Source organism: Hyunsoonleella aestuarii (assembly GCF_006148925.1).
In the GTDB taxonomy this organism is placed as follows: Bacteria; Bacteroidota; Bacteroidia; order Flavobacteriales; family Flavobacteriaceae; genus Algibacter_D; species Algibacter_D aestuarii.
This window is the reverse complement of the sequence record NZ_VAWB01000001.1, coordinates 803700-861370: the sequence shown is the minus strand read 5'-3', so window position 1 is coordinate 861370 and position 57671 is coordinate 803700. Positions and strand designations below refer to the sequence as shown.

Genomic DNA, 57671 nt, shown 5'->3' with positions numbered 1-57671 from the left:
TCTTCAGGAATATGAGGGAAAAGGTTTTGGATATGAGTCATCAACAGCTATTTTGAAATTAGCAAAAGAGAAATTTAAAGTAGATATAATTTCAGCCATTGTCAATCAACAAAATACGAATTCGATTAAGCTATTAGAAAAATTAGGTTTCATATATAAAAAACAGATAAATCCTTTTGAAGAAGACAAAGAACTTCTTCTATTTGCAAAAACTTTATAACTATGATTATATACAATGTAACTGTTAACATAGATGAATCCATTCATGACGATTGGTTGGCTTGGATTAAAGAGCATATTCCACAAGTTCTAGGAACAGGTAAGTTTGACAAAGCAACACTTTCTAAGATTTTAGTAGAAGAAGATATGGGAGGCGTAACGTATTCCATTCAATACAGATCCTATTCGCGAGAAGCATTGGATGCCTATTACAAAGAAGATGCCGATAGGTTAAGACAAGATGGACTTAAGAAGTTCGCAGATAAGATGCTTGCATTTAGAACCGAACTTGAAATAGTCGATGATTACACAGTTAATTTTACATAACAGAAATGATATTTCGGGAAGCATTAGAACCAGATATAGTAAAAATAGTAGAGATGATTGCTGATGATGAACTCGGAAAACAAAGAGAAAATTTTCAGATTCCACTACCTAAAGAGTACATTGATGCTTTTAAAAATATTAGTTCTGATGAAAATCAAGAACTGATTGTTGTTGAAAATGATTCAGCTGAAATTGTTGGTACGCTTCAGCTCACCTTTATTCAGTATTTAACTTATCAAGGAGGAATTAGGGCACAAATAGAAGCGGTTAGAATTAGAAAGGATCAACGAGGGCTTGGTCTTGGTAAAAAAATGTTTCAGTGGGCAATTGAAAGAGCAAAAGAAAAGCGTGCCCACGTATTGCAGTTAACAACAGATAAAAAAAGACGAAAGGCTATTAAGTTTTATGAAGATTTAGGCTTTGTGTCTTCACATGAAGGAATGAAAATGCATTTTAGTAAATAACCACAACCAATGACCGTAAAAGCAAAAAAACATCTAGGACAACACTTTTTAAAAGACGAAAATATTGCGCAAAAAATAGCCGATACACTCTCTTACGAAGGATATAAAAATGTTTTGGAAATTGGTCCAGGTATGGGTGTGCTTACTAAGTATTTATTAGAAAAAGAAATAACCACTTATGTTATAGAAATTGACACAGAATCGGTTGAATATTTACAAGCTAATTACTTAAATCTAGCGTCAAGAATTATTGAAAAAGATTTTTTAAAGTACGATTTAAAGGAAATTTTTAATAAAGAACCTTTTGCGGTTATTGGTAATTTTCCATATAATATTTCCACTCAAATAATATTCAAAACTTTAGAAATGCGTGATCATATTCCAGAATTTTCTGGGATGTTTCAAAAAGAAGTCGCAAAGCGCATTTGTTCTAAAGAAGGGAGTAAAGTGTATGGTATTCTTTCGGTATTAACACAAGCTTTTTATAATGCAGACTATTTATTTACTGTTCCCCCTACTGTTTTTAATCCACCACCTAAAGTTGACTCTGGAGTATTAAGGCTTTCAAGAAAGGAAGATTATAATTTGCCTTGTGACGAAAAGCTATTCTTCAAAGTGGTTAAAACAGCTTTTCAGCAACGAAGAAAAACACTTCGTAACAGTTTAAAAACATTCAATTTATCCGATAATTTAAAAGCAAATGTTATATTTGGCAAGCGTCCTGAGCAATTAACGGTTTCTCAATTTGTTGAACTCACACAATTAATTGAAAAGGATAGCAAATAATACTTAATCTGTTAGTTTGAGTGATTTTTAATTTGATGGCATTCAAATTAAAATAGTATTGGGATTACGTTTATACTTTAACTTCAAAACAAATACGAGAAGAAATAAATTTTATTGATTTCCATAAGAAATGGAAGAGGAAAAAGAAAAAATACAATTTGAACTCACAGCGGAACTTATAGAACAAGTTCAAGGCTTTGTTGAATCACAAAACGACAAAGAACTTCAAAAACTTTTAAAAGAGTTCCACTATGCAGATATAGCCGAAATTTTAGATGAACTTAATCTAGAAGAGGCTGTCTATGTCATTAAGTTGTTGGATTCCGAAACCACTTCAGATATTTTAATGGAACTCGATGAAGATAATCGAGAACGAGTATTAAAGAATCTTACTGCAAAGGAGATTGCAGAGGAGATAGAAGAGTTAGATACTGATGATGCCGCGGATATTATTGCAGAACTTCCAGAAGAACGTCAGCAAGAAGTTATTTCCAAAATTGAGGATGAGGAACATAAAGAAGAAATTAGAGAACTTCTAACTTATGAAGAAGATTCAGCAGGAGGGCTTATGGCCAAGGAGCTTGTTAAAGTTTACGAAACTTGGACAGTTGCTGGGTGTATGCGTAGAATTAGAGGACAGGCAAAAGAAGTCACACGTGTACATTCTATTTATGTAGTAGATAAGCAAGAAAAACTCATAGGGCGCTTATCTTTAAAAGATTTAATAATTGCCAAAAGTGATCAAAAAATAGCCGATATCGCCAAGGATAATGTCGACTATGTAAACGTAACTGATGAAGCCGAAGAGGTTGCAAGAATAATGTCTAAATACGATTTAGAAGCTATTCCAGTGGTAGATGACAAACAAACTTTACTAGGCAGAATAACCATTGATGATATTGTAGATGTATTAAAAGAAGAAGCCGATAAAGATTATCAATTGGCAGCGGGTATTACTGGTGATGTAGACTCAGATGATACCATTTTAGAACTCACAAGAGCACGATTGCCATGGTTGTTTTTAGGACTCATAGGAGGAGTTGGTGCATTTTTAATAATGGAAGGTTTTCAAGAAGCTTTCGGTAAATATGCGGTTCTGTTCTTTTTTACACCACTTATTGCAGCAATGGCAGGTAATGTTGGAGTTCAGTCTAGTGCCATTATTGTGCAAGGTCTTGCAAATGATGATGTAAAAGGTAGTATTAATAGTCGTTTACTCAAAGAGATGTTGCTTGCGGCGTTAAACGGATTTATTTTAGCCATTTTCCTATTTTTATTCGTATGGGGAATTAAAGGAGAAGTCAACACAGCTTTAGCCATCTCGGTTTCTTTGGTAGCAGTTATTATTGTAGCTGGACTTATAGGAACCTTTGTGCCCTTATTTTTGGACAAACGCGGCATAGACCCAGCTATTGCAACGGGACCGTTTATTACAACCAGTAACGATATTTTCGGAATTCTTATTTATTTCTGGATTGCTAAAATGATTCTAGGAATTTAAACTTTGGGCGTTCCTTTTCAGGTCGGGCTTTACGTTTCAATCTTATGTAAAAACAAAAGGATTTCCATTTCAATCCCTAACGCAAAACTTCGTAATTTTATATCATGAATACAATTAACATAAAAGATAAGTTTTCCAAATTTAACAAGAATTGGCATCCACATCAAATCGCAATTGTAGATAATATGCAAGTCATATTGGCAAAGTTAAAAGGTGAGTTTGTTTGGCATAGTCATGATAATGAAGATGAACTTTTTCAAGTGATTAAAGGTACACTATACATGCAGTTTCGAGACCGTATCGAAGAGGTTAAGGAAGGTGAAATTATTGTGGTTCCTAAAGGAGTTGAGCATAACCCGTTCACAAAGAATAATGAAGAAGTCCATGTCTTACTCTTTGAAAAGTTAAGTACGGCACATACTGGAAATGTGAGGCACGAAAAAACCCAAACTCATTATCCAAAAATTTGACTTTAGTCATGCTGAACTTGTTTCAGCACCCCATTCTTTTTATTTTTGATTTCTAACCAGATATTGATGAAAATACTTCATTTAGACGCTAATCACGAATTACTTATCAATCAACTGAATGATTTCGGTTTCGTTAATCATGAAGATTACAAATCATCAAAAGAAGTTATAGAATCTAAAATCCATGATTATGATGGCATTATTATTAGAAGCCGTTTTACTATTGATAAACAGTTTTTAGACAATGCCACTAATTTAAAATTTATTGGACGCGTTGGTGCAGGATTAGAGAATATAGATTCCGATTATGCCAAAGAGAAAAACATTCATTTAATTTCTGCACCAGAGGGAAACAGAAATGCTGTTGGCGAGCATACACTTGGAATGCTTTTATCGTTGTTTAATAAATTAAATAAAGCTGATGCTGAGGTGCGAAAAGGCAAATGGTTACGGGAAGAAAATCGCGGGATTGAACTTGATGGTAAAACGGTTGGAATCGTTGGTTATGGAAATATGGGTAAAGCATTTGCAAAAAAACTTCGTGGATTTGATGTTGAGATATTGTGCTTTGATATTAAGAATCATGTTGGAGATACTAACGCAAAACAGGTGTCTATTAAAGAATTTCAAGAGAGCACAGATGTTGTTAGTTTGCATACACCTCAAACAGATCTAACTTTAGGTATGGTAAATTCAAAATTTATAGAAGGGTTTAGTAAACCTTTTTGGTTCTTAAATACCGCACGGGGAAAAAGTGTAGTCACCAAAGATCTTGCAGCTGCTATAGAATCGGGCAAGATTCTAGGAGCAGGACTAGATGTTTTAGAATATGAAAAAACCTCCTTTGAAAATCTATTTACATCAGACATGCCAGAGGCTTTTCAATATTTAATAAACTCAGAAAAAGTGCTATTGTCACCTCACGTAGCAGGTTGGACCATAGAAAGCAAAAAGAAATTAGCACAAACCATAGTCGATAAAATTAAAGCTCAATTTATCTGATGAAAAAAACCATTTTAGTTTTTTCACTGCTTATTGTCGCGCTTATTTTGCTTTTTAAAATCAGTACCTACGCTATACATTCTGGTAATCTAAAAATTGAATTTACCATAGCTGTATTTGCTGTATTATTCTTAATCATTGGGATTTTTATAAACAGAAAAATGTCCAAAAGTGTTACTATTCCTTTAGTTGAAATCGATCAAGGAAAAATTAAGGAACTAGAAATCACCTCACGAGAATATGAAGTTTTGTTAGCTATTTCTGAAGGATTATCAAATAAAGAGATAGCAGAGAAATTATTTCTTTCAGAAAGTACTATTAAAACCCATGTATCTAATCTGCTGGTAAAGCTTAATGCAAAAAGGCGAACACAAGCGTTGCAGATTGCAAAAGATTACAGAATCATCTAAAAATTTATACATTTAGACAAATGTACTAAGCTTTTGGTACTTTAGTATGAAGCCTGTGAAGGCTTGATATGTAGCTTTGTAATAAATTCTTAAATCAAAATATTAGTATATGGAACTAGGAGCATTTTCAATAAGTTTGAGTGTTAAAGACATTCATAAATCGAAAGTATTTTACGAGAATCTAGGGTTTAGTGTATTTGCTGGAGAAATAGAAAGAAATTATCTCATCATGAAAAATGGAAACGCTTTGGTGGGGCTTTTTCAAGGTATGTTTGAGAATAATATTCTAACTTTTAATCCTGGTTGGGATGAAAGTGCAAACAAGCTTGATAGCTTTACTGATGTTAGAGCTATTCAAAAACACCTAAAAGACAAAGCTATTAAGCTTGAAAGAGAAGCAGACGATAACACTGCTGGTCCAGCAAGTATGGTTTTGTTTGACCCAGACGGAAATACAATTTTAATAGATCAACATGTTTAATTTAACCAAGTTATTATGAAATCTACAATAAATAAGTACGGGCTTTTTGGTGCAATTACGGGATTTGTAATTTTTATGTCTCATCTAGCCTTCGCAAAAAATTTAAGTTATAGTACGCTAGAAGTATTGGGTTATATTTCAATATTCTTGTCTTTGTCTTTCATTTATTTCGGAATAAAACACTTTAGAGATAATGTAAATGAAGGATCAATCACACTTGGTAAAGCATTAATAATTGGGTTATTAATTTCTGTTCTAGTAGGTATTGGAATAGCAATTGCAGATTTTATATATACTAAATTCCTAAACCCTAATTTCTTCGAAGATTATACGCAAATGCTAATAGAACAAGGTCGAGGTGATGAAGTTTTTGAGATGACAAGTTTAATGGGAGCTGCCTTTATGTTAGTTCTAGTTGTTATAATAGGTTTTATAGTATCTTTAATATCAGGACTTATACTGCAACGTAAATAATATAATTATGCAATCTAAAGCGACATCTCCAAGACAATATCTGGATGAACTTCCAGAGAACAGAAAAGAACCTATTCAAAAATTAAGACAACAGATTTTGGATAATTTACCGAACGGCATGGAAGAAACCATGAATTATGGCATGTTGGGTTACGTAATTCCACATTCGGTATATCCAGATGGATATCATTGTGACACAAAATTACCATTACCATTCATGAATTTAGCTTCACAGAAAAATTTTGTTGCCGTCTATAGTATGGTGCTTTATGCGAAGAAAGATTTGATGGACTGGTTTGTTTCAGAATATGCAAAACGCTGTAAATACAAATTAGATATGGGAAAAAGTTGCATAAGGTTTAAAAGAATGAATGATATTCCTTTTGAACTTATTGGAGAGCTTACTAATAAAGTAAGCACCGAGGAGTGGATTGGAATTTATGAAACAGCGATTAAAAATAGAAAATGATGCAACATAGATTCTAAAAATAATAAAGCAAACACATGAAAAAGCGCGTAACAGGTATAGGAGGATTATTTTTTAAAACGGAAAACCCAAAAGAAACTAAAGATTGGTACAAAAAACACCTTGGATTCAATACAGATGATTTTGGATGCACCTTCTGGTGGAAGGATAAAGAGGGAAACGATTGTTCTACACAATGGAGTCCTTTTGGTCAGGATACAAAATATTATGAACCATCAAAGAAGGATTTCATGTTTAATTATCGCGTCGAAAATCTTCCAAAGTTGCTTAAAACTTTAAAAGAAGAAGGAGTGACTATTGTAGGTGATATGCAAGAATTTGAATATGGAAAATTTGGTTGGATTGTAGATAATGATGGTAACAAAGTAGAGTTATGGGAACCAATGGATAGTGCATTTTTGTAAATTCGTGGTTTAACTTAATTGTATCATATACATTTGAATTTTTCTGAAATACTAGAATTTTATAATCTATCGAGTATACAATGGGCGGCAATTGGTATTGCCGTTTTTTTGTTGGGTTTATCTAAAGCGGGGATTAAGGGTATCGGCATCATTATAGTTGTTATCCTAGCTTTTGTTTTTGGCGAAAAGGCATCAACAGGTGTATTATTGCCATTATTAATAGTAGCCGACGTCTTTGCAGTTATTTACTATAATAGGCATACTAGATGGAGTTATATTAAAAAGCTGATGCCTTGGATGATTATAGGTGTTTTAATTGCAGTTTGGATTGGTAATTATATTGCTGAAATTGTTTTTAAAAGAATGATGGCAATAATTATAATTGGTTCGGTTCTAATTATGTTTTATACCGAGTATAGAAAGTCTAATACTATTCCAACGAATAAATTATTTTCTGGTTCCGCAGGGTTTTTAGCTGGCTTCACTACCATGATTGGAAATCTGGCAGGGCCTATTTCAAATATATATTTTCTTGCCATGCGATTACCAAAGAATGAATTCATTGGTACCGCAGCGTGGTTATTTTTCATTATAAATCTTTTTAAACTTCCATTTCACTTTTTTGTATGGGAAACAGTTACTTGGGAGTCATTAGCTCTAAATTCAATTATGATTCCAATGGTAATTCTAGGTTTCTTTTTCGGGGTTAAAATAGTTAAGCGCATATCCAATTTAAATTATAGGCGTTTTATCCTAATCGTAACTGCAATTGGAGGTATGATTTTATTGTTTAGATAGTTACATTTTGTAACATTATGGTAATTCGGCTTACATATATATAGTGGCAAATTTAATTTTTCACTATTTTTATTTTCTAATTAAAACTATATAACAATCATGTCTGACGAAAAAAATTTAAGTGATGACCTTAACGATATGTTAGGAGATGCTAAAGAAGGCGCGAAAAAAGCTGCCGATAAAGCTGGAGAGTTTGCCGAAGAAGCAAAAGAGAAGGCCAAAGAATTTGCTAGTGAAGCAAAAGAGTCTGCTTCAGAGTTTGCCGAAAGTGCCAAAGAAACTTTTACTTCTGGAGATAATAAAAAAATCTTAGCCGGGGTGTTAGGTATTTTACTTGGATGGATAGGAGTTCATAAGTTCATTTTGGGATATCAAAAAGAAGGGATTATATTGCTGGTATTAGGTTTATTAGGGTTTGTAACTTGCGGGATAACATCGGCAGTATCTGGTCTTGTTGGATTAATAGAAGGAATTATCTATTTAACAAAATCTGATGAGGATTTCTATAATACTTACCAAGCAGGAAAGAAATCTTGGTTCTAGAATATTAAAAAAGTCAAAAAATTAGGTTTTGACTTTTTTATTTAATTTTATTATCGTAATATTGCAATATTAAAATACAAACAATGGGGGTTACGAAGAGACAAATATTTACAGAAAGGCAAAATGACCTAGCTCGATTTTTTAAAGTTTTAGGGCATCCAGCACGAGTTACTATCCTACAATATATAAGTAACAAAAATGCATGTATTTGTAACGACTTAGTAAGTGAAATAGGTCTAGCACAAGCTACTATTTCACAACATCTCAAAGAATTAAAAAGCATTGGTTTACTTAAAGGAGAAGTTGAAGGTAAGAGCATGTGCTATTGTTTAAACGTAGAAAAATGGACGGAAATTCAAAATGAATTAAACGTGTTCTTTAATACAGCAAAATCAAATTGTTGTTAATCTAATTTGATATTCTCTTGAAAGTTGGAATTCATTAACTAAAAGATATTTATTATGAATTGACCTATAATAATTGAATTGATACCAACCGATTATGCTTATTAGCGAATTGTATATGACAGAAAAAACGATAAAATTTAAACATATGAAAACACAGGAATTTTTTAAAGTATTAGAAAGCAATCAAGATAAATCTTTATTGTTTGAATATGCGCCCAATTTATTGGTTGGAGCTAATTACCATATAACCGAAGTTAAACACCTAACTATAGATTCGGTTGATTGTGGATCTCAAACTGATAATTGGCAGGAAACTATTATTCAACTTTGGGAAAGCCCAAATGAATTGGGAAAAACAGATTATATGTCGGTTTATAAGGCGTTAGCAATCCTTACAAAAGTTGGTAGAATGAAGCCATATAAGTTAGACTCTGAAATTAAGTTTGAATATAGCAATGCAACATTTCACACAGCACAACTTTTTGTTAACGATTTCGAAATAAAAGGGCACAACTTAATTGTTAAATTAGCGGTAGAAAAAACAGATTGTAAAGCAAAGGAAACTTGTGGCGTTCAGGATGAATTAGAAACTGTTTCTATTAATGAGCCTTGTTGCTCTCCTGACGGTAACTGCTGTTAATTATATTTATATGCATAGTAAACCTGTATTCGAAGCTATATCTAATGTCATTGACGCGTTAGATGTAGCTATTATTTGTGAGGAAAGAAGAGAAGTTCTTAAACCGCTTATTGAGTATTTGAATGAAAAAACAAATGCGAATGAACCAAGTCGATTAAACTTTATTTGTACTCATAATTCGAGACGAAGTCATTTATCTCAAATTTGGGCGCAAACGCTTGCAAGGTATTATAACATTAATAATGTGTTTTGTTATTCTGGAGGAACTGAGGCAACTGCCATGTTTCCAAAAGTGGGAGAGACTCTAGTAAACCAAGGTTTTAAAATAAATAAATTATCCGAAGGGAGTAATCCTGTTTATGCGATAAAGTTTTCAGAAAATGAACCTGCTATTATAGCTTTTTCGAAAGCGTTTAGTAGCGACTTTAATCCTACATCAGAATTTGTAGCTATAATGACTTGTTCTTCTGCAGACAAAGGTTGTCCTATAGTTTTGGGCTGCGAAAAACGCATTGCGATTACTTACGAAGACCCTAAAAAATCTGATGGAACGCCGCGTCAAACTGAAACCTATTTAGAGCGAAGTTTACAAATAGCTACCGAAATGAAATATGTGTTTTCGGAATTAAAATAGACTGCTATTTTATAATTAATTAAAAGGCTAGTCGTTTTTTGAAGATGCTATTTTGGCTTCCAATTCTGCTTGAAATTCTTCCATAACAGGTCGAACGGTACTTTCAGGCAGGTCGGCTATTTTAATGTACATCAATCCATCGACCGAATTATTAAATAATGGATCCACATTAAAGGCCACAAGTCTTGCGTTTTGCTTGATGTATTTTTTTAGTAAAACAGGAAGGCGTAGGGCTCCTGGTTCTATTTCATCAATAAATTTATCAAACTTGTTTAAATCTGCTTCAGCTTCATCAAAGACAAAATCTTTATCAGCATCTTTTAGTTTTACTTTAAATTCTTTTTTGGGGTGTACATATTGCGCGAGATAAGGGTCATAGTAATGCGATTTCATAAACTCAACCATAAGAGATTTGGAAAAATTTGAAAATTGATTACTAATACTAACGCCTCCAATAAGATATTTATGCTCTGGGAAGCGTAATGTAGTATGTACAATACCTTTCCAAAGTAAAAACAATGGCATAGGTTTTTGTTGATACTCTTTAATAATGAAGGCGCGCCCCATTTCAATGGACTGACTCATCATTTTATACAATTCAGGTTCAAACCTAAATAAGTCCTGAAGGTAAAACCCATCAATACCAAAGCGTGAAAATATTTGTGATCCCATACCCATTCTATAAGCACCAACTATAACCTTGCTCTCATTATCCCAAAGAAACATGTGGTGATAATAACTATCAAAAGTATCAAGGTCTATAGCTTCATTAGTACCTTCACCTACCTCTCTAAAAGTAATTTCACGAAGTCTACCTATTTCTCGAAGAGCATTCGGTATTTTTTCTTCTTGAGCTAGAAATACTTCATAATTTTTACTCTCCAATAACCTTAAATTTGATTTTCGAAGCATATTAATTTCATTCACCATAAGTTCTGAATTTACTGGAGTAACAATCCGCTTAGGTGGCTTTACTGTTTTTAGTGAAGATGATAAGTTGTCTAATATTTTCGGCTTGTCTTCAAAGGTATTGGATAGCATATATGTTTTTCGTCGTAAAAACTCAGAAAAATCATCTAAAGACACATGTTCGTTTTGGTCAGCCACCGATATAGGTCTACCTATCCTAACTTTTATAATGCGTCGTTTTTGTGTAAGTAATTCTGAAGGTAATTTAGCGGTCCTAAATGTGTCACTAAATTTAGAGAGTTTGTAAAACAACTTACTATTTTTTGCATGAAAATAAATAGGAACAACAGGCACACCCGCTTTTTGAATAAGCTTCATTGCTGCTTCTTCCCAAGGTCTGTCTACAACTAATTTGCCATCTCTGTAGGTCGAGACTTCACCTGCAGGAAAAATACCAAGAGGATGGCCATCTCTTAGATGTAAAATAGAATTCTTAAAACCAGAAATACTGGATTTTGCATCCTTTCTATCCTCAAAAGGGTTGACCGGCATAATGTATGGTTTTAAGGGCTCAATACGATGCAGTAAGAAATTGGCAATTATTTTAAAATCTTTACGCTGCTCGAGCATTAATTTTAAAAGCAAAATACCATCAATACCCCCTAATGGATGATTTGAAACTGTTATGTATGCTCCGTCTTTGGGTAATCGTTTAATATCTTCTTCAGGAATTTCAAACTTAATTTGAAAATCGTCTAGAATACCATTTAAAAAAGATAATTCTTCTAAATGTTTATTTCTATTATATATTTTATTTAGGGTAGAAATTTTTAGAATCTTCATTAAAATCCATCCTAGAAAAGTTCCAATAAAGCCATACTTATCCAATTGTATAGCCTTTGCAACTTCTTTTGCAGTTACTAGCCCAGAATTTTGCTGTTTGGTCATGGCTGTAAATGTACTAAATAAACTATTTAGTTACTACTTGAACAGTTTCTTGAGTTAATTGTTTTAATAACACGGTTTTATCTGCTTCTATTTGGGAAATCGCTTTATCGTTGTAATGTCGAATTGTATAAAGCGATACGTTTTTGTGGCATAGCACTTTGAATTTTGCTTTCAAGTGATGGAGCAATTTTTCAAGATTATTGTAAATATTATCTACGCAAACGGAAAAGCTAATTGCTGAATTTTGAATAACATCAACCTTCATTTTATAAAGATGCAATAAGTTAAAAATTTCACTAATATTCTCTTCAACTATATATGAAAAGTCCAGCGAGGATAACTTAATTAGAACCTGATTTTTCTTTACTATAAAGCACGGAATCATTGGGTCGAGCATTACTTCTTTGCCTATTCTAGTGCCAGTGTTTTCTGGATTTAAAAACGATTTTACAAATAAGGGTATTTCCTTTCTTTGCAGGGGTTGTAACGTTTTTGGGTGAATAACAGAAGCACCATAAAATGCGAGTTCAATAGCTTCGCGATATGATATTTTATTTAAAAGTTTTGCATTTTCAAAATATCGAGGGTCTGCGTTTAATACTCCAGGAACATCTTTCCAAATAGTAACTCTGTTAGCATTTAAACAATAAGCAAATATGGCAGCAGTGTAGTCACTACCTTCTCTCCCAAGTGTAGTTGTAAAATTATTAGAATCACTTCCTAAAAAACCTTGAGTAATGTTTAAAACTGATCTTTTAAAGTTTGACTTAATTAATTTCTGAGTTTTTTCCCAATCAACATGAGCACTCCGATAGTAATTGTCAGTTTTAATATATTCTCTAACATCAATCCAACTGTTTTTTAGTTCTATACCATTTAGGTATTCACTGATTATTGCTGTTGATATTAATTCTCCAAATCCGATTACTTGGTCGTAAACAAAATTATAATCTGGAGATTTATTAGTATTCAAAAATCCTTTTAATTCTTTAAAAAGTAATGAAATTTTTTGGAATATAGGATGGTTTTCATTGTCAAATAAATCAATTAAAACGGCATTGTGGTATTTAATAACATCTTGCAAAGAACTTTGTAATTCAGATGTTTTATCGAAATAATTTTTTATGACAAGTTCAAGAGCATTTGTTGTTTTACCCATTGCAGAAACAACAACTAAGGTATTATTATAGCCTACTTTATGCAAAACTGATGCGAGATTTTTTACACCCTCTGCATCTTTTATCGAAGCACCACCAAACTTAAATACCTGCATGATTATAGTTTCGCTATGTAATTTTTAATGTCTTCCTCGCTCATTTGAACTACGTCCCAATCGCGCATGACTTTAGCCCCTTTTTTTTCATAAAAATTTATGGCTGGTTCGTTCCAGTCTAAAACTTCCCAGTTAACGCGCTTAACTCCAAGCTTATACGCATATTTAATAACTTCGTCTAATAATGCTGTTCCCATGCCTGTGCCGCGCATTGCTTCACTTACTATAAGATCCTCTAAGTGAAGAGCTCTACCTTTCCAGGTGGAATAACGATTATAAATTAAAGCAATACCTTCAATTTTAGAATTCACTTCGGCTACAAAACAATTAAATCTGGGATCTTCACCAAAACCATCTATTTCTAAATCTTTAACTGTTACTTCCACAGCGTTGGGTTCTTTTTCGAAATGAGCAAGTTCTTTGATGAGACTAAGAACTTCTGACATATCATTTTTTTTTGCTTGTCTTATTATGAAATCCATAATTTATTTTAAATAATTTCAAAGATAGTTCAAAGTTCATTATTAAGGGATATATATATTATACGAAAACGTTGTAGTTGCATAAAAAATATAGATATTTGCACCAATAAAATCAATCTCAAATTATGTCTTTTAAAAAGCAAACCCTTGGAGAATTTATTATTGAGAATCAGTCGTCATTCAAATACTCTTCTGGTGAATTATCCAGTTTACTTAATTCAATTAGATTAGCAGCAAAAGTTGTTAATCACGAGGTTAATAAAGCAGGTTTAGTTGATATTATTGGAGCAGCAGGAGATACAAATATACAAGGCGAAGACCAACAAAAATTGGATGTTTACGCCAACGAAAAGTTTATTCAAACGCTTACAAAGAGAAATATTGTTTGTGGAATAGCTAGTGAAGAGGAAGATGATTTTATAACCATAAATAGTCAAGACGAAAACCATCAAAATAAGTATGTGGTTTTAATAGACCCATTAGATGGTTCATCTAATATTGATGTAAATGTTTCTGTAGGAACCATTTTCTCAATTTATCGTCGAGTGACTCCAATTGGAACGCCAGTAACTCTTGAAGATTTCCTACAACAAGGTAATAAGCAGGTAGCCGCTGGATATGTGGTTTACGGGACTTCTACTATGTTGGTTTATACAACAGGTCACGGTGTTAATGGTTTTACATTAAACCCCGCAATTGGATCTTTTTATTTGTCGCATCCTAATATGCAATTCCCAAAAGATGGAAATATTTACTCTGTAAATGAAGGAAATTATATTCACTTTCCTCAAGGGATTAAAAATTATATAAAATACTGCCAACAAGAAGAAGAGGATCGCCCTTATACTTCCAGATATATAGGATCTTTAGTTTCAGATTTTCATAGAAACATGATTAAAGGTGGTATTTATTTATATCCACAAAGCTCAAAAAACCCAAAAGGTAAATTACGTTTGTTGTATGAGTGTAATCCAATGGCTTTTTTAGCTGAAGAAGCAAATGGTAAAGCAAGTGACGGATTTACAAGAATTATGGATATTCAACCCACGGAATTGCATGAGCGTGTTCCTTTTGTTTGTGGTAGCAGAAACATGGTTGAAAAAGCTGAAGAATTTATGAAAGCTGCGAAATAAAAAAAGCATCTCCAAAGAGATGCTTTTTTTAACACTAAAATCAATTTTGGGTTTTTTAAGACCCGCACATTAAACAATCATCACCTTGTCCTTCTTTTGATTGCGCAATAAGCGCTTTCATTTCTTCTGCAGACATTGGTTCAATTTCCACTTCTGGAGTGGTGTTTTGTTTTGCAAACTTAGCGGCGTTTTGAGCGGCTAATTTCTTTTTCTTAGCTTCTTCTTGTTGCACAGCTACATTATTTACTTCTACAACTTCGGCAACAGGTTCCTCTTTTTTAGTAGTTTGTAAGGTGAATTTAATAGCATCCACTGCACTTTTGGTTCTCAGGTAATACATGCCTGTTTTCAAGCCACTTTTCCATGCGTAAAAATGCATTGAGGTTAATTTTGCCATGGTTGCACCTTCCATAAATAGGTTAAGTGATTGCGATTGATCTATAAAGTAACCTCTCTGGCGAGACATATCAATAATGTCTTTCATACTTAATTCCCAAACAGTTTTGTAAAGCTCTTTTATTTCCTGAGGGATAATATCTATACCTTGTACAGAACCATTAGCTCGCATAATATCTTGTTTTAGACTTTCATTCCAAAGGCCTAAATCAACTAAGTCTTCTAATAAATGCTTATTAACAACGATAAATTCTCCAGATAGCACACGACGTGTGTAAATATTAGACGTATATGGTTCGAAACATTCATTGTTACCAAGAATTTGAGAGGTTGATGCCGTAGGCATTGGAGCAACTAATAATGAATTTCTCACTCCATTTTTAAGCACCTGCTTGCGTAATTTTGCCCAATCCCAGTTTCCACTTAACTCATCGTCTTTAATATTCCAAAGATTATGTTGGAAGTCTCCTTTACTTATAGGTGATCCTTCATAAGTTTCGTAAGGACCATCAACTTTAGCCTCTTCCATACTTGCCGTAACAGCTGCATAGTAAAGTGTTTCAAAAATATCTTGATTCAATTTTTTTGCCTCATCACTTGTAAAAGGCAAACGTAACTTTATAAATGTATCGGCTAATCCTTGAACACCTAAACCAATTGGTCTGTGGCGCATATTAGAATTTCTAGCTTCAACCACTGGGTAGTAATTTCTGTCAATTACTCTATTCAAGTTTTTAGTTACGCGCTTGGTGATTTTAAATAATTCTTTGTGATCAAATTCCCCATTTTTAATAAACATTGGCAAAGCAATCGAAGCTAAATTACAAACGGCAACTTCATCTGGAGATGTGTATTCTAAGATTTCCGTACATAAATTAGACGAACGAATGGTTCCTAAATTCTGTTGATTAGACTTACGGTTAGCCGCGTCCTTATACAACATATATGGTGTGCCAGTTTCAATTTGAGATTCTAATATTTTTTCCCAAAGTTCGCGAGCTTTTATGGTTTTTCTTCCTTTTCCTTCTGCTTCATACTTAGTATATAAGACTTCAAATTCTTCACTATGCGCCTCTGGTAATCCTGGACATTCGTTAGGACACATCAATGTCCATTCCCCGTTTTCTTGAACACGCTTCATGAATAAATCTGAAATCCACATCGCGTAAAATAAATCACGTGCTCGCATTTCTTCCTTTCCATGATTCTTTTTTAAATCTAAGAAATCAAATATATCGGCATGCCAAGTTTCTAAATAAATAGCGAAACTTCCTTTACGTTTTCCTCCACCTTGATCTACATATCGTGCGGTGTCGTTAAAAACTTTTAGCATAGGAACAATACCATTAGATGTTCCGTTAGTTCCAGCAATATAACTGCCAGTTGCACGAATGTTATGCATTGCTAATCCAATTCCACCGGCAGATTGTGATATTTTTGCAGTTTGTTTAAGCGTGTCGTAAATGCCATCAATACTATCTTCTTTCATTGTTAATAAGAAACAAGAAGACATTTGTGGTTTTGGTGTACCAGCATTAAATAGTGTAGGTGTAGCGTGTGTAAAATATTTTTTAGACATTAACTCGTAAGTTTCAATAGCAGCATCCAAATCGTTTAGATGAATACCAACCGAGACCCTCATAAGCATGTGTTGAGGTCTTTCAGCAATTTGCCCATTTAGTTTTAGAAGGTACGAGCGTTCTAATGTTTTAAACCCAAAATAGTCATATCCGAAATCACGGTTGTATATAATTGTAGAGTCAAGACGGTCTTTGTTCTCCATAATGACATTGTATACTTCATCCGATAAAAGAGGCGCGTCTTTTCCGGTTCTTGGGTTTACATAAGCGTATAGGTCGTGCATTACCTCGCTAAAGGTTTTCTTGGTGTTTTTATGTAAGTTAGATACGGAAATTCTTGCGGCTAAACGTGCGTAGTCTGGGTGAGCTGTTGTCATGGTAGCAGCAATTTCTGCTGCAAGATTATCAAGCTCACTAGTGGTAACTCCATCGTACAAGCCTTCAATTACGCGCATAGTAACCTTTAAAGGGTCTACTAATTCGTTTAAGCCATAACACAGTTTTCTCACTCTAGCAGTGATTTTGTCGAACATGATTTGTTCTTTTCTTCCGTCTCTTTTTACTACATACATTGTTTACACGTTTTTTTATTTTTCTGATACACCTTCAGAAAATGGGTTAATTAGTTAGCCTAAGTTTTTTGCTAATTATCATTTAGCTGAAACTTAGTTGTTTTTGTTAGTTTATAAACAAAAAATAATGCCTTCTGAAGTATCAGTTATAGGGATTAAACTTGTTTATGGTCAATAAAATTTTTTTAGTTTTCCATTGTATGGAAATGTCATTTTAACTGATTTTTGAATCAATTAAAAATCGGCATCAAAGCTAAATTTATCTTTCTCTTCCTCTTTGTTAAGGACACCTGCTTTTTGGTATTCCGAAACACGTTTTTCAAAGAAATTGGTTTTTCCTTGTAACGAAATCATATCCATAAAATCAAATGGATTGGCCGTATTGTATTCCTTCTCGCAACCTAGCTCATATAGCAATCGGTCTGTTACAAATTCTAAGTATTGCGACATTAATACCGCATTCATACCTATTAAACTTGCTGGTAAAGATTCTGTTATAAATTCTCTTTCTATATCTAAAGCATCGATTAGAATTTCTCTAATACGTGCTTTTGAAACTTTATTTACTAAGTGTTGGTTATGTAAGTGAACAGCAAAGTCTGCGTGTACACCTTCATCTCTAGAGATTAACTCGTTAGAAAATGTTAATCCTGGCATTAATCCACGTTTTTTCAACCAGAAAATTGAGCAAAACGCACCCGAAAAGAAAATACCTTCAACAGCAGCAAAAGCTATTAAACGCTCTGCAAAACTTGGAGACTCAATCCATTTAAGTGCCCAATCTGCTTTTTTCTTAATAGCAGGAAAATTTTCAATGGCATTGAATAAAATGTCTTTTTCCTTTTCGTCTTTTACGTAAGTATCAATTAAAAGTGAGTAGGTTTCACTATGAATGTTTTCCATCATAATTTGGAAGCCATAAAAGAATTTGGCTTCACTATATTGAACTTCATTCACAAAATTTTCGGCTAGATTTTCGTTTACAATACCATCACTAGCTGCAAAAAATGCTAAAATGTGTTTTATAAAATAACGCTCATCATCATTTAATTTAGTAGCCCAATCCGTAAGATCTTGATGTAAATCAATTTCTTCTGCTGTCCAGAAACTTGCTTCAGATTTCTTATACCATTCCCAAATATCATGATGCTGAATAGGAAAAATAACAAATCGATCTTTATTTTCTTGGAGAATAGGTTCTACTTGTGTCTGCGACATTGTTTCTTAAATTTTATAAAAGTTTGACGAAAATTTGCTTCGATTTCGGGTTAACAAAGATTCAAAATAGAACTTAAAAAAGAAAGGTATAGTTATAAACATTGTCAACAAGTTTTTAACAAAGCTTAACATTTGTTATGCAAAACAACACTTAAATAAATGCCTGAAAATCAGATATTTAAAATAAATGAAATTCTGGTAATGCCTATGGATATTGGGGTTTTAATTTTTGGTATAAATTAAGAAAAACCCCACTTACAAGAAAAAAACTAAATAAAATTTTTATCGATTTGATGCCTGAGCGACTTTTTCTAATTCAGAGTACCAGTCCTCACCAAATTTTCTAATTAATGCTTCTTTTACAAATTTATAGATAGGAATTTGTAATTCTTTACCTAGTATGCAGGCATCATCACAGACCTGCCATTTATGATAATTAACAGCGGAAAATTCGCTGTAATCTTTCACTCGAACTGGATATAAATGACATGATAAAGGCTTTTTCCAAGAAATCTCTCCTTGGTTATATGCTTCTTCAATAGCGCAAAGTGCAACTTTGTTTTCATCAAATATCACATAGGCACAATCAGCACCATTTATTAATGGTGTTTCCAAATCGCCATCTTCAGTTGTAATATATACACCTTGTTTTTCTATGGCTTCAATGCCTTCTTTTCGCAAAAAAGGCTTCACTTTAGGATAAATATCTTCTAGAATTGTCATTTCATCTTTTTCTAAAGGAGCGCCCGCATCACCATCCACACAACAAGCCCCTTTACACGCCGAAAGATTACACACAAAGTCTTTGTCAATAACGTCTTCCGAAACTATGGTTTTTCCTAATTGAAACATAAAATGAGCACTTTAAGGGCAAAAATAGAGAAACTTTAGATTTATTATGTGTTGTTATTTAATAATTAATATAGACCTTTGCATCGCATTAAAAACTAGTTGTTATGCAATTAAATTTTAAAGAAATATTTACGGCTTTTATGGTTTTGTTTGCCGTAATTGATATTGTTGGTAACATTCCTATTGTTATTGATTTACGTAAAAAAGTAGGTCATATTCAAAGCGAAAAGGCTTCTATTATTGCGGGGATTATCATGACGCTTTTTTTGTTTCTAGGAAAGAGTATTTTAAACCTCATTGGAATTGATGTGAATTCGTTTGCTGTGGCTGGTGCTTTTATATTATTTTTTATTGCTTTAGAAATGATTTTGGGTATCACGCTATACAAGCAAGAAGAGACGAATCCTATGACAGCTTCAATTTTTCCTTTAGCGTTTCCATTAATAGCAGGACCAGGTAGTTTAACCACTTTACTATCTTTAAGAGCAGAGTTTAGTGTTGAAAATATTATTGTGGCTATTATTCTAAATGTAATTTTTATTTATATCGTTTTGAAGACATCTTCGAAAATAGAGCGTTTTTTGGGGACAAACGGCATCAATATTATTAGAAAAGTTTTTGGGGTTATATTGTTAGCAATTGCGGTAAAATTATTTGCTCATAACATAAAAGTTTTATTTAATTAAATGAAATATTTTGCTATCGTTATAATTGTAATTGCTTTCGGTTTAGGTGTATTTAATATTACAAAAATAGATACTCAAGCACCATTTGAGGGTGAAAGTATCGTTGCCCTGATTACACTATTAGCATCACTTTGTGCTATAGTTTTGATGTTAATACTATTAGTTTCTAAACGCATAGAGGAAAAAGTAAAAACTAGAAAGTAATGTTTGATGTTTTAATTATTGGTGGTGGAGCCGCAGGTATGTCTTGCGCTTTAGTTTTAGGATCTGCTAATGATAAAGCTTTTGCCAAAGATAAACGTATTGGGATTATAACCCACCAAAAAACATCCCACTTACAAAATGCTTTATTTAATAATGTTTTAGGACTTAAGTCTGGAACAACAGGAGCTTCTATTTTAGAAGGTGGTAAAAGACAATTAGCGGATTTATATCCACATGTTAATCAAATTGATAAAGAAAAGGTTTTAGAGGTTTCGAATAGTACTGATTGTTTTGAAATTAGAACAAATAAAAACTCCTATCATTCAAGGATTGTGCTAATTGCTGTTGGCTATACCAATTTAATGACCATTAAAGGATTGGAGCATTATATTGAACCGCACCCAAGAGCTGCCGTTGAAAAAGACCGTATTTGGATAAAAAACACTGACCATTTAGTTGAAGATAACTTGTATGTTGCAGGAACCCTCGCTGGATGGCGTAGTCAATTTGCTATAGCTTCGGGAAGCGGAGCACATGTGGCTACAGACATTTTAACGCTATGGAATGGCGGGAAGCATACTAAGGTGCATGATAAGGTTGAGGTTTAGTAAAAGATTGTTTAATTTGATGCTGAATCAAGTTCACCATGACAGAAATGTTTAATTTTCTTCACTCAACTTAATAACTTCATCAATCATAATATCTCTTTGATTGAATACTTCTTCAAAAGCGCCATTACCAAAAAGTTGATCTGCAAGGGTAGCTTTAATATATTGCTTTACTTCATCATAATACGCCACAAAGGTTATGTTTGAACTTGTACGTAAATTTAAATAATCTTGAAAAGACATGACAAAATCATCACTAACTTCAAAGTTGTTTATAAATTCTTCTCTGGAGATATCATCATAAAGGTGTCTGTCTTTTTCCAACTCTTCAAAAACATAATAGCTAATAAACCCACTGCGCTGCAAGTACGTTAAGGTTTCGTTATACATGCTATTGTCAATAGGCACAAAAATATCTGGAATGATGCCGCCTCCACCATAAACAATTTTACCTGCTGGGGTAGTAAATTTTAAAGAATCTGCAACTTGTATTTTTTCAGGATCGAGTAATTCACCACTTTCCATACGCTCGAAATACTCGTCATAATAATCTTTATTACCATTGTCATAGGGTCTTTGTATGGATCTGCCGGTTGGCGTATAGTAACGAGAAACTGTTAGACGAACTGCGCTTCCATCTCCCAAATCCATTTCCCTTTGAACTAGTCCTTTACCATAAGAGCGTCTGCCTACAATAGTTCCTTTGTCGTTGTCTTGAAGAGCTCCTGCTACTATTTCACTTGCAGATGCCGAGTTTTCATTCATGAGTACGTAAACATTTCCTTCTTCAAAATCACCTTTACTAGTCGCAAAACTTTTTTCAATATTGCCTCTTTTGTTTTTTGTAAATAAAATGAGTTTGTCATCTTCTAGAAATTCATCAACAATAGTTTCAGCAATATCTAAGAAACCACCTGGATTGTCGCGGAGGTCTAAAGCAATTTCTTTAGCACCTTCATCAATTAATTTATCTAAAGCGCTTTTAAATTCTTTATACGTGGATTCTGCAAATCTATTGACCTTAATATATCCTAGTTTTTCGGTAAGCATATAAGCGGCATCAACACTTTTAATAGGAATGCGAGCTCGTTTAACAGTAACATCTAACAAATCTGGTTCGCCTTTACGGTAAACTTTCAAATTTACTTTAGTGTTAATAGGTCCTTTTAGTTTTTTTATGATGTCGCTATCATCAAGAGTGTCTCCAAAAAGAGAATCACCATTAGCCATAATAATTCTATCACCACCTTTAATTCCTGCTTTTTCACTTGGGCCATTTTCTAATGGTCTAATAACCGCAATCGTGTCTTTATAAGTATAAAAACTTACTCCAATACCAACAAAGTCTCCTTTCATGTTTTCGGTAACACGTTCCATATCCTCTTTTGGAATATAAACAGAGTGTGGATCCAAATTATCCAGTATACCATTTACGGTGACATCTACAATACTGTCGGTATTAATTTCATCGACGTAATCGTAATCTATATAATCAATGAGTCTATTTAGTTTGTCTTTTTTACTGTTAGTAGAAAACAAACGGTCTGGAGAATCGGAAAAGTTTAAATTTCCCCCAACAAAAATCCCAGCCGCAATAGCAACACCTATTAATAAGGGTAAATATTTTTTTTGATAGGGCATTATGCTTTTAAATCTTCAATTAGTTGTAATTCAATACCAGCTTTCTTTAAAAATTGTAAGCCAGAGTCGTCTTTATAGGCTTTGTGATACACCACCCGTATTATACCAGCTTGGTGTATTAGTTTGCTGCATTCTTTGCAAGGTGACAAAGTAATAAACAAAGTCGCTCCTTTGCAAGATTGGGTTGATGCCGCTACTTTTAATATGGCATTAGCTTCGGCATGTAACACGTACCATTTGGTATAGCCTTCTTCGTCTTCGCAAAAGTTTTCAAAACCAGAGGGCGTACCGTTATAGCCATCAGAAATTATCATTCGGTCTTTTACAATAATAGCACCCACTTGTTTGCGTTTACAGTAAGATAATTTACCCCATTCCTTCGCTATTCTTAAATAGGCTTTATCGTATTTGAGACGTTTCTTGTCTGACATTTACTATAATTATATCGTTTATACGAATCCTTATAACGAATATAAAGGCTTCGTATTTTAATTACAACGTATGTAAGTTAAAGTTTTATGAAAGTTTAAGCTAAAAAGTCACTGCCCAATAGCATAGGAATTACCAGACCTATGACTATTGCTGATACCACCATGACCCAATCCCGTTTTGAAAATCTAAAAACGGTTTGCCCAAGATACCCTAAAAATAATACAATAAAGACGATGATGACTTGGGAGAGTTCGATACCTAAAGCGAATTCGAGCAAGAGTACCAACTTGTTATCCGATTCTCCTAGAAACATGCGAAATTCACGAGCAAATCCTAATCCGTGAATAAGCCCAAAGAAAAGTGTTGTAATGAATACAACACCAATACGCTCCTTTTGAGCGCCCTTTCCTGCAGTAAAAACATTATAAAGCGCTACAATAAGTATAGTAATTGGGATTAAAAATTCTACTAATCCTCCATTAACACTTACAATACCATAAGCCGCTAATACCAATGAGAGAGTATGGCCCAAGGTGAACATAGAAACCAGTATTAATACACGTTTCCAATCTTTAAAGACATAAGGAACGGTTAGACTTATTAAAAAAAGAACATGATCGTAGGCATTTATATCAAGTACATGATTAATGCCGTATTCTACATTGAACCAAAAATTTTCAAGCATATTTTATAGATTTCATAAATGGATAAATATACAATTTCTACTTATATTTTGATGGTTACATTATTATTGAATATTACCTTAAAAATTCTGAAAAATAAACTATTCCTTATCTTTGTGATATACCTATGAAAAAATCTACTATGAATGCTAAGTTTTTGTGCATCCTAACTTTATTTATATTATTTCTTTCCTGTAAAAAAACTCAAGAAGAAAACACCAATGATATTGCCGAAGTAAAACAGAACGATGTTATTACCGAAAGTGATATTTTTAAATTAGATTATATTGAATTTGTTCCTAGTCCAGAAGTTGAAGAGTTAACGCAAAATTGGACAGAATATATAGAATTACAGGAGCAGGTAAGACAAATTAAAAAAGGAGATCTCAGTTACTTTAATGATAATGAAGAGACTATTAAAAATCTTTTTGAATCTATTGTTGAAGCCATTCCAGAGCAGTTAAATAACAACTCAATCGTAGCTCGAATAAAAGCTGTTGAAACAAAATTCTATAAGCTTGAAAGTTTTGCTAATCTTGAGACTACAACTAAGGAAGAACTTTTATTAACTATAAAAGAGTTTTTGATATCCATTACAAATCTTGACCTACAAATGAATAAAACCATAGAGCTGGAAAATCAAAATATTGAAAAGCCCTAAAATGTTATGAAAAAAATAGTTTACCTACTTGCCATTTTATTTTCTTTTGCCATTCAAGCCCAGTATAATCCGGATGCCCCTTGGATGAAGTCTTTAGACGCTAATTATAAAAAGAGCGGTCTAAAAACAAAAGCGATAACTTTTCAAGAAATTGTTGATGCTTTTAATGCCTATTGGGAAACACGTGATTCAGAGATAAAGGGAAGTGGCTATAAACCTTTTAAGCGTTGGGAAACGTATTGGAAAAATTATGTTAAAGAAGACGGTACACTGCCATCATCAGCTGAACTATGGAAGGTTTGGGAGCAAGTGGAATTATCCAAACAGAATAGTTTACTCGCAGATTTAAGTAATTGGCAGCCAGTGGGTCCTTTTAACCATACAAATACGGGATCTTGGAGTTCTGGACAGGGACGCATAAATGCAATAATTGTAGACCCTAATATTTCAACAACATATTATGCAGGTGCTCCAGCTGGAGGAATTTGGAAATCGGAAGATTCTGGAGCCACATGGGTCCCATTATCTGATGATTTGCCTCAAATTGGAGTTTCTGGAATTGCGATTGATTATGCAGATTCAGATATTATTTATATTGCTACAGGAGATGATGATGGAGCTGATAGCTACAGTATTGGTGTTATGAAATCAACTGATGGTGGTGATTCTTGGAATACAACTGGTTTGTCTGCGTTTACAAGTGAACAATTATTAATGAACGATATCTATATACATCCATCAAATTCAAATATTTTATGGGTTGCTACAAGCAGAGGGATATACAAAACAACCGATGCCGGTGTTAATTGGAGTAATATGAATGGGACGGAAGGTTTAAATATAAAAGATATTAAACTAAAACCAGGAAATCCAGATACCATTTATGCGGTAACATCCAATACACTTTTTGTTTCGATTGATGCAGGTAATACGTTTACTAATGCTGGATTTGGTGTTGGTTTACCAACTTCTTCTGGAAGACTTGTAATAGATGTAACAGCTAATAATCCAAATGTTATATATGTTTTAAGTTCATTAGTGTCTGGTTTTGAGTATAATGGAGTCAACCTCTCTCATGCGTTTCAAGGACTTTATAAATCTTCAGATTCTGGAATAAACTTTACTACACAAGCTATCTATGATTATCAGGGTAATGGAGATCCTAAGGATGTTGGAGATATATTTGAAAGCAGTCAAGCTTGGTTTGATATGGCATTTGCAGTTTCCGATTTAGATGAAAATGAAGTATATACAGGAGTGTTGAATATATGGAAATCAACCAATGGTGGAACAGATTTTACTAAAGTTAATAATTGGTATTCTCCTAATTCGGCTTCATATTCACATGCCGATATTCATTTACTCCGGTTTTATGATGGAGTGTTATTTACAGGAACCGATGGCGGTTTTTATAAAACAATAGATGGAGGAACGAGTTTTACCGATTTAACAGGAGGTATGCAAATAGGTCAATTTTATAGATTAACAGTTTCCAGTGAATCCTCGCAAAAAATGATAGGAGGATTGCAGGATAATGGCGGATATGCATATAGTAATAATAGCTGGCAAGTATATTATGGTGCCGATGGAATGGATACTGCAATTGATCCTTTGGATTCAGATTTAATGTTTGGTTTTATTCAATATGGAGGCGGATTATATGTTTCAGAAACAGGAGGCGCAAGTCGAGATTATTCTATATCTGCTCCCGATGCAGAAACAGGAACGAATGATAGTGGCGGCAATTGGATTACTCCCTTAGTTATGAATCGTGATGGCGAGTTGTATGCAGGCTACTCAAGTCTTTATAAGTTATGCGGAAGTTCTTGGCATCAAGTATCGACCAGTTTTGGTAATAATGTAAATATAGATGTCTTAGAAATAGACACAGTTAACCCAAATAATATATTTGTTGGTTTGAATAAGGATTTAATTAAAAGCACAGACAAAGGCGTAACCTTTTCTACGGTTGAATCCTTTTCTTCAAATATAACTTCAATAGAGTTTAATAATAATGATAGCGATATCGTTTATGTGACTACTTCTGGTTCCGGAGGAGATGTATTAAAATCTCTTGATGGTGGTTTAACATTCGCCAGTATAAAAGGATCATTGCCTAATGTCACCAAAAACATTATTAAGCATCAAAATTTACATAGTGAAAACCCATTGTATTTGGGGACAAGTTTAGGTGTTTATAGGTATGATGATGCTTTAGGAGATTGGGAATCATTTGAAAATAATTTACCAACCGTACCAGTAAGAGATTTAGAGATTAATGTAAATGATGCTAATATTACAGCAGCAACTTACGGAAGAGGTATTTGGCAATCCAATATTCAAACCGAGTCTATTAATAAAGAAATTGGGATAGTTACAATAAATGATGCTAAGGCAAGAGTGACTTGTGGTAACTTAAATGGGGTAAAAGCTCTTGTTAAAAATTTTGGAACTAACAATATAAATTCGGTTCAGGTAAGTTATAGTTTAAATGGAGGGAATACTGAAAATACGGTTTGGACTGGAACAATATTACCAAACTCTACTGCACTAGTAGATATTCCAGAAATTAATGTAACAACTTCTGGTTTACAGGAGTTAAAGATAAATACCACCACAGCAAATGACGCTTTTGGAGGGAATAATGAATTAATTACCACATTTTATGCTAATGAATCAGGAATACTAAATGCTGAAAATGATTTTGAAGATCCTTCTGATGAATTGTTAGTTTATGATGAAGTTGGTAACTGCTCTGGGTATTGGGAGAGAGGTGAGCCAACAGGAACGCTTTTGGGCTCAGCTGCATCAGGGAGTAACGTATATGGAACGAATTTATCTGGGGAGTATGGAAATGGTATTAAAAGTTATTTAGTGACTAAGTGTTATGATTTATCTGTACTTAACAACCCAGTTTTTAAGTTTAAAATGGCTTTCGATTTAGAATTTAATTGGGATATTATGTATGTGGAATATTCAACCGATTTGGGAGTTAATTGGAATGTTTTAGGAACCGCTAACGATTCAAATTGGTATAATAGCGATACACTTCCTGGATCTAATTGTTATAATTGCCCTGGAGCCCAATGGACTGGGACGAGTTCGTCTTTGTTAGATTACAGTTATAATTTAGCGGCATTAAATACAGAAAGCAATATTGTTTTTAGATTTGTATTTAATTCGGATGCGTTTACAACAAACGAGGGTGTTGTAATAGATGATTTAAGTATAGAAGGCACCTTAAATGTATCTGAATTTGATTCGCAAGTTTTTTCTGTGTACCCAAATCCTTCAAGTAAAATATTCCATTTAAAATCTAAAACAATTAGTGAAATAGATTTCACCATTACAGATGTTACAGGTAAAACCGTTATGGAAAAACGCGGGATTAGCTTAACAAGGGATTCTTATAAACTGAATATGGAAAATCACGCTTCAGGAGTCTATTTTATTAGTATCACTTCAGAAAACAATAAAGTAACTAAAAAGTTAATTCTTAAATAATTTACCCTAAACGTAAAGTTGATTAGACCTTAGGTGAATGTCAAGTTTATTTTTGAGGTAGAGATTTAACAGTATCATAGAATCGTTAGATTATACTTTTTAATTCTTCTATAAATTTAATATGTAAAGGTATTGATAACCAGATTTTTACGAGTTTAATGTTAAATTAATGTTATGTAAACGTTGCTTATATGTAAAATACCACATATCTTTGTTATAGAATCACGAATAAACCCCATTTAAAGATGAAAAATATAGTAATTATAGCCATAGCATTATTCACATCATTAGCTTTTTGTCAAAAAGAAAGAACATTAACGCTTAATGAAGAAACCAATTTAATTGATGTTGTTTATTACCATGATAATGGTGAAGTTAGTCAAACAGGTTCGTACACAACTGATGGTAAACTGCAAGGTCAATGGCTCAGTTTTAATGAAGAAGGCGAGAAAATAGTTACTGCCTACTACAAAGAAGGAAAAAAAGTTAAAAAATGGGTTTATATTATTGATGGAAAGATCAAAGAAGTTGATTATTCTAAAAATGTAGCTTCTATTTAATTTTCGAAACCTTATAAGAAAAACAAAAAAACATCACGATTGTCGTGATGTTTTTTTGTTTTTGGTAACCAGTTTTTAACTGGGGGTAATTTTTAAAATAGGGTCATGATAACTTAAGAGGTTTTTCTTAAATTATTTAAGACTAATTTCTAGTCCAACCTGAATTCCAAGAATTATAATCAGCTCCTGTTCCGTTTCCTATACCAGAAAAGAATGAATTGGCATCAAATGCACCATTAGTATCATTTTTTAGCGTAAGTGTTACATCATCGAAAGAGATATTGGTAACACCAGTTTCATTAGCAAGTACACCTGTTCCTGTTTCTTCATCATCTAAGTCAAAGCCCTCTTCAAAACCTTCAATGAATACGTTGTTAAATATTGCGCGAGTACCTGCTCTCAAACGGATTGCTTCATTACCATTGCTAGACCCTAACCCATTGATAGTTAAGTTGTTTATGGTAGGTGCGCTCCAGAAAACAGGGTTTGAGTTATTTCCAATATCAGTATTGAAACCATCCCCTTCAATACCTTTATCATGAGATTGTCTGTGTTCTATATATACATCGGTTAGTGTTCCTGAAAAGCCTTCCGTCCAATCTACAGAATCATCTTGTGCTCCAATTACCGAGATATGAGAGGCATTAACTGTTCCTCCGAAAAACTCGACACCATCATCGGCACCTTCAAATGCTTGGATAAAATCAATAGTTGTTCCGTTACCAACTGCATAAAATGAGAATCCGTTGTTTTCTGATGCAGCATCAGCAGCACCACCAGAGTACTCAATACGTAGGTATCTTATAATACCAGAATTATCATTTACAATACTACCTCCATAAGGTAAACCTCCAATTTCAGAGGTAGAAGTAGCGTCTCCACCAACTACAGAATTTATTGGTGCACGTCCTAATATAATAAGACCTCCCCAATCTCCTGGGTTAGGTGTAGCAGAGTTAGATGTAAAAACAATTGGATTAGAAGATGTTCCTTCTGCCATAATAATACCACCTTTCTGTACGGCAACATAAACATCAGATCCAGTAGTAGCTTTAACAACGACTCCAGGTTCAATGGTTAGGGTTATGTTTTCAGGAACTATAAGAGCACTAGTTAAATTGTACTCTGTTCCTGTACTAAGGGTAAGATCTGCTGTTAATGTCCCTCCTATTACTGTACCAGATGGATCTGTCCCTCCAGAACCTCCCAGGTTAATAATAACATCAGCAGTATCATCTGCTGCACAACTAATAATGGTAAGTGCTGCAAATGTTAAAAGACCTAAAAGAAATTTGTTTTTTTTCATTTTGTGTGTATTAATTAAATGTTCGTTTTTTTGATTGTATTTAAAATTTATACTTGATTTGAATACTCGCGTTTATTCCTCTTTTGTAACTTGATAGAGCAAACTCAGAAAGGTCTGGATTTAAACCTAAGTCATTTGCCAACGTTGGGTCGAAAAATACATTTTCTCGAACACGTTCGATTCTGGGATTTAATATGTTTTTTACACTTGTATTAATCTCAAAGTTTTCGCCAATTGTATTTTTCCATACAAAATCTAAAGTAGGCACACCTTTTTCGATGATGTTTCCTAACTGCCCAGATCCTAAAGCATCTATACGATCTGAGAAATAAGAAAAGACAAGGTTAGCTATAGGCTTATAATCTCCAAAAGTTGGACTATAACTTATATCGGCATTAATAAGTAACGGTGATGCCCCTTGTAATTCATCTGAATCTCTATTAAAGTTTGTGTTAAATGTTCCAGAAACGGTCTTTAAGTCTTGCTTTGTTGAGGTATAGGTAATATTCATTCCCGCAGATAAAACATTCTCTTCGTCTTCATTTTCAATTAGTCCTTTTCTTGCTTCCAACTCAATTCCGAAAACATCTGCACGATCTCCAGTTCTAAAGAAACGTTGAGTTCCTGTTGCATCATTCGCAGAAACAAGGTTTACAGGATCGTTAATGGATTTGTTAAAAACACCTATAGATAATATTTCCCCGTTACTTATAAACCATTCGTACTTTAAGTCTAAGTTTATAATAGTAGAAAATGCAGGGTCATTTAAAAGATCTGGGTTACCTCCAATACGGTCTGTAACATTCTCATATACAAACGGTGCAACTTCTTTAAACTCTGGGTTTGAAACTGTTCTACTTGCAGAAAAACGTAGGTTTTGGTCTTCGTTTAAAGCATATTTTATGTTTAAACTAGGTAAGAAAAATGTTTCGCTTGCTTGGTTACCACCAGGATTATTAAATGAAAGGTTGATTACATCGTAACTAATTTCTTGGTTAAAATGTTCAACACGTAAGCCAGGAACCAGTGTCCATTTTCCTCCTATTTTGTAAACGGCATCGGCATATAATGCATGTACATCTAGATTACCGGAATATGTGTTTTCTAAATCACCTGGTAAGTTTTCTTTTCCTAAACCAGGTAATGAACGGAATACACTTGTGTTATATAATGTACCTTGATTTTCGGTTGAAAAGAAGGCGTCAAAATTATTAACATCTGCAATCTCTGTTAATGGATTAATTATTTCATAACCATAACGTTGGTTGTCAAATGTACGTTCTTTAATACGCCCGTTGTATCCAAAATTGAACCTTAAAGTTTCAGACTGCTCATAGCTTAAATTAACACGTGCGTTAAATTCACTATCTTCAATGTTCTGAAAATAACGTTGGTTGTCAAAATCTACATTTCTAAAGAAAATAGCATTTGTAGTTAGGTCATTGTCCAGCGTGTTTTCAAAACGCTCAAGAGCAATTCGTTTACGGTCTGGTTGGCGAGCTAATACGTTGTTGTATCCAACACCATAATCTATTTTAAACTTTTCGTTTAATGTACTAGTTCCTAAGATTTGATTTACAAAAATCATATCCTGTTCAAATTGTACGTTTTGTGTAAAGAACCCAAAATCATCATTATCTGCAATTGTGTTACGGTTATAACCGCGACCATCAATTCCAAAACGCCCAACCTCATCAGTTGCATCGTTAATAAATAAGGAGTTGAATTTTATTTTATGATCGCTATTAATACGATAAACAATATTTGCCATTGCTGTTGTATTACGCGAAAACTCATATTCTTCTGAATCCTGAAAAATTTGGTTTGCTGCTGCAGTAACGTTGGCAAATTGCCCTCTTCTATATTCAAATTTGCTACCAAAGGAAGCTGTGGCAAAAACACTTAATCTAGATTCCTCTCCAATTTCCCATGAATTTCCTCCCGAAATACTACCTTCAATACCGATTGGACTGTCAATCCCGTGGGGGTCTACACCATGAGATAAAATAACAGCGTATGGGTTATTCCTGTATCTGTTATAAAAACCAAAATATCCGGTACCTTCACTTTTTATAAAGTTTTCCCCTATGGCGTTTGAGTTAAAATTTGAACCTAAGCTTGCATCGATGAAAAATTTTCCTGTATGCTCTTTTGCAACAATATCTACATTTCCAGCAGCAAAATCACCATAAAAATTAGCAGCATAGGTTTTACTTACTCCTACATTTTGGATAACATCTGAAGAAAATAGGTTAAGATCCATATTCTTCTTTTCTATATCATTAGCGGGAAGGGTAAGGCCATTATATGTTGTATTTAAATAGCGATCCCCAAGACCACGAACATAAACATTGCCGCCACCTTCTTGTTTTGAGATCCCCGATATTTTAGTTACCGCACCAGCAGCATCACTAACTCCCTTGCGCGAAAGCTCTTGTGCACCAATACTCTGTTTCATTACAACCGCTCTCTTTTGTTCCAATAATAAAGCAGTTTCAGTTTCTCGCTTAGTTGTCGTCGTAATTACAACTTCATCTAAGGATGCAGCACTTGCGCCCATGGTTACATTTAATTCGGTTGCTTTTCCAGCAACAATTACTACTTCAATTTCTTGGGTTTCATATCCAACAAAACTGAACATTAGCGTATAATTTCCAACTTCTAAATCGGTTAATTCATATAATCCATCAAAATCAGAAGTTGTACCTTTTGTAGTGCCTTTTATTAAAACGTTCGCAAACGCCAAAGGTTCATTATTATATTCTTTATCTATTAATTTTCCTTTAACAGAACCAGTTTGTGCGTTAAATGCAACCGAGGTAAGGAGTAGTATTAATACAATAAAATGTCTCATTATTTTGTTTTAATTTCTTGCCGCAAAGAAACCAACATAGTGTGAATAAAGTGTTACCTGTAGATTAAAGAACAGTAATAAAAGTGTTATACAATTGTTATGAAATGCAACCTACTATTTAGCATTGGTTACATTTAGTTAACATAGAAAATAGAATATGCAGAAAACAAAAAAGCAGTTTACACTAATAAAGTATAAACTGCTTTAATAAAATTTATATTATTCTAATTATTGGCAGTAAATGGGGTTGCTTCACTTTCATTACTTGCTAAAGTGAGCATGAGTTCTTCAAGAGAAATTGTATTAGCTTTCAAACCAGTTTTAATTGATGTAGTTTCTCTTGAGGTTACATTTAATTCAACTTCTTTTGTTGAATATCCAACAAAAGTATAAACTAAAGTATATGTGCCTTCTGGAAGGCTTTCGAATTGAAATTTGCCATACTCGTCTGTCATAGTTTCAGCGCCAGTTTCCTTTATAGAGACTTTGGCAAACATTAATGGTTCGTTGTTTGATTCTAAATCAGACACGTTTCCCTTTATAATACCGTTTTGAGCAAAAGTAGCTACGGTAATAAAAAATGTCACTATTAATAAGAAGTATTTCATAAATACAAGTAAAACTATTTTACAGTGCAAAGAAAGTTTATGGTTGTAATTATAGTGTTATGTAATTATTAAACAACAGTCAATAAAATGTTACCTCAATGTTAAGAGATTTTATATCATTATTACTGTTTAATATAGAAAGATATTTTGACATCTTAAAGTGAATTTAATTATCTTGCTCAAGCTTTAAAAAGAGACTATGAACTGGGAACAATTACTATCTTTAAAACGCTTTGGCGACACCAATAAACGATTGCGACAAGAGCAAGATGAAACCCGTTTGGGTTTTGAAGTAGATTATGATCGCGTTATATTTTCTTCGGAGTTTAGAAGCTTGCAAGATAAAACACAAGTGATTCCATTATCTAAAACAGATTTTGTACATACACGTTTAACACATAGTTTAGAAGTTAGTGTTGTTGGGCGTTCTTTAGGTCGTAGGGTTGGACAAAAGTTGTTAGAAAAGCATCCACACTTACAAAATGTTCATGGATATCAATCTAATGATTTTGGTGCTATTGTGGCAGCAGCTGCATTAGCACACGATATTGGAAATCCACCTTTTGGTCATTCCGGGGAAAAAGCGATTGGAGAATATTTTAAAAATGGCAATGGCGCTCAATTTAGAAGCCAATTGACCGATAAAGAGTATCAAGATTTATGCGATTTTGAAGGGAATGCTAATGGTTTTAAAATACTTACTGAGAGTAGAGATGGCAGAGAGGGCGGACTTAGACTTAGTTATGCAACCTTAGGCGCATTTATGAAATACCCTAAAGAATCTCTGCCAAAAAAACCAACAAATCATATAGCAGATAAGAAATATGGTTTTTTCCAAAATGATAAACAAGCGTTTGCAGAGGTAGCTGAGGAGTTAGGATTACTAAGCCGAAGCGACCAAGATTTAAGCTTCTCTAGACATCCTTTGGCTTTTTTGGTTGAAGCAGCAGATGATATTTGTTATACTATTATCGACTTTGAAGATGGAATTAATCTAGGGTTAATTCAAGAAGAGTTTGCTTTAGAATACCTCATAAATTTGGTTCGTGATTCGATAAATACTAGCAAATATCACGAATTAAAGAATACTAAGGATCGAGTTAGTTATTTAAGAGCTTTGGCGATTAACACCCTTATAAATGAAGTAGTGGAGATTTTTATTAAAAATGAAGAGCTTATTTTAAAAGGAGAATTTAATACCGCGTTATTAGATAAAAGTAAGTATGAGGCTCAAATAAATGATATTATAAAAATAAGTATAGAAAAGGTTTATCAAAGTAAAGAAGTTATAGAAAAGGAAATAGCTGGGTATCGTGTATTATCGGATTTGTTGGAGGTATTTATTTCAGCCATAAATAACGCCTACCAAAATGAGGCGTCTAATTATGATAAAATGGTTTTGCATTTATTACCAAATAATATTGAAACATATGACGAAACACTATACACAAGAATATTTACGGCCTGTAGTTTTGTGTCTGGGATGTCTGATGGTTATGCCATTATGTTGTTTAACAAAATTAAAGGAATTGATATTTAAGGAAGAGGGGTTAAACTAAGTAATAAATCTAATTCTCCTACGAAAATTGTTCATAAGTCATTTAATAAAATTATGCAGTTCATCGAAAAATAGTTGTTTTTTGTCGATAATGATGTTATATTTAACCCCAAATTAATAGCAACCTACTAACAATGAAAAAGAATTTACTTGGAGCACTCGTTGTTTTTTTTGTAACCTGTGCTTGCCTATTAGCAATTAATGAGGTTTCAAGTTCATCACCAGATGATGAATTACAACAGTACTATTCTGCTAAGAAGTAATTTGATCCAGTATTTTTCTGAAATACCTATTTAGTCTTTCTGAGTCTAGATTAATGGATTCTTGCAATTCACTAACACTAGCGTGTTCTATAAAACTATCTGGGATTCCTAATAGTTTAATTTTATTTTGGTAGTTGTTACGTGCAGCAAATTCTAATATAGCACTGCCAAATCCACCATTAATAGAATTATCTTCCACGGTAATAATATTTTGATATTTTTTGAAAATACTATGTAATAATTCTTCATCTAAAGGTTTTACAAAACGCATGTCGTAATGTCCAACACCCAATGAATCGATAGCTTCAGAAACATTTTTTGCTATGCTTCCTATAGTTAGAACAGCTAAGTGATTTCCATCTTTTAGTTGTACCCCTTTTCCTAGTTCAATTTTTGAAAAAGGTTTTTCCCAGTCTATTATGACACCGCTTCCACGAGGATAGCGAATAGCAATTGGTAAATCTAAACCCAATTGGGCGGTGTACATGATATTACGTAATTCTATTTCATTTCTCGGAGCAAAAATGATAATGTTAGGAATGCATCTTAAATAACTTAAATCAAACACGCCATGATGTGTCGCACCATCTTCACCAACCAATCCTGAACGGTCTAAACAAAAAATAACAGGTAATTTTTGAAGTGCAACATCATGAATAATTTGGTCGTATGAGCGTTGTAAAAACGTAGAGTAAATATTGCAAAACGGAACTAATCCTTGAGCAGCCATTCCTGCGGACAAGGTAACCGCATGCTGTTCGGCAATGCCCACATCAAACGCCCTATCTGGAATAGCCTCCATCATATATTTTAATGAACTTCCAGTTGGCATAGCAGGAGTGATGCCTACTATATTTTTATTTTGTTTAGCTAATTCGACAATGGTATGTCCAAATACATCTTGATATTTCGGAGCTTGAGTTTTTTCAGATTTAGGAATTAAATTTCCTGTAGAAGCATCAAATTTACCTGGAGCGTGATATTTTACTTGATCTAATTCCGCTTGTTTTAAACCTTTTCCTTTAGTAGTAATAACATGCAAGAATTTAGGACCTTTTATAGTTTTAAGTCGATTTAATTCCGAAATAATTGTATTTATGTCATGGCCATCTATGGGCCCAGAATAATCAAAGTTTAGAGCTTCAAATATGTTATCCTGCTTTTGAGTCCCTTTCTTTACATTCGTTAAGTATTGTTTTAGTGCTCCAACACTAGGGTCAATTCCAATAGCATTATCATTTAGAATAACTAATAGGTTAGCATCAGTAACACCAGCATGATTTAAACCTTCAAAAGCCATTCCACTAGCAATACTAGCATCCCCAATTACGGCAATATGGTGCTTATTTTCGCCTTTTAATTGCGAAGCAATAGCCATACCAAGCGCTGCAGAAATTGATGTAGAGGCATGCCCTACACCAAATGCGTCATAAACACTTTCATCTTGTTTAGGAAAGCCGCTTAAGCCACCTAATTGTCTATTGGTATGGAAAATGTCTTTCCTTCCAGTTAAGATTTTATGTCCATAGGCTTGGTGCCCAACATCCCATACAAGTAGATCTTCAGGGGTGTTAAAAACATAATGAAGGGCAATTGTTAATTCAACAACACCTAAACTTGCCCCTAAATGGCCTTCTTTAGTTGCAACAATATTAATGATGAATTCACGTAATTCTTTTGCAAGACGAGGTAACTGTTCGAGTGCTAGATGTCGCAGTTCCTTTGGGGTGTTAATTCTATTTAATAAGCTTTTATGCACGGAACAAAAGTACAAGAATGAATTTGTATTTTTGCTATTATGATAGAACCATTTGACGACATCTATTTTATGAAACGGGCACTTCAAGAGGCAGAGGCTGCTTTTGAAAAAGGTGAAGTTCCAGTTGGAGCGGTGGTTGTAATTGATAATAAAATAATAGCAAGAGGTCATAATCTTACCGAAACTTTAAATGATGTTACAGCACATGCCGAAATGCAGGCTATTACCGCCGCAGCTAATTATTTAGGAGGAAAGTATTTAATGAATTGTGCCCTTTATGTTACTTTAGAGCCGTGCCAAATGTGTGCAGGGGCTTTAAATTGGAGTCAGATTTCTAAAATTGTTTTTGGAGCTAGAGATGAACAACGTGGTTGTATTAATTTGAAAACCAAGTTGCATCCTAAAACCATTATTTCAGGTGGAGTATTACAAGAAGAAGCTTCTAGACTTTTAAAGCGATTCTTTGTTGAAAGACGAAATTTGAACTAATATTTTTTTTTACGCTGATTTTCTCTCATTTTGTCCAAATTCTCTTTGGTAAGCATGTAGTCTTTAACATTTTTATCTTTCCAATGGTGATAAGAAAACAAAGGAAATACAACAAGAAATAGTCCAGCAACGCCATAACCAATGAGTTTTTGAGAGTAGCTTACATCCATTGTAAATCCTAAAATAATACTAGTAACTGTAGCAAGAGCTAAAATTATAATAAGATACTTCATGTTATTTTGTGAACTCAATTAATTGCCTTCTGTAAGCGGTTAGTAATTTAGATTTTGAAATGTAACCATAATACTTGCCACTTTTAATAACTGGCAGATTCCAAGCGCCACTTGTTTTAAATTTTTCCATAATATCATTCATCGAATCGTAATCATAATCAATAATACCAGCATCGGCATGCATAAGACTAGAGGCTTCTACTTTGTCATAGAGCGTATTGTCAAACATAATATGTCTAATATCATCTAAGCGAATAACACCGAGGAATTCATGATTGTCGTTAACAACTGGGAAATGATTTCTAGAAGATTTTGCTACGGCACTTTTAAGAATATCACCTAGTTTCATATTGGGTTTTAAAATGATAAAATTAGTTTCAATAACTTTATCTATGTCTAATACCATTAAAACATTTTGATCTTTATCATGAGTCATCAACTCACCTCTTTCAGCAAGTTTAAGAGTATATATGGAATGTGATATATAATATTTGGTAATTGCGAATGAGATTGCCGAAACTATCATAAGGGGGACAAATAATTCATAACCACCAGTAATTTCAGCAATCAAGAAAATAGCCGTTAAGGGCGCATGTAGGACTCCTGCCATGAGACCTGTCATACCAATTAAAGTAAAATTAGATTCAGAAACTTGAAAGTCTAATCCAATATTATTAATAACTTTAGCAAAGGCATTACCTAATACACTACCCATAACCAATGTAGGAATGAATACTCCACCAACACCGCCTGCTCCAAAAGTAGTGGTCATGGCAATAGCCTTAAAAACTCCAATTCCTAATAATAAACCAATAACAATCCAAATGTTAGTTAAATCTAGATTAAAAGGGGTCGTTCCAATTGCAGAAAGGTGGTCCCCTTTTAGTAAATTATTCATAATACCATAGCCCTCACCATAAAGAGGTGGAATAAAATATAGCATAGTACCAATTGCTAAACCTCCAATTAGGAGCCGTTTTGCACGACTTTTAAATCGATTAAAAAAGTTTGTAATTCCAAAGAAAACCTTTGAAAAATATACAGATGCCAAACCAGTAACTAGTGCAAGAACAACATAGAAAGCAATATCATTGACCTCAAACTTATCTGTTAATTCAAAACGTAATAAAACATCTGTTCCTAAAAACATATAAGATGTTACCACAGCAGAAACAGAAGCTAGTAAAAGGGGCACAAGGGAAGTAAACGCAATGTCTAAACTAAAAATTTCTATAGCAAAAATAATGGCTGCAATAGGAGCTTTAAACATAGATGCCATAGCGCCAGCTGCCGCACAACCTATTAATAACATTCTCGTTTTTGTGTTCATATGAAACAAGCGAGCTGCATTTGATCCAAGAGCAGAACCAACACTTACCGCAGGACCTTGAAGCCCTACCGAACCACCGAAACCAACTGTTAGAGGAGCAGTTATTAAAGCGGCATATATATTATATCTCGGAATTATTCCATTAAGTTTTGAAATGGCGTGTAAGGTGGATGATATGCCATGACCAATATGCTTTTTTAACCAAGTTTGTTTTATAATATAAACCAACAATAAGCCTATTATTGGAAATATGAAGTAAAGAGAATATTGGTAATTTTTAAAAATATTGATTTCGAAAAGCAGCCTTATATAGTGCACTAAGTTCTTTAATGTAACCGTGCCAATACCAGCTAAAAAACCAACTAAAATACTAAGTATATATACGAATTGACGTTCCGAAATATGTTTATATTTCCAAATTAAAAATTTTCGTAATAGACTTTTAAAACTCATGGATTTATTTAGAAGGATGTAAAATGTCTGTTCCTAAGTACTTGTCGTCTTTGTTCATATACCAGGCCCTATTTTTTGGCATTTTTATACCGTTTATTATTTCTTCGCCGGAGAGCAAAATATATTCTCCATCATTTTTCGACTCCTCATGAAAAAACTGGTATACCTCCATAGCGAAGGTATTTTTATCAAAATAAAAGTACCATATGTCATCACCAACATCTTTTCTATAAGTCACTTTTAATACCCAATACGATTTTCCTTTAAATGTTTTCGACATCACTTTATCTGAAATAATGGTGCCTTCATCTTTCAATTTCATTGGTAAACCGTATAGGTAAGTATAATAATTTTTATAGAGCTTAGCTCTGTCTTTACTTAAACGGTTTTCTTTTAAAACAGACTCAGAAGGATTTTTAACAGCGTTTAGAATAATGGTAACACTATCTTTATTGACAATATACTCTGTAACGTTGTCTTCAATTGTAGCTTTTACTGAAAAGAATTGTTTTGGCAAATCGATATATATATCGCTATTCCTATTTGGTTTCTCCGGAATCTCCATAGTAATTTGAAGACTTCCATTGAAGGTTTTCCAATTACTATTAGGGTCATGATAAGTAATGGTTTTGTCCAATAGCTGAGGTCCGGTTAGTTCTTGCGAATGCAAAATCGATACAAATAGAACAAATAATAGAAGTGAAAAATGTTTCATAGGAATGATTTAAAATTAACAAAAAATCCTGCATTAGCAGGATTTAAATTATGATTTAAAATTAAGCTTTAAACTTAATTCTTCTAATTGGGTATCATCAATTGGCGCTGGAGCATCAATCATAACATCCCGTCCAGAGTTGTTTTTAGGGAACGCAATAAAATCACGAATGGTTTCTTGACCACCTAAAATAGCAACTAATCTATCAAGCCCAAATGCCAAACCACCATGAGGTGGTGCGCCATATTGAAAGGCATCCATTAAAAATCCAAACTGCGCTTTGGCTTCTTCTGGTGTAAAGCCTAAATAATCGAACATTAAAGATTGTGTTTCTTTATCATGGATTCTTATAGAACCACCACCAATTTCATTACCATTTAATACTAAGTCGTAAGCATTCGCTTTAACAGCGCCTGGGTCAGTTTTTAATAATTCAATCTGTCCAGGTTTTGGAGATGTAAACGGATGATGCATCGCATGGTAACGCTCGGTTTCTTGATCCCATTCCAATAAAGGGAAATCCATAACCCAAAGCGGAGCAAATTCATCTGGTTTTCGTAGGCCCAATCGTTCTGCTAACTCCATTCGTAAAGCACTTAATTGTGATCTAACTTTATTGGTGTTTCCAGAAAGCACACAGATTAAATCACCTGGTTTTGCGCCAGTAACTTCAGCCCATTTAGCTAAATCCTCCTGATTGTAAAACTTATCTACAGAAGACTTATATGAGTCATCATCATTACATCTACAATAAACCATTCCAAGGGCACCAATTTGCGGTCGTCTTATCCATTCAATTAATTTATCAATTTCTTTTCTAGTATAACTGTTACCCCCAGGAACTGCAATTCCAACTACTAATTCTGCTGAATTAAAAACATTAAAGTCCTTGTGTTGAGCAACATCATTAAGCTCGCCAAACTGCATTCCAAATCGAATATCAGGTTTATCATTTCCGTAGAGACGCATGGCATCATCGTATAGCATTCGCGGAAATTTATCTACTTCCACACCATTAACTTCTTTAAGTAAATGTCTTGTTAAACCTTCAAAAGCATTTAAGATATCTTCTTGTTCAATGAATGCCATTTCACAATCAATCTGGGTAAACTCTGGTTGTCTATCTGCTCTCAAATCTTCATCTCGAAAGCATTTTACAATTTGAAAGTATTTATCCATGCCGCCAACCATTAGTAGTTGCTTGAATGTTTGTGGAGACTGAGGTAAGGCATAAAACTGACCTTCATTCATACGAGAAGGCACAACAAAATCCCGAGCACCTTCTGGAGTAGATTTTATCAAATAAGGCGTTTCAACTTCAATAAATCCTTCGTTGGATAAATAATTACGGACTTCTTGTGTAACCTTATGCCTAAAGATTAAACTGTTTTTTACTGGATTACGACGAATATCTAAATAGCGATATTTCATGCGTAAATCTTCCCCGCCATCCGTTTTATCTTCAATGGTAAAAGGAGGCAGTAACGCTTCATTTAAAACTGTTAATTCAGAAACTAATATTTCGATATCACCAGTAGCAATATTTGGGTTTTTTGAAGCACGCTCTATAACTAGCCCTTTAACTTGAATCACATATTCACGGCCTAAATTCTGAGCTTTTTCAATTAAATCTCTAGAGGTACGTTCTTCATCAAACACCAATTGAGTAATACCATATCGGTCTCGCAAGTCCACCCAAACTATAAACCCTTTATCTCTAGACTTTTGAACCCAACCTGCTAAGGTGACCTCTGTATTAATATTTGCGGCTCTTAATTCCCCGCAATTATGACTTCTATACATTGTTGTAAAATTGAAGTGCAAATTTAAGCAAATACTATGGACATTAAATTTTTTGAAATGTTTTTTTAAATTGAAAATTAACTGACATACATGGTGTTTTGTGAATTATATGTATTCTATATTTCTGGATTGATTTTGAGGAGATTGATGTTATGGATTTTGTAAAATTTACCATTAAAAAATAATAATTAAGCAATTTTGTAACTTAAAAAATTAGAATTTGACAACAATTTGCTAATTTATATGTATATATTAGCATTACTAACTCAAAATAATTTCATTATGATTAAATTATTACCTATCAAATTTTTAATGTTTTTGATGTTTTTAGGAATATCAAATTTAGTCATGGGACAAGAGGTTTCTGGAACTGTTTTAGACGACTCCTCACAACCACTCCCAGGAGTTTCGGTGGTTCTTAAGGGGACCACAACAGGAACAACTACAGATTTTGATGGAAACTACACTATTTCAGCCAGCAATGGAGATGTTTTAGTGTTTTCTTACGTAGGGTACGATTCTCAAGAGGTTAACGTTAACGGCAGTACCTTAAATGTTACAATGAAGTCTGGAGTATCACTTGATGCTGTTGTTTTAGTGGGTTCAAGAAATCCAAGTAGAACAGCGATCGATACACCAGTTCCCGTTGATGTTATTGACATTTCAGAATTAACATCTGCAGGACCACAAGTAAATTTGAATCAGATTTTAAATTTCGTAGCACCCTCGTTTACATCAAACACCCAAACAATTTCAGATGGTACCGACCATATAGACCCTGCGTCGTTAAGAGGGTTAGGGCCAGATCAAGTATTGGTATTGGTAAATGGTAAAAGGCGACATAACTCTTCATTAGTCAATGTTAATGGTACTTTTGGTCGTGGTAGTGTTGGAACCGATTTAAATGCGATTCCATCAGCAGCGATTCAAAGATTAGAAGTATTACGTGATGGTGCGGCTGCTCAATATGGCTCTGATGCCATTGCTGGGGTTATTAATATTGTATTGGATAACTCTGTAAATGAGCTTAGGTTAAATGTAACTACTGGTGCTAATTTTGCCAAAAATGCTAATGGACAAACAGGTGGTGTTGATGGAGAAACTATTAATGTAAGCGCAAATTATGGTTTACCCTTAGGAGATAATGGTGGATTTATCAATTTTACTGGAGATTTCGATTTTAGAGAAGACTACAGTAGAATGAAAGAATGGGAAGGCACTTTATTTAATCGTTATAATACTGTTGAAAGATTTGCTAATGACGATGGCTATAATTTGTCCCAACTGTTAGATGATGATGTTGCAGATGTTATACAATATGGTAATGCTGCAGGATTTGGATTAAGCCCTACTGCAACCAAAGCAGACCTGCAAACATTTTTATTTGAAGACAATACAACAGCTGAATTGGCCGCTAGAGGTCAAGTCCGAAGTGATTATAATATGCGCGTGGGTCAATCTGAGGTTCGTGGTGGTCGCTTTTTTGCAAACTTATCTTTGCCTCTAGATGATGTAGGAACAGAATTATACTCTTTTGCGGGGGCAAGTTCTAGAAAAGGAAATTCGGCCGGTTTTTATAGAAGGCCTAACGAGAGTAGAACCTATACGCCAGCTTATATAAATGGGTTTTTACCTGAAATTAACTCTACCATTACCGATAAATCTCTTGCGGTTGGTATTAAAGGAGTAGTTAATGGCTGGAATGTAGATTTGAGTAACACATGGGGTAAAAATGAATTTTTGTACACCATAGGAAATACCTTTAATGCATCGTTGCAAAATGCTTCACCAACATTTTTTGATGCAGGAGGCTTTAACTTCATGCAGAATACGGTTAACTTAGACGTTAATCAGTTTTTTGAAGACAAATTAAGTGGCTTAAATGTCGCTTTTGGTGCAGAATACAGACTAGAAAATTATGAAGTCATCGCCGGTGAAGAGCCTTCTTACGGTCAGTATACACAAGAAGGGGACTTAATAACAAATCCAATTCAAAATCCTGCAGTGGACTTTTTCGGCAGATCGAGAGCTGGTGGAGCTCAGGTGTTTCCTGGATTTAGTCCAGCGAATGAATTATCGAGAGGGCGAAGCAGTATTGCAGCCTATTTTGATTTAGAAGCAGATTTCTCTGAAACATTTTTAGCTAGTTTCGCTACACGTTTCGAAAATTACTCAGACTTTGGTTCTACAATTAACTTCAAATTAGCGACACGTTTAAAGGCTAGTGAAAATGTTAATATTAGAGCAGCATTGAATACTGGTTTTAGAGCACCCTCATTACATCAGTTAAATTTTAACTCAACATCTACAATTTTTCAAGACGGTATCCCGGTTGAGGTTGGAACCTTTTCAAATGATAGTCGTGCAGCGAAATTGTTAGGTATTCCAGAACTAAAAGAAGAAACTTCAAGAAGTATTAGTTTAGGGTTTACGGCTAAAATGCCAGATGCTAATTTAACATTAACTGTAGACGGATTCTTTGTAGGAATTGATGATCGTGTGGTTTACACGGGGCAATTTAAAGGCCCAGGTACTGGGACAGAACTAGATAATTTGTTGTCTCAAGCTAATGCCTCTGCAGCAGCATTTTTTGCAAATGCGATAGATACCGAGTCAAACGGTTTAGATATCGTAATTACACACAAAGCTAATATTGGAACCAATGCCAGATTAAAATCCGATTTGGCTGGAACTTTTTCTAAAACAAAAAGAGTTGGCAATATTAAAGCCTCTCAAGTTCTTGAAGATGCTGGTTTAGTTGGAACCTATTTCCCAGAGGAAAGTAGAATTTATCTGGAAGAGGCGGTACCGAGATCTAAAGTTAACCTTACAAATAACTTAACAACAGGTAAGTTTAATGTCTTTTTGAGAAATGTTTGGTTTGGCGAAGTTTCTGAGGCAACAGCAACGGTTGCTAATCAACAGACTTACAGTTCTAAAGTAGTAACAGATTTATCATTGGGTTATCAGGCTTCAGAAAGCTTAACTTTAACCGTTGGAGCTAATAACTTATTAGATGTTTATCCAGATAGAACCATCGAGGCAAACAGAAGTGGTGGGCGTTTCGATTGGTCTAGACGTTCTCAGCAATTTGGTGTAGCAGGTCGCTTCCTTTTTGCTAGATTAAGCTTTAAATTAAAATAGCTAGAAATAAAATAATTAAAATTAATCTAATGAACTCCGTAAACTTTTGTTTACGGAGTTTTTTGTTTTACAATGGGTTCAGAAGAAACTCATTATTACAAAATTCAGAATAGAATCTAAACAAAATTGTGAATAATGAAAATTTTGATACTAAAATTCTTTAAAATGATAAATTATTTCGATATTTATCCTAACTAATTCAAAAAACAAACATTATGATTAAACTATTACATTGTAAAATGTACTTACTTATTCTGTTTCTTTTTCCAATAATCTCCTTTTCACAAGGAACCATTACAGGAAAAGTAACAGATGGTACTACTGGTTTTCCTCTAGGAGGAGCAAACGTTATTATTAAAGGAACTTCAACTGGAACGACCTCAGATTTTGATGGAAATTTCAGTTTAAATGTAGACAGTTTTCCTGTCACATTAGTATTTTCTTCTTTAGGCTTTGAAACTCTGGAGCAAGCAGTTAATGCTTCTGGTGCTGTAAATGTTACCTTGAAGGAATCTGCAACTTCTTTAGAAGAAGTTGTTATAACAGGTTTAGCTAGTTCTACTAAAAGATCTAACTTAGCAAATACAGTGGCATCTATTTCTGCGGGTGACCTTACAGGGGTTACAGTTCAATCAGAATTTGGAAGCTCACTTACAGGAAAATTTACTGGAGCAGAAATCAAGGCTAATTCTGGAGCACCAGGAGGAGGTATCTCTATGAGATTAAGAGGTGTTACCTCAATTTTCGGAAATCAACAACCTCTTTTTATTGTTGACGGTGTTTATGTTGACAATTCTTCAATTGGTTTAGGAAACAATATTGTTAGTGAAGCTTCCGGTGGAGGTAATACCTCTTCTACACAGGATGATGCTTCAAATAGAATTGCTGATATTGACCCGGAGGATATTGAAAGTGTTGAAATTCTCAAAGGGGCTTCAGCAGCTGCCATTTATGGTTCACGTGCGGCAGGTGGTGTTGTTTTGATTAAAACCAAACGAGGTAAACAAGGAAAACCAAAGGTGACATTTTCTCAAACAGTAGGCCTTAGAAGCCCAACTCAATTATTAGGATTGAGAGATTGGGATGCAAGTGAAATAACTGCACTTGGAGGTGACCCAAATGCCCAATTGCGTGATTATGAAGCTGAAATTTTTGATCATACTAGAATTTCTTCTACTACTCGATTTACAACTTCAGGAGCTAATGATAAAACCGATTATTTCTTTGGGATAACTAGTAAAAATGAGCCAGGTTTAGTAGATAATACAGGTTACAAGAAAACTTCTATGCGTTTGAATATTGGACAAAAATTTAATGAGTGGTTAGACTTATATATTACTTCTAACTATATTAATTCTGACGCCGATCGAGGGTTTTTTAATAATGGAAATGCAAACAGAACAATAGGTTATGCTTTGGCGTTTACTTATCCATGGGAAGATTTGTCTCCAGTTGACGGTATTTACCCTGCTGGTGGAGCAGGATCTAATGCATTAGAAACAATTGCATTAACGACAAATGAAGAAAAAGTAAACCGTTTTATAGGGAGTGCAACATCTAATGTTCGACTTTTTCATACAGATAGTCAAAATTTAAAATTAGTTCTTCAGGCTGGATTTGATCAGTTCACTTTGCGTACTAGAAGTATATTCCCTCAAGCTTTATCATATTTCAGGTCGCCTACATCATTAAGAGGTGTGGCTATTCAGGGAACTACAGTTAATACAAATTACCAATTATCTGCTTTTTTAGTACATGATTTAAGTTTAGATAATGGTTTAAGCTTTTCAACTCAGATAGGTAACTTTTTTCAAGATTTTGATAGAAATACAGTTGTTACAGTGGGTACTGGTTTAAATGGTTCCCAAACTAATTTAGATCAATCTACAAATGTATCAACAGATCAGAATATAATTCCTCAGCAGGATACTGGGTTTTTCGGTCAAACAGAAATAAATTTTAAAGATAGAATTATCGGAACCCTAGGTATTCGTGGAGATAAATCAACCAATAATGGAGATTCTTCTAAGTTTTATTACTATCCAAAAGCTAATTTAGCTATTAATCTGCATAATTTTGATTTTTGGAATATAGATGCTTTAAGTTCTTTTAAGCCAAGAATAGCATACGGAGAGGCAGGTAGTTTTTCTAATTTCCGAGATAGATTTACTGTATTTGATGGCCAGTTAATTGGTGGTAACTCTGGATTATCTCAAAATTTATTATTAGGAAATAGTGATGTTGGTCCAGAACGACAGAGGGAATTGGAATATGGGATTGATTTTGGATTATTTAATAGTCGAATAAATGTTGAGTTTACAGTTTATAATAAAAAAGTTGAAGATGTATTATTAGAAGTTGATTATCCAACTTCTTCAGGTTTCACAACGAAAATTCAAAATGCAGCAGAACTTGAAAACAGGGGTGTTGAATTAGGAATAAATGCTAACGTTATAAATAAAGACGACTTTACTTGGGATTCTAGTATTAAGTGGTGGAAAAATAAATCTGAGGTTACACGTTTAGATGTTCCGAGTTTTACGGAGGGAGGTTTTGCAGCATCTTTAGGAACCTTCTTAATTCAAGAAGGTAAAAGCGTAACTCAAATTGTTGGAACTTATGACGCATCGGCATATACTGCAGAAGAAATCGCCGCAAGAGACCCTGAAGGTGATGGGTTTTTCGTTTATGGAAATTCAGAACCAGATTTTCAAATGTCTTGGTCGAATCAATTAAGTTATAAAAACTTTGATCTTTCATTTTTATGGCACTGGAAAAAAGGGGGTGAGAATATAAATTTAACAACATTATTATATGATTTAGCTGGTACTACTTGGGACTACGACGATGTTGGTTTAGATCCTTCCGGAACGCTAACAAATGGTGCTTATAGGGCAAGTCAAGCATTTGCTAATCCAGATCCTGTTATTGAAGATTCTGGTTATTTAAGATTAAGAGAAATTGGTCTTTATTACACATTACCAGAAGGATTTACCAAATATGCTAGTAAAATTAGACTAGGTATATCGGGTAGAAACTTGATTAATATTTTTGATTATAATAGTTATGATCCAGAGGTTTCTAATTTTGGTAATAATGAATTAGGTAATAATGTGGAGGTTACACCTTATCCAGCGTCTAAGTTTATTAACTTTCACCTAAATGTTAACTTTTAAAAAAAAATTATGAAAAATATATTAATAAAATGCATTTTATTATGTGTCGCATTTACATTTACATGTTGCGAATTAGATGAGGTTTCAAATCCTAATGCAGCAACAGTTGATAGTGTTCAGAATGGTGCTTCGCAAGCAGATATCCAATTGCTAGCAGTAGGCTTAGAGGCTATAATGCGTAATGATTTAGAATTTCATTATGATACTGTAAGTATATTAGGAAGAGATTATTATGATTTAACCGGGGTTGACCCAAGGTTTACAGGAGAAATATTAAAGGGTCCTCTAGATAATAACGGGTTTTTAACAACTCGTGCCTATGCTGCATGGTATAAAAGTGTAAAAACGGCTAATATTTTAATTGAAGCCGTTGATAATTCTGCAGCTGGATTTACAGATGAGGTAAAGAATGGGTATTACGGATATGCCAAAACTCTAAAAGCTTATGCATTGCTTATGGTTGCGAATCGTCAATATACGAACGGGATTCGTTTAGATGTTTCTGACCCTAACAACCTTGGACCTAAAGTGTCCTATACAGATGCATTGGCAGGTATATCTAGCTTGTTAAATGAAGCATCAACAGACCTGAGTAGTGCTGGTAGTAGTTTTGATTTTTCTATTAGTTCTGGTTTTACTGGTTTTGACAATCCATCTGCTTTTAATGAGTTTAATAGAGCTTTAGTTGCAAGAGTGTCACTATATCAAGATAATAAAGCTGGTGTGTTGTCAGCATTAAGTAATTCGTTTATGGATATGAGTGGCGATTTATGGTCAGGACCTGCACACATTTTTGGATTAACAGGTAATGATATCGTAAACGCACAGTTTCATGTATTAGATCAATCCGGACAAGAATTTATGATTCACGATTCTTGGGTTGCTGATGCTGAAGCTGGAGATTCAAGGGTTACGGATAAATCATTTTTATTAACAGGTGGTACAACTACATTCGATAATCTTTCTGCTGATTACCAAGTGGCTTTGTATAAAAGCAACGTAGACCCTGTTTATCTTATTCGGAATGAAGAATTAATACTTATGTATGCTGAAGCTAATATTGGAACGGATAATGTAGAGGCTGTGGATGCAATTAATGTTATAAGAAATGCTGCTGGACTAGCAGATTATGCTGGAGCTGTTGATGATGCTTCTCTATTGGATGAAGTTGTAAATCAAAGAAGATATTCTTTATTTGCCGAAGGCCATCGCTGGGTTGATTTGCGTAGGTTAAACATGTTAAATCCAACTAATATTCCATTAGATCGTCCTGGGGATAACATTATTGATGCCTTCCCTACACCATTTACAGAGACAGGTGCCAATTAAAATATTAATTATTACAATAACTAGACAAGTCTTAAATAATAGTTTCGGGTTTAGTTTTATATAGTTTTAAATCTCCTAGAGCTACAGCTCTAGGAGATTTTTTGTTTTATAATCTTAAGGGATGGTTTATTAATCTAAATTTTGTCAGTTCTAATAGACTCTAAAATAATCGAATCTTCTCTTGGAACCGTTCTACTTTTAAAAAGCCACATTTTAAATTTAGTTACTAAAAAGAATAAAATAGGAACAACAATTAATGTTAGGAATGTCGCAATGAATAATCCATAAATAACAGTCCAAGCCAACGGTCCCCAGAAAATAACATTATCACCACCCATGTAAATATTAGGATTAAATTCACTAAATAGTGTATAGAAGTTAATGTTGAATCCAGTTGCTAATGGAATTAGTCCTAAAATGGTTGTAATTGCCGTTAACAGTACGGGGCGTAAACGTGCCTTACCTCCTTTTACAATGGCTTCTATTAAATCGTTTGTGTGTAGATAATGATCGTCGTCTAGATTTTCTTTAACTTTTTTACGATCTATTAATAATTGCGTATAGTCTAAAAGAACTACTCCATTATTAACTACAATTCCAGCTAAGGATATAATTCCCATCATGGTCATCATAATAACAAATGCGCTACCTGTTGCTACAATGCCTCCAAAAACACCAATAAGACTTAAGAAAATAGCCAGCATAATTATTGCAGGTTTAGAAACTGAGTTAAATTGGAAAATTAGAATAAAGAAAATTAAACCCAAACCAGTAAAGAATGCTCCCATTAAAAAAGCCATTTGCTTTTCCTGCTCTTCAATTTGACCGGTATAATCAACCTTTACCGTATCTGGTTTTTCAGTAAAAGCCTGCATTTCGTTTTTAATAACAGAAACGATGGCGCCCGCATCCGTATAACCTGGTGCTAGAGCAGAATATAAAGTTACTACACGTTCTACATCTTTATGTTTAATCGCACTAAAACCAGAGTTATTAGTATGATTGGCCACAGCAGAAACAGGAATTTCCTTTATTTGTCCTGAAGCCATATCTCTAAAGGTTATTTTCTGATTGAAAATAGCACTGGTATTATATCTGTTTTCTTTATTAAACCGTACATAAATATCATAGTCCTCACCATCTTCTTTATAAATACCCGCTTTGGCACCGAATATTGCATTACGTAACTGTTGTCCAACTTGACCAGAACTTACACCAAGTTCTCCAGCCTTTTTTCTATCGACCAAAACTTGCATCGATGGTTTCGATTTATTTACGTCAATCTTTAATTCATCAATCCCTTGAACATTTTTAGAGTTGATAAAATCCTTCATTTTTTCAGCTGTAGCTATCAATTCAGAATAATCTTTGCCTTCTAGTTCTATGTTAATAGGATATCCAGCTGGTGGCCCAACGGCATCTTTTTCAACGGAAATGGAAACACCTGGATAAATGCCTTTAAGTGCTTCTTGAACTTCTTTTAAAAGAATATTACTATCTGCTCCTTTCCTGAATTTATATTCTCTCATGGTGGCCGTTATTTTACCACGATGAGGCATTTCTGCAGCAGAACCACCATCGGTTTGTGGGTTACCAGCACCTTCACCAACTTGTGACACAGCACTTTCGGTTAAGAAATTATAACCATCATCAACATACTTTGAATTATTAATAATGCTATAAACGCGTTGTTCAATGTCCTGAGTAATTTGGTTTGTTTTTTTAATATCTGTACCTTCTGGATATTCTATATAAACAATTATCTGGTTTGGCGTATTATCTGGAAAAAATTCAACTTTTGTTCGTTTACTCTCCACAGAAGCACCAAAACCAATAAATGCCAGAATTAATAATAAAAGTGTGCCTACAGAAATAATTATTGGTTTTCTCCCAGATAGCGCACCTCTCAACATTTTTTCATAAAAACGTTCCCATCGAGGTAAGACTTTATTTTGGAAACCATTAGCCCATCTTCTTAAGAAAAGTCGATATATCCATAGCATAATTGCTACAACAATCATTAATGTTCCAAGACCTCGATAGCTTCCACCAAAAATGGCTATTAACAAACCAATGCCTCCAACAATAACTGTAAGTTTAATAATATTTTGGAGTGGCATATCTCTGTCTTCAGTTGTCATAAATTGAGAAACCAATACAGAGTTAAAGAATATAGCAACAAAGAGAGAAGATCCTAAAACAACCGATAAGGTAACCGGGAAATAAATCATGAATTGCCCCATAAGTCCTGGCCATAGGCCTAATGGAATAAATGCCGCCACAGTAGTTGCCGTAGAAATTATTATTGGGAAAGCAATTTCACCAATACCTTTTTTTGCAGCTTGTATTCTCGTCATGCCCTCTTCATCCATTAATCGATATACGTTTTCAACAACCACAATACCATTATCTACTAACATACCAAGCCCCATAATGAGTCCAAATAGAATCATGGTATTCATAGTATACCCAAGCGTGTTTAATATCATTAACGACATAAACATAGACATAGGAATAGCAAACCCAACAAAGAGTGCGTTTTTGAACCCTAAAAAGAACATTAAAACGGTAACAACTAATATGATACCAAAAATGATGTTATTTACTAAATCGTCTACTTGACCAATGGTTTTAGAGGATTGATCATTAGAAATAGTAACTTTTAAATTTGTTGGAAAAACGTTTGCAATAGCATCGTCAACAATCACTTTAATTTGTTCGGTGGCAGCCACCATGTTTTTTCCCGATCGTTTTTTTACATCGAGCATCACCACAGGTTCTCCAAACTCTCTGGCATAAGTGGTTTTATCTTCGTCCTTAAAGGATATCTTCGCGATGTCATTTAAATATATAGCATTACCATTTTCCGCTTTAACTACAAAAGTTTCAAGCTCTTTGGGGTCTTCTATTTCGCCGAGAATTCTTATAGTACGACGTTGACCACTCGATATTAAATTTCCAGCAGACATGGTCATGTTTTCGTTGCTAATGGTATTTATAATATCGTTGAAGCTTACTTGAGCAGCCATCATTTTATAAATATCTACAGCAACCTCTACTTCTTTGTCTTGAGCCCCTCTAATATCTACTTGTTTTATTTCTTGAAGGCTTTCTATTTCGTCTTCTAAATATTCGGCATACTCTTTAAGTTTATCTACTGGGAAATCACCAGAAATATTAATATTTAGTATTGGGATTTCTTCAGACATGCTCAAGTCGAAAATTGTAGGTTCCACTTTCGCGCCGTTAAATGTTGGCCAATCTTCTCCAGATGTTTCTGAATCGACTTCGTCTTTAACTTTTTGTTTTGCCGCATCAACCGTTATGTCCTCATCGAATTCAACAATGATTATGGAATAATCTTCTTGGGATGTTGAGGTTATTTCAACAACATTACTAACTGTTTTTAGTTTGTCCTCAATAGGGTCGGTGATTAGTTTCTCGATATCTTCAGCTGTATTTCCTGGATAAACAGAGCTTATGTAAATTTTAGTTTCTTTAATCTCAGGAAAACTTTCTCGTGCCATACTGAAATAGGCGCCTGCTCCTAAAAATAAAATGAGAGCGATTAAAACATACATGGTTGTTTTATTGTTAATAGCCCATGATGATAAACCAAACTCTTTATCTATTTTTTTTTGTTTTTCTTTCTTTGTCATTACTTTAAAGCGTTATTGGTTTAAATTTTAATGATTTTTACATCTTGTCCATCTTTAACGCTACGAGCACCTTCTTTAATGATTTCGCTACCATTTTCTAGGCCCGAAGTAACTTCAATAAAGTCGCCTTGTGTTTTTCCTGTTTCTATAATAACACGTTTTGCTTTGGCCAAACTGTCATTTTTGTCTGTAATGGCATAGATATATTGTTTGCCTTCAGCATTTTCAGAAATAATACTTTGAGGTATTAAAATGGCCTTCTCATTTGTGTAATCATTAATTTTTAGCTTTGCTGTTAAGTTTGGCTTTATAGCTTTGTTCTCATTTGGAATGGGTACTTGAATTTTAAATGTTCTATTCGCAGGATTTATAAAATCACCTACTTGACGTACTTTAGTGTTGATAGTTTTTCCTAATACAGGAAAATCTACTTCAACTGATTTTCCAACGTTAATTGATGAAATGTAACTTTCTGGAACATCGGTTTCTATATACATTTTTTTTAGATTTACAATTCTAAAAAGTGCTGATTGACCAGGTGCTACCACAGTACCTTGGTCGGTTATTATATCATCTATAGTTCCAGAGAACGGTGCTCTAACGACTGTTTTAGCTAACTGCTGCTTTAATTGATTCGTTACCTCTAACTGGGCTTCATAAGTGGCTTTGGCTTGTAAAAATTGAATTTCACTTCCAATTTTTTGATTCCATAAGCGTTCTTGTCGTTCAAAAGTTGTTTTAGCCAACTCCGTTTGTATTTTCAATTGCGCTAATTGTTGACTCAAGCCACCATCATCAATTTTTGCCAAAATTTGTCCGGGGCTTACTTTCTGACCTTCTTTAACATAAACCTGTTTTAAAACGCCTCCAAATTCGGCGTTTATAACTACATTTTGTTTTGTAGTAACATTACCTTGAAGTTCTACAAAGTGATCAAAAACTTCTTCTTTAGTTAAGAACGTAGTAATCAATGGAACTTTTTGTTGAGGATCTAGTTTCTTGATTTCAGATTCTAACAGTTTAAGTTCAGCTAAAATTGTTTGCTGTTGCGAATCTAAGGATGCTTTCTTTTCTCGAATTTGTTCGAGGTCTTGAGATGCAATAACATCTTCTAAAGATTTTTTATTACCACTACCACAAGAGGTTAATAAAATGGACACGGTTAATAATAAATATATATTTTTCATTTTTTTGATTGATTTTTTAATTTATAGTGTTTGATACGGTTTCTAATTCTGCCTTAGTAGTTATTACATCGAGCATGGCTTGTAGGTATTCTTGCTGAGCTGCATATAATTGTGTTTGCGCTTGTCTTAGTTCAAAACTGGAAGCGATACCTTCAAAAAATTTAATTTGATTTTTATTTTCGATACGTTCTGCTAATTTTAGATTCTCTTCTTTGTTTGCATAGTCTTCAATAGCATATTGATAATCACTTTTGGTGGAGGCAATTTCCAGCTTCAACCGTTGTTCAGTTTCAGAAAAATCGTCCTTAGACTTTTCTAAATTTATTTTGGCACGTTGTGTTCTGGCAGTCTTTAACCCTGAGCCAAAAATGGGAACTTTAAGGTTAACACCAAAAACGGCATATCCAAAATATTCTTTATCACTTTGGTGAAAATCGAAAACATTGCTAAACGACGTGTAACCGCCAGTTAAAAAGGTACTTAAAGTTGGTAAAGCCCTACTTTGTTCTAGTTTTACAAGCAACTCTTTTGAGCGTTTATCATTTTCAGCTATTTGATAGTCTATAGTATTTGCTATAGAGTAATCTTTACTTAAATAGCTTAAATCTATATTTTTTAACGTAAGTGCTTTTAATTTATCTGTTAATACAATTTTAGTATCTATATCTAATCCCAAAGTGAGATTTAACATTTTATAGGCAATGTTTTCCAATCTTTTAGCATTATTTAAATTGCTTTTAACACTAGAAAGAGTGATTTTTAATTGCTCCACGCTTTCTTCTTCTTCTAAGCCGTTTTCAAAAATTTTGTTGAGTTCATTTAGGTTTTCTTGTAACGTTTTTTTGTTTTTCTCAAGTATTTCAACACTTTCTTTTGCTAAAATTACATTACCGTATGCATTAATGGTTGCTTTTCTAACTTCTAAATCAGTTTTAATTTTGGCATTCTCAGAGATTTCTAAAAACACTTTGGCCGACTGTAGTCCAACAATATATGAGCCATCAAAAATTAATTGTGAGAGAGTTGCGGAGGCATCAATATTTTTACGAGCTCCAAAAATTACCGGGATAAGGTCTGAATTGGGATCGCTAAAATCGGTGGGTACAACTTGTACTTGCTGCTTTATAAAATCTTGATAACCTATAGAACCATCAATCTGAGGGAGCCCCGTAGCAATGGTTTCCCATTTTTGCTTTTTAGCTGCATCAATATCTCGTGAAGCATTTTTTGCTGTTCTATTATGTTCTAAAGCATGATTTATAGCTTCTTCTAAAGAGAAACTTTTAATACCTTCTTGAGAATGCATTAAAAAAGCTTGTAGCAAACAAAATGTTGCGATTATATATTTTTTCATTGTTTTATGATTGATTTGAAATAATAAACTTGTTAAGTGTTTCCAGTCCTTTTGATGTACATATACCACGTAAATGATATTCTAAAAAGCTACCCATAAGCATTTGCATTGAAAAATCTTGAAAAGGGAATAGGTCCTTATCTTTTATTGCTAACATGCCATTAAAGTATATTCTGGCAATAAAATCTACATTTATTGTGTCTCTGTATAGACCTAATTTGATTCCACGGTTTAAATTATCTGTTACGCAACTTTGCATAACCTCAAACTGTTTGCTTTTTAGGGTATTAAATATTCGAGGATAATATTTTTGTAATTGATATTGTGGTGAAGATTTCTCATCCTTCAAATGCTCCATCACAAATTGTTTAATGTTATAAATTTCTTCAATAGGGTTTTTTTCAAGGGCGCATATTTGGTTTATACCTTCAGAAATAAATTCAAATAAAAACATTGTTGTGGTTTCAACTAGCATTGTTTTATTTGCAAAATGTTGATAAATGGTTTTCTTAGATATACCCAATTTATTGGCGATATCGTCCATAGTAACACTTTTAAACCCATAGTTTAAAAATAACTCTGATGCTCCCTTTAAAATTTTATCTCTCATAATTAGGATGCAAAAGTACAATAGGAAACTTTAAAAACCTTAAAAGTTTCCAAAGTTTTAATAATTATTTAACATATCAGTTCCATTAAGATTTTTAAATGTGTTGAATTACTTTATTTTTGCTACATGCTTGCAATAGAAAATTATCAAGGAGAATTTGTTGCGTATTTAAATGAATATAGCACCATTAAAAATCCTAAGAATTTATACACCCCAATAGATTATATTTTAAACTTGGGAGGTAAAAGACTTAGGCCAGTTTTAACATTATTAGCTGCCGATATTTTTGGAGGAGATTATAAAAAGGCACTAAATGCTGCACTTAGCATAGAGGTTTTTCATAATTTCTCGTTAGTTCATGATGATATTATGGATGACGCCCCTTTAAGACGCGGCAAAGAAACGGTTCATGAAAAATGGGATGTCAATACAGGGATTCTTTCTGGTGATGCTATGTTGATAATGGCATATCAATTATTTGAGACTTATGATGCAGAGACATTTCAAGCATTGGCAAAGTTGTTTAGTAAAACAGCATTAGAAGTTTGTGAAGGACAGCAATATGATGTGGATTTTGAGACTAGAAATGATGTAACGATTCCCGAGTATTTAAAAATGATTGAATATAAGACTGCTGTGCTAGTGGCCGCAGCTTTAAAAATGGGTGCAATTATTTCTGGTGCGTCAAAAGAGGATCAACAAAGCATTTATGAATTTGGTAAAAATTTAGGAATTGCATTTCAGTTGCAGGATGATTATTTAGATGCTTTTGGTGATACTGAAACCTTTGGAAAGCAAGTTGGAGGTGATATTATTGAAAACAAAAAGACATATTTATATCTTAAAGCACTTGAGAATGCTTCAGATGAAGATGCGAAAACATTGAAGAGTTTATTCGGCGAAGTTTTAAAAGATAATTCTAATAAAATAGAGATAACAAAAGAGTTGTTCATTTCGACAGGTTCAGCTGAAAAAACCAAAAGGGAAATTGAAAATTATACAAATAAAGCATTTTCGGTTTTAGATACATTGGATGTTTCTGACAGTAAAAAAGCGATTTTAAAGGTCTTTGGTAATAGTTTAATGAACAGAACCGTTTAATGAAAATACCATCAAGTTTTGATTCATTAATAGATCAGGCTAATGAATTAAATTTATATCAAAAATTAGTTCTACAACTAAATAAAGATTTGCTTTTAGCGAATGTGGATTTAGAGTTTCATGAAGATATTTTACCCACTAGCTTAAAGCTTCTGCTTCATGAGACGGTTTATAAACTCATCCAAGAAAAGTTTACAGAATATTTGAATCTTCTTTATATTATTGATGTTTCCGAAAGTCAGGTTAAAGCTTTGGATGGAGAAGATGTTGTTAAGTTATCAGAAGCCGTAACATTTTTAATCCTAAAACGTGAGTGGCAAAAAGTGTGGTTTAGAAATAAATATTCTTAAA

54 protein-coding genes (2 of these 54 cut by a window edge) are annotated in these 57671 nt (G+C 33.7%); 32 read left to right on the top strand and 22 right to left on the bottom strand.

Annotated features, from left to right (window positions below; translation table 11 throughout):
* The 17 genes from FEF17_RS04030 to FEF17_RS03950 all read left to right on the top strand — a co-directional run.
* A protein-coding gene (locus FEF17_RS04030) for a GNAT family N-acetyltransferase (RefSeq protein WP_139001076.1) crosses the window boundary here: on the top strand, positions 1–220 show its 3' portion. 290 nt of this gene lie to the left of the window's left edge; the window shows 220 of its 510 coding nt (coding positions 291–510); its start codon lies beyond the left edge, outside the window; it ends in the stop codon at positions 218–220.
* Between the two features lie 2 nt (positions 221–222).
* Entirely contained in the window at positions 223–546 is a 324-nt protein-coding gene (locus FEF17_RS04025; RefSeq protein ID WP_139001075.1) for a DUF4286 family protein, read from the top strand.
* A gap of 5 nt (positions 547–551) precedes the next feature.
* Complete coding sequence (locus FEF17_RS04020; RefSeq protein WP_139001074.1) at positions 552–1010, top strand: GNAT family N-acetyltransferase; 459 nt, start codon at positions 552–554, stop codon at positions 1008–1010.
* Between the two features lie 9 nt (positions 1011–1019).
* On the top strand, positions 1020–1796 hold the full coding sequence (gene rsmA, locus FEF17_RS04015) for a 16S rRNA (adenine(1518)-N(6)/adenine(1519)-N(6))-dimethyltransferase RsmA (RefSeq protein ID WP_139001073.1): 777 nt from the start codon (positions 1020–1022) through the stop codon (positions 1794–1796).
* A gap of 130 nt (positions 1797–1926) precedes the next feature.
* The gene (gene mgtE, locus FEF17_RS04010) at positions 1927–3297 is read left to right on the top strand and encodes a magnesium transporter (protein WP_211342466.1); all 1371 of its coding nucleotides are present in this window, start codon (positions 1927–1929) and stop codon (positions 3295–3297) included.
* Between the two features lie 104 nt (positions 3298–3401).
* Entirely contained in the window at positions 3402–3767 is a 366-nt protein-coding gene (locus FEF17_RS04005; RefSeq protein WP_139001072.1) for a cupin domain-containing protein, read from the top strand.
* Positions 3768–3833: 66 nt separating this feature from the next.
* The gene (locus FEF17_RS04000) at positions 3834–4769 is read left to right on the top strand and encodes a 2-hydroxyacid dehydrogenase (protein WP_139001071.1); all 936 of its coding nucleotides are present in this window, start codon (positions 3834–3836) and stop codon (positions 4767–4769) included.
* On the top strand, positions 4769–5179 hold the full coding sequence (locus FEF17_RS14495; protein ID WP_139001070.1) for a response regulator transcription factor: 411 nt from the start codon (positions 4769–4771) through the stop codon (positions 5177–5179). Before FEF17_RS04000 ends, FEF17_RS14495 begins: the two co-directional genes overlap by 1 nt.
* Positions 5180–5288: 109 nt before the next feature.
* Positions 5289–5660, top strand: coding sequence for a VOC family protein (locus tag FEF17_RS03990; protein WP_139001069.1), 372 nt, complete (start codon positions 5289–5291; stop codon positions 5658–5660).
* 15 nt (positions 5661–5675) lie between these two features.
* Positions 5676–6134, top strand: a complete 459-nt coding sequence (locus FEF17_RS03985; RefSeq protein WP_139001068.1) for a DUF4199 domain-containing protein — start codon at positions 5676–5678, stop codon at positions 6132–6134.
* Between the two features lie 7 nt (positions 6135–6141).
* Positions 6142–6603 carry a DUF1801 domain-containing protein gene (locus FEF17_RS03980; protein WP_139001067.1) on the top strand — a complete coding sequence of 154 codons (462 nt, stop codon included), beginning with the start codon at positions 6142–6144 and terminating at the stop codon, positions 6601–6603.
* Positions 6604–6638: 35 nt separating this feature from the next.
* Complete coding sequence (locus FEF17_RS03975; protein ID WP_139001066.1) at positions 6639–7025, top strand: VOC family protein; 387 nt, start codon at positions 6639–6641, stop codon at positions 7023–7025.
* A 33-nt stretch (positions 7026–7058) separates the two neighbouring features.
* The gene (locus FEF17_RS03970) at positions 7059–7823 is read left to right on the top strand and encodes a sulfite exporter TauE/SafE family protein (protein ID WP_139001065.1); all 765 of its coding nucleotides are present in this window, start codon (positions 7059–7061) and stop codon (positions 7821–7823) included.
* A gap of 99 nt (positions 7824–7922) precedes the next feature.
* The gene (locus FEF17_RS03965; protein ID WP_139001064.1) at positions 7923–8366 is read left to right on the top strand and encodes a TM2 domain-containing protein; all 444 of its coding nucleotides are present in this window, start codon (positions 7923–7925) and stop codon (positions 8364–8366) included.
* Between the two features lie 83 nt (positions 8367–8449).
* Positions 8450–8773 carry an ArsR/SmtB family transcription factor gene (locus FEF17_RS03960; RefSeq protein ID WP_139001063.1) on the top strand — a complete coding sequence of 108 codons (324 nt, stop codon included), beginning with the start codon at positions 8450–8452 and terminating at the stop codon, positions 8771–8773.
* A gap of 145 nt (positions 8774–8918) precedes the next feature.
* Positions 8919–9413 (top strand): DUF6428 family protein, encoded by a 495-nt coding sequence (locus FEF17_RS03955; protein WP_139001062.1) that lies wholly within the window; start codon positions 8919–8921, stop codon positions 9411–9413.
* A 10-nt stretch (positions 9414–9423) separates the two neighbouring features.
* On the top strand, positions 9424–10047 hold the full coding sequence (locus tag FEF17_RS03950) for an arsenate-mycothiol transferase ArsC (RefSeq protein WP_139001061.1): 624 nt from the start codon (positions 9424–9426) through the stop codon (positions 10045–10047).
* 27 nt (positions 10048–10074) lie between these two features.
* Here FEF17_RS03950 and FEF17_RS03945 read toward each other — a convergent pair whose 3' ends face one another.
* Genes FEF17_RS03945 through FEF17_RS03935 form a run of 3 tightly spaced genes read right to left on the bottom strand, consistent with a single transcriptional unit; the run spans position 10075 to position 13659 of the window.
* Positions 10075–11904: a GNAT family N-acyltransferase gene (locus FEF17_RS03945; protein WP_139001060.1), complete on the bottom strand. Its 1830-nt coding sequence runs from the start codon at positions 11902–11904 to the stop codon at positions 10075–10077.
* A 22-nt stretch (positions 11905–11926) separates the two neighbouring features.
* Positions 11927–13177 carry an aspartate kinase gene (locus FEF17_RS03940; RefSeq protein ID WP_139001059.1) on the bottom strand — a complete coding sequence of 417 codons (1251 nt, stop codon included), beginning with the start codon at positions 13175–13177 and terminating at the stop codon, positions 11927–11929.
* Between the two features lie 2 nt (positions 13178–13179).
* On the bottom strand, positions 13180–13659 hold the full coding sequence (locus FEF17_RS03935; protein ID WP_139001058.1) for a GNAT family N-acetyltransferase: 480 nt from the start codon (positions 13657–13659) through the stop codon (positions 13180–13182).
* A gap of 125 nt (positions 13660–13784) precedes the next feature.
* Between FEF17_RS03935 and fbp the strand changes: the two genes are divergently transcribed.
* A complete protein-coding gene (gene fbp, locus FEF17_RS03930) occupies positions 13785–14792 on the top strand; it encodes a class 1 fructose-bisphosphatase (protein ID WP_139001057.1) in 1008 nt (335 codons plus the stop codon).
* Between the two features lie 55 nt (positions 14793–14847).
* On the opposite strand, the gene FEF17_RS03925 is transcribed toward fbp, so the two are convergent.
* The 3 genes from FEF17_RS03925 to FEF17_RS03915 form a co-directional block, all read right to left on the bottom strand.
* Positions 14848–17340: a ribonucleoside-diphosphate reductase subunit alpha gene (locus FEF17_RS03925; RefSeq protein WP_139001056.1), complete on the bottom strand. Its 2493-nt coding sequence runs from the start codon at positions 17338–17340 to the stop codon at positions 14848–14850.
* Between the two features lie 234 nt (positions 17341–17574).
* Complete coding sequence (locus FEF17_RS03920; RefSeq protein ID WP_139001055.1) at positions 17575–18558, bottom strand: ribonucleotide-diphosphate reductase subunit beta; 984 nt, start codon at positions 18556–18558, stop codon at positions 17575–17577.
* A 282-nt stretch (positions 18559–18840) separates the two neighbouring features.
* Entirely contained in the window at positions 18841–19410 is a 570-nt protein-coding gene (locus FEF17_RS03915; RefSeq protein WP_139001054.1) for a DUF3109 family protein, read from the bottom strand.
* Positions 19411–19514: 104 nt separating this feature from the next.
* On the opposite strand from FEF17_RS03915, the gene FEF17_RS03910 reads away from it, so the two are divergent.
* Genes FEF17_RS03910 through FEF17_RS03900 form a run of 3 tightly spaced genes read left to right on the top strand, consistent with a single transcriptional unit; the run spans position 19515 to position 20908 of the window.
* On the top strand, positions 19515–20096 hold the full coding sequence (locus FEF17_RS03910) for a MarC family protein (RefSeq protein ID WP_139001053.1): 582 nt from the start codon (positions 19515–19517) through the stop codon (positions 20094–20096).
* Positions 20097–20300 carry a hypothetical protein gene (locus tag FEF17_RS03905; RefSeq protein ID WP_139001052.1) on the top strand — a complete coding sequence of 68 codons (204 nt, stop codon included), beginning with the start codon at positions 20097–20099 and terminating at the stop codon, positions 20298–20300. It abuts the gene before it with no gap.
* The gene (locus FEF17_RS03900; RefSeq protein WP_139001051.1) at positions 20300–20908 is read left to right on the top strand and encodes an FAD-dependent oxidoreductase; all 609 of its coding nucleotides are present in this window, start codon (positions 20300–20302) and stop codon (positions 20906–20908) included. Before FEF17_RS03905 ends, FEF17_RS03900 begins: the two co-directional genes overlap by 1 nt.
* 51 nt (positions 20909–20959) lie before the next feature.
* Here FEF17_RS03900 and FEF17_RS03895 read toward each other — a convergent pair whose 3' ends face one another.
* The 3 genes from FEF17_RS03895 to FEF17_RS03885 all read right to left on the bottom strand — a co-directional run bounded on the left by FEF17_RS03895 (position 20960) and on the right by FEF17_RS03885 (position 23666).
* The gene (locus FEF17_RS03895; protein ID WP_139001050.1) at positions 20960–22549 is read right to left on the bottom strand and encodes a S41 family peptidase; all 1590 of its coding nucleotides are present in this window, start codon (positions 22547–22549) and stop codon (positions 20960–20962) included.
* Entirely contained in the window at positions 22549–22980 is a 432-nt protein-coding gene (locus FEF17_RS03890; RefSeq protein WP_139001049.1) for a deoxycytidylate deaminase, read from the bottom strand. The genes FEF17_RS03895 and FEF17_RS03890 overlap by 1 nt, the downstream gene beginning before the upstream one ends.
* Positions 22981–23075: 95 nt before the next feature.
* Positions 23076–23666, bottom strand: a complete 591-nt coding sequence (locus FEF17_RS03885) for a HupE/UreJ family protein (RefSeq protein WP_139001048.1) — start codon at positions 23664–23666, stop codon at positions 23076–23078.
* 140 nt (positions 23667–23806) lie between these two features.
* Between FEF17_RS03885 and FEF17_RS03880 the strand changes: the two genes are divergently transcribed.
* From FEF17_RS03880 to FEF17_RS03870, 3 genes are all read left to right on the top strand, one after another.
* Positions 23807–24325 (top strand): P-loop NTPase family protein, encoded by a 519-nt coding sequence (locus FEF17_RS03880; protein WP_139001047.1) that lies wholly within the window; start codon positions 23807–23809, stop codon positions 24323–24325.
* A 6-nt stretch (positions 24326–24331) separates the two neighbouring features.
* A complete protein-coding gene (locus FEF17_RS03875) occupies positions 24332–27829 on the top strand; it encodes a T9SS type A sorting domain-containing protein (protein WP_139001046.1) in 3498 nt (1165 codons plus the stop codon).
* A gap of 245 nt (positions 27830–28074) precedes the next feature.
* Positions 28075–28389 carry a toxin-antitoxin system YwqK family antitoxin gene (locus FEF17_RS03870; protein ID WP_139001045.1) on the top strand — a complete coding sequence of 105 codons (315 nt, stop codon included), beginning with the start codon at positions 28075–28077 and terminating at the stop codon, positions 28387–28389.
* 142 nt (positions 28390–28531) lie between these two features.
* On the opposite strand, the gene FEF17_RS03865 is transcribed toward FEF17_RS03870, so the two are convergent.
* The 3 genes from FEF17_RS03865 to FEF17_RS03855 form a co-directional block, all read right to left on the bottom strand.
* Positions 28532–29695: a multidrug transporter gene (locus FEF17_RS03865; protein WP_139001044.1), complete on the bottom strand. Its 1164-nt coding sequence runs from the start codon at positions 29693–29695 to the stop codon at positions 28532–28534.
* 40 nt (positions 29696–29735) lie between these two features.
* A complete protein-coding gene (locus FEF17_RS03860) occupies positions 29736–32549 on the bottom strand; it encodes a TonB-dependent receptor (RefSeq protein ID WP_139001043.1) in 2814 nt (937 codons plus the stop codon).
* Positions 32550–32773: 224 nt separating this feature from the next.
* A complete protein-coding gene (locus FEF17_RS03855; protein WP_139001042.1) occupies positions 32774–33157 on the bottom strand; it encodes a carboxypeptidase-like regulatory domain-containing protein in 384 nt (127 codons plus the stop codon).
* Between the two features lie 199 nt (positions 33158–33356).
* Between FEF17_RS03855 and FEF17_RS03850 the strand changes: the two genes are divergently transcribed.
* Entirely contained in the window at positions 33357–34697 is a 1341-nt protein-coding gene (locus FEF17_RS03850; RefSeq protein ID WP_139001041.1) for a deoxyguanosinetriphosphate triphosphohydrolase, read from the top strand.
* 152 nt (positions 34698–34849) lie between these two features.
* Positions 34850–34978: a hypothetical protein gene (locus FEF17_RS14465; RefSeq protein WP_262709974.1), complete on the top strand. Its 129-nt coding sequence runs from the start codon at positions 34850–34852 to the stop codon at positions 34976–34978.
* Here FEF17_RS14465 and dxs read toward each other — a convergent pair.
* The gene (dxs, locus tag FEF17_RS03845; protein WP_139001040.1) at positions 34968–36737 is read right to left on the bottom strand and encodes a 1-deoxy-D-xylulose-5-phosphate synthase; all 1770 of its coding nucleotides are present in this window, start codon (positions 36735–36737) and stop codon (positions 34968–34970) included. The two genes, FEF17_RS14465 and dxs, sit on opposite strands and share 11 nt — an antisense overlap.
* 39 nt (positions 36738–36776) lie before the next feature.
* Between dxs and FEF17_RS03840 the strand changes: the two genes are divergently transcribed.
* Positions 36777–37226, top strand: coding sequence for a nucleoside deaminase (locus FEF17_RS03840; protein WP_139001039.1), 450 nt, complete (start codon positions 36777–36779; stop codon positions 37224–37226).
* On the opposite strand, the gene FEF17_RS03835 is transcribed toward FEF17_RS03840, so the two are convergent.
* The 4 genes from FEF17_RS03835 to aspS are packed head-to-tail and all read right to left on the bottom strand — an operon-like array spanning position 37223 to position 41760.
* Entirely contained in the window at positions 37223–37459 is a 237-nt protein-coding gene (locus tag FEF17_RS03835) for a hypothetical protein (protein WP_139001038.1), read from the bottom strand. The two genes, FEF17_RS03840 and FEF17_RS03835, sit on opposite strands and share 4 nt — an antisense overlap.
* Before the next feature lies 1 nt (position 37460).
* On the bottom strand, positions 37461–39242 hold the full coding sequence (locus tag FEF17_RS03830) for a chloride channel protein (RefSeq protein ID WP_139001037.1): 1782 nt from the start codon (positions 39240–39242) through the stop codon (positions 37461–37463).
* Positions 39243–39246: 4 nt separating this feature from the next.
* On the bottom strand, positions 39247–39957 hold the full coding sequence (locus FEF17_RS03825) for a DUF6503 family protein (protein WP_139001036.1): 711 nt from the start codon (positions 39955–39957) through the stop codon (positions 39247–39249).
* Positions 39958–40005: 48 nt separating this feature from the next.
* Positions 40006–41760, bottom strand: coding sequence for an aspartate--tRNA ligase (aspS, locus tag FEF17_RS03820; protein ID WP_139001035.1), 1755 nt, complete (start codon positions 41758–41760; stop codon positions 40006–40008).
* A 282-nt stretch (positions 41761–42042) separates the two neighbouring features.
* Between aspS and FEF17_RS03815 the strand changes: the two genes are divergently transcribed.
* The 3 genes from FEF17_RS03815 to FEF17_RS03805 all read left to right on the top strand — a co-directional run bounded on the left by FEF17_RS03815 (position 42043) and on the right by FEF17_RS03805 (position 49409).
* Entirely contained in the window at positions 42043–44904 is a 2862-nt protein-coding gene (locus tag FEF17_RS03815; protein WP_139001034.1) for a TonB-dependent receptor, read from the top strand.
* A gap of 215 nt (positions 44905–45119) precedes the next feature.
* The gene (locus FEF17_RS03810) at positions 45120–48080 is read left to right on the top strand and encodes a SusC/RagA family TonB-linked outer membrane protein (protein WP_139001033.1); all 2961 of its coding nucleotides are present in this window, start codon (positions 45120–45122) and stop codon (positions 48078–48080) included.
* A 9-nt stretch (positions 48081–48089) separates the two neighbouring features.
* On the top strand, positions 48090–49409 hold the full coding sequence (locus tag FEF17_RS03805) for a RagB/SusD family nutrient uptake outer membrane protein (RefSeq protein ID WP_139001032.1): 1320 nt from the start codon (positions 48090–48092) through the stop codon (positions 49407–49409).
* 134 nt (positions 49410–49543) lie between these two features.
* On the opposite strand, the gene FEF17_RS03800 is transcribed toward FEF17_RS03805, so the two are convergent.
* The 4 genes from FEF17_RS03800 to FEF17_RS03785 are packed head-to-tail and all read right to left on the bottom strand — an operon-like array spanning position 49544 to position 56219.
* Positions 49544–53068: an efflux RND transporter permease subunit gene (locus FEF17_RS03800; RefSeq protein ID WP_139001031.1), complete on the bottom strand. Its 3525-nt coding sequence runs from the start codon at positions 53066–53068 to the stop codon at positions 49544–49546.
* A gap of 20 nt (positions 53069–53088) precedes the next feature.
* On the bottom strand, positions 53089–54255 hold the full coding sequence (locus tag FEF17_RS03795; protein ID WP_139001030.1) for an efflux RND transporter periplasmic adaptor subunit: 1167 nt from the start codon (positions 54253–54255) through the stop codon (positions 53089–53091).
* 16 nt (positions 54256–54271) lie between these two features.
* Positions 54272–55609, bottom strand: coding sequence for a TolC family protein (locus FEF17_RS03790; RefSeq protein ID WP_170180959.1), 1338 nt, complete (start codon positions 55607–55609; stop codon positions 54272–54274).
* Between the two features lie 4 nt (positions 55610–55613).
* Positions 55614–56219: a TetR/AcrR family transcriptional regulator gene (locus FEF17_RS03785; protein ID WP_139001029.1), complete on the bottom strand. Its 606-nt coding sequence runs from the start codon at positions 56217–56219 to the stop codon at positions 55614–55616.
* Positions 56220–56345: 126 nt separating this feature from the next.
* On the opposite strand from FEF17_RS03785, the gene FEF17_RS03780 reads away from it, so the two are divergent.
* Both FEF17_RS03780 and FEF17_RS03775 read left to right on the top strand, forming a co-directional pair.
* Entirely contained in the window at positions 56346–57320 is a 975-nt protein-coding gene (locus FEF17_RS03780; RefSeq protein ID WP_139001028.1) for a polyprenyl synthetase family protein, read from the top strand.
* Positions 57320–57670 (top strand): hypothetical protein, encoded by a 351-nt coding sequence (locus tag FEF17_RS03775; protein WP_139001027.1) that lies wholly within the window; start codon positions 57320–57322, stop codon positions 57668–57670. The genes FEF17_RS03780 and FEF17_RS03775 overlap by 1 nt, the downstream gene beginning before the upstream one ends.
* Here the strand turns inward: FEF17_RS03775 and FEF17_RS03770 are convergent.
* A protein-coding gene (locus tag FEF17_RS03770) for an ABC transporter permease (RefSeq protein ID WP_139001026.1) crosses the window boundary here: on the bottom strand, positions 57667–57671 show its end. The gene runs 778 nt beyond the window's last position; 5 of the gene's 783 nt are visible here — the last part of the coding sequence; the start codon falls outside the window, past its right edge — the gene reads right to left on this strand; its stop codon occupies positions 57667–57669. The genes FEF17_RS03775 and FEF17_RS03770 overlap by 4 nt on opposite strands.

Coding starts and splice junctions, on each gene's coding strand:
- FEF17_RS03780 (WP_139001028.1), top strand. CDS start 56,346: ATGCTTGCAATAGAAAATTATCAAGGAGAATTTGTTGCGTATTTAAAT.
- FEF17_RS03800 (WP_139001031.1), bottom strand. CDS start 53,068: ATGACAAAGAAAGAAAAACAAAAAAAAATAGATAAAGAGTTTGGTTTA.
- FEF17_RS03910 (WP_139001053.1), top strand. CDS start 19,515: ATGCAATTAAATTTTAAAGAAATATTTACGGCTTTTATGGTTTTGTTT.
- FEF17_RS04000 (WP_139001071.1), top strand. CDS start 3,834: ATGAAAATACTTCATTTAGACGCTAATCACGAATTACTTATCAATCAA.
- FEF17_RS03965 (WP_139001064.1), top strand. CDS start 7,923: ATGTCTGACGAAAAAAATTTAAGTGATGACCTTAACGATATGTTAGGA.
- FEF17_RS03830 (WP_139001037.1), bottom strand. CDS start 39,242: ATGAGTTTTAAAAGTCTATTACGAAAATTTTTAATTTGGAAATATAAA.
- FEF17_RS03980 (WP_139001067.1), top strand. CDS start 6,142: ATGCAATCTAAAGCGACATCTCCAAGACAATATCTGGATGAACTTCCA.
- FEF17_RS03890 (WP_139001049.1), bottom strand. CDS start 22,980: ATGTCAGACAAGAAACGTCTCAAATACGATAAAGCCTATTTAAGAATA.
- mgtE (WP_211342466.1), top strand. CDS start 1,927: ATGGAAGAGGAAAAAGAAAAAATACAATTTGAACTCACAGCGGAACTT.
- FEF17_RS03860 (WP_139001043.1), bottom strand. CDS start 32,549: ATGAGACATTTTATTGTATTAATACTACTCCTTACCTCGGTTGCATTT.
- FEF17_RS03835 (WP_139001038.1), bottom strand. CDS start 37,459: ATGAAGTATCTTATTATAATTTTAGCTCTTGCTACAGTTACTAGTATT.
- FEF17_RS03790 (WP_170180959.1), bottom strand. CDS start 55,609: ATGAAAAAATATATAATCGCAACATTTTGTTTGCTACAAGCTTTTTTA.
- FEF17_RS03840 (WP_139001039.1), top strand. CDS start 36,777: ATGATAGAACCATTTGACGACATCTATTTTATGAAACGGGCACTTCAA.
- FEF17_RS03955 (WP_139001062.1), top strand. CDS start 8,919: ATGAAAACACAGGAATTTTTTAAAGTATTAGAAAGCAATCAAGATAAA.
- FEF17_RS03975 (WP_139001066.1), top strand. CDS start 6,639: ATGAAAAAGCGCGTAACAGGTATAGGAGGATTATTTTTTAAAACGGAA.
- FEF17_RS04020 (WP_139001074.1), top strand. CDS start 552: ATGATATTTCGGGAAGCATTAGAACCAGATATAGTAAAAATAGTAGAG.
- FEF17_RS03785 (WP_139001029.1), bottom strand. CDS start 56,219: ATGAGAGATAAAATTTTAAAGGGAGCATCAGAGTTATTTTTAAACTAT.
- fbp (WP_139001057.1), top strand. CDS start 13,785: ATGTCTTTTAAAAAGCAAACCCTTGGAGAATTTATTATTGAGAATCAG.
- aspS (WP_139001035.1), bottom strand. CDS start 41,760: ATGTATAGAAGTCATAATTGCGGGGAATTAAGAGCCGCAAATATTAAT.
- FEF17_RS03895 (WP_139001050.1), bottom strand. CDS start 22,549: ATGCCCTATCAAAAAAAATATTTACCCTTATTAATAGGTGTTGCTATT.
- FEF17_RS03885 (WP_139001048.1), bottom strand. CDS start 23,666: ATGCTTGAAAATTTTTGGTTCAATGTAGAATACGGCATTAATCATGTA.
- rsmA (WP_139001073.1), top strand. CDS start 1,020: ATGACCGTAAAAGCAAAAAAACATCTAGGACAACACTTTTTAAAAGAC.
- FEF17_RS04005 (WP_139001072.1), top strand. CDS start 3,402: ATGAATACAATTAACATAAAAGATAAGTTTTCCAAATTTAACAAGAAT.
- FEF17_RS03775 (WP_139001027.1), top strand. CDS start 57,320: ATGAAAATACCATCAAGTTTTGATTCATTAATAGATCAGGCTAATGAA.
- FEF17_RS03850 (WP_139001041.1), top strand. CDS start 33,357: ATGAACTGGGAACAATTACTATCTTTAAAACGCTTTGGCGACACCAAT.
- FEF17_RS03905 (WP_139001052.1), top strand. CDS start 20,097: ATGAAATATTTTGCTATCGTTATAATTGTAATTGCTTTCGGTTTAGGT.
- FEF17_RS03900 (WP_139001051.1), top strand. CDS start 20,300: ATGTTTGATGTTTTAATTATTGGTGGTGGAGCCGCAGGTATGTCTTGC.
- FEF17_RS03810 (WP_139001033.1), top strand. CDS start 45,120: ATGATTAAACTATTACATTGTAAAATGTACTTACTTATTCTGTTTCTT.
- FEF17_RS14465 (WP_262709974.1), top strand. CDS start 34,850: ATGAAAAAGAATTTACTTGGAGCACTCGTTGTTTTTTTTGTAACCTGT.
- FEF17_RS04025 (WP_139001075.1), top strand. CDS start 223: ATGATTATATACAATGTAACTGTTAACATAGATGAATCCATTCATGAC.
- FEF17_RS03940 (WP_139001059.1), bottom strand. CDS start 13,177: ATGCAGGTATTTAAGTTTGGTGGTGCTTCGATAAAAGATGCAGAGGGT.
- FEF17_RS03960 (WP_139001063.1), top strand. CDS start 8,450: ATGGGGGTTACGAAGAGACAAATATTTACAGAAAGGCAAAATGACCTA.
- FEF17_RS03925 (WP_139001056.1), bottom strand. CDS start 17,340: ATGTATGTAGTAAAAAGAGACGGAAGAAAAGAACAAATCATGTTCGAC.
- FEF17_RS03880 (WP_139001047.1), top strand. CDS start 23,807: ATGAATGCTAAGTTTTTGTGCATCCTAACTTTATTTATATTATTTCTT.
- FEF17_RS03865 (WP_139001044.1), bottom strand. CDS start 29,695: ATGAAAAAAAACAAATTTCTTTTAGGTCTTTTAACATTTGCAGCACTT.
- FEF17_RS03935 (WP_139001058.1), bottom strand. CDS start 13,659: ATGGATTTCATAATAAGACAAGCAAAAAAAAATGATATGTCAGAAGTT.
- FEF17_RS03915 (WP_139001054.1), bottom strand. CDS start 19,410: ATGTTTCAATTAGGAAAAACCATAGTTTCGGAAGACGTTATTGACAAA.
- FEF17_RS03825 (WP_139001036.1), bottom strand. CDS start 39,957: ATGAAACATTTTTCACTTCTATTATTTGTTCTATTTGTATCGATTTTG.
- FEF17_RS03875 (WP_139001046.1), top strand. CDS start 24,332: ATGAAAAAAATAGTTTACCTACTTGCCATTTTATTTTCTTTTGCCATT.
- FEF17_RS03870 (WP_139001045.1), top strand. CDS start 28,075: ATGAAAAATATAGTAATTATAGCCATAGCATTATTCACATCATTAGCT.
- FEF17_RS03805 (WP_139001032.1), top strand. CDS start 48,090: ATGAAAAATATATTAATAAAATGCATTTTATTATGTGTCGCATTTACA.
- FEF17_RS03795 (WP_139001030.1), bottom strand. CDS start 54,255: ATGAAAAATATATATTTATTATTAACCGTGTCCATTTTATTAACCTCT.
- FEF17_RS03950 (WP_139001061.1), top strand. CDS start 9,424: ATGCATAGTAAACCTGTATTCGAAGCTATATCTAATGTCATTGACGCG.
- FEF17_RS03990 (WP_139001069.1), top strand. CDS start 5,289: ATGGAACTAGGAGCATTTTCAATAAGTTTGAGTGTTAAAGACATTCAT.
- FEF17_RS03920 (WP_139001055.1), bottom strand. CDS start 18,558: ATGTCGCAGACACAAGTAGAACCTATTCTCCAAGAAAATAAAGATCGA.
- FEF17_RS03855 (WP_139001042.1), bottom strand. CDS start 33,157: ATGAAATACTTCTTATTAATAGTGACATTTTTTATTACCGTAGCTACT.
- FEF17_RS14495 (WP_139001070.1), top strand. CDS start 4,769: ATGAAAAAAACCATTTTAGTTTTTTCACTGCTTATTGTCGCGCTTATT.
- FEF17_RS03815 (WP_139001034.1), top strand. CDS start 42,043: ATGATTAAATTATTACCTATCAAATTTTTAATGTTTTTGATGTTTTTA.
- FEF17_RS03985 (WP_139001068.1), top strand. CDS start 5,676: ATGAAATCTACAATAAATAAGTACGGGCTTTTTGGTGCAATTACGGGA.
- FEF17_RS03945 (WP_139001060.1), bottom strand. CDS start 11,904: ATGACCAAACAGCAAAATTCTGGGCTAGTAACTGCAAAAGAAGTTGCA.